Source organism: Luteimonas notoginsengisoli (assembly GCF_042648885.1).
Taxonomy (GTDB): Bacteria; Pseudomonadota; Gammaproteobacteria; order Xanthomonadales; family Xanthomonadaceae; genus Luteimonas; species Luteimonas notoginsengisoli.
In genome coordinates, this window is sequence record NZ_JBHRYF010000008.1 from 682,377 (window position 1) to 738,316 (window position 55,940).

Sequence of the window (55,940 nt, forward strand, 5' to 3'; positions counted from 1 at the left end):
GACGAGCGGACCCGCGGCTACACGCTGTTCGACCTGGGCGTGAACTACGACCTGGCGCGCTACGGCAAGGTGTCGCTGGGCGTGGAGAACCTGCTCGACAAGCAGTACATCCTGAGCTGGTCGCAGCTGGCGGGCTACCAGAACTTCTGGGCCGGCCGCGGCCGCATGACCTCGCTGACCTATACGATCACGTTCTGACCGACGCGACCGCTAGCAGGCCGCGGCACCCCGACTCTCCCCGGGGTGTCGCGGCCCCGGCGAGGAGTTTTCGATGAACCATGCCGGCACGCGCGCGCTCTGGCCGCGTCCCATCGCGGCCGCGCTGCTTTGCCTGGGTGCGCTGTCCACGCCCGCGTCCGCGGTCGACACCGTCGTCGACGCCGCCGCGCCCCTGCCTGCGGCAGCGCCGCTTGCGTGGGGCGTCTCGCCCGAGCGGCTGCAGCGCCTGCACGTTTTCCTCGATGAGGCGACCGGGCCGCGCGGCTACCTCGGCGGCGTCAGCCTCGTGGCGAGGAACGGGCGCATCGTCGACTGGCAGGCCTATGGATACCGCGACCTCGCGCGCAGCGAACCGATGCGCCGGGACGCGATCTTCCGCATCTATTCGATGACCAAGACGGTCACCTCGGTCGCGCTGATGATGCTGATCGAGGAAGGCAAGGTGGCGCTGGACGATCCGGTGTCGCGCTACCTGCCGGCGTTCGCCGACTTGCCGGTGCTCGAAGCCGGCGCCGCGGCGCGGCAGCGGCCGGCCGCCACCCCGCTCACGCTGCACGCGCTGCTCACCCATACCGCCGGCTTCCCGGCGGGCCTGCCCGGCGACGAAGCGGCGCTGGCGCTGCAGGAGCGCGCCGATCCGCACGGCGCGAAAGACCTGCGCGGTTTCGCCGAGCGGCTCGCACGCGCGCCGCTGGCTGCTGATCCCGGAGAGCGGTTCGGCTACGACGGCGCCGCGCTGGAAACCGTGGCGCGGGTGGTCGAGGTGGTATCCGGGCAGCGGTTCGAGGACTTCCTGCGCCAGCGCATCTTCCAGCCGCTGCGGATGCGCGATACCGGCTTCCGAGTGCCTGACGCGCAGCGCGGGCGCGTGGTCGACATCACCACGATGGGCGACGGCGGCCGCCTGCGCATCGCCGACGGCCCCAGCGCGCTGCATCCGGGCGAGGCGCTCAACGCCTACGCCAGCGGCGCTGGCGGCCTCTATTCGACCGCCGCCGACTACGCGCGCTTCGCGCAGATGCTGCTCGACGGCGGCACGCTCGACGGGCAGTCGCTGCTCGGCCACAAGACCGTCGAGCTGATGATGCGCAACCACCTGACGATGCTCGATCCGCCGGTCACCCAGTTCAGCGACGCCGAAGGCTTCGGCATCGGCGGCTACGTGGTGCTCGATCCGGCGGCGCGCGGGCAGCTGGGCTCGGTCGGCCAGTTCGGCTGGAGCGGCGCGGCGTCGACCACCTACACCATCGACCCGCGCGAGCATCTGGTCGCGATCCTGCTGCTGCAGCACCTGCCGCGCGACGGCGTCGACGACCTGCCGCGCATCAGCCGCAACTTCTACGACCTGGTGTACCAGGCGCTGCTGCCATGACCCGCCCAGGCGAACGCGGCGGCGTGCTCGTGGCAGGCTCGGCCAACCTCGATTTCGTGATCCGCGCCGGCCACGTGCCGGCGCCGGGCGAAACCGTGCTCGGCCGCGGCTTCGACACGTTCCCCGGTGGCAAGGGCGCAAACCAGGCGGTGGCCTGCGCGCGTGGCGGCGGCGTCGCGACGCGGATGCTGCTGGCGCTGGGCGAAGACGCCTTCGCCGCGCCCATCGAGGCATCGCTGCGCGCGGCCGGCGTGGCGACGACCGTCGTGCGCACGCGCGAGCAGCCCACCGGCGTGGCCTTCATCTGCCTGTCGGACACCGCCGAGAACGCGATCACCGTCGCCCCCGGCGCCAACAGCCTGCTGCGCCCCGCAGACCTGCCGCCGTTCGACGACACCACCCACCTGCTGCTGCAGCTGGAAACGCCGCTGGACAGCGTCGCCGCGTGGGCCCGCGCCGCGCGCGCGGCGGGGGTCGCGGTGGTGCTCAACGCGGCGCCGGCGCAGTGCTTGCCGGCGGACCTGCTGCGCGAGGTCGACCTGCTGATCGTCAACGAGGGCGAGCTGGCGCGGCTGAGCGGCGTCGAGGGCGACGTCGCCGCGGCCATCGACGCGCTCGCCGTCCCCGACATCGTGGTGACGCTCGGCGCGCGCGGCTGCTGCGCGCGCATCGGCGGACAACGCCTGCTGCAGCCCGCGTTCTCGGTGCAGGCGCTCGACACCACCGGCGCCGGCGACACGTTCTGCGGCACACTGGTCGCCGAGCTGTCGCGGCGGCAACCGTTCGCGGCCGCGCTGCGCTACGCCTGCGCCGCATCGGCGCTCGCCTGCGAGCGCCTTGGCGCGCAGGCCGGCGTGCCGAGCCGCGCCGAAGTGGAGCGCCTGCTGCGCGACGGACACCCCGCGACCACGCGCGACGCGCTCGCCGCCTGGTGCGGCTTCGACCCAACCCCCGGACAACCCCTCACGCCATGACCCGCCGCCCCGACGCCACGCACGACTCCGAAGGCCAGCCCGGACCCGCGCCGGGCGATGCCTGCACCGACGAGGCGACGCCGGTGCGCACCGAGTTCAAGTTCTCGCACGTCACCACCGGCCGCTACCTGCCAACCCCGGGCAAGGCGCCCGGCTGGCCGTTCGCCGAGATCGGCCATTGGAGGATGGACGTCGACGGCAGCGCCGACGACTGGATCCGCGAACTCACCGACTGGCGGCGCGAACACCTCACCCGCATCGGTTACGACGACGCCAACTATGGCCGCCCGGAACTGCAGTGGGCGCAGCGCAACTTCGTGCACGCGCAGATGATGGTGGAGGATCGCTACTTCCACGATCCCGACACCGGGCGCTACACCGTCGACCGCTACCTCGACGACCTCGAAGCGCGGTTCGGCGGCATCGACAGCGTGCTGCTGTGGTTCGTGTACCCGAACATCGGCATCGATGACCGCAACAAGACCGACCTGGCGCACGACCTGCCCGGTGGCCTCGAAGGCCTGCGCGGCGCGGTCGCGGATTTCCATCGCCGCGGCGTGCGCGTGTTCCTGCCGACCATGCCCTGGGACAACGGCACCCGCGAGCCCGAGCACAGCGACTGGCAGGCAATGGCGGAGCTGGTCGCCGCGGTCGGCGCGGACGGCATCAACGGCGACACCTACAACGGCGTGCCGCGCGCGTTCTTGGACGCCTGCGACGCCGTCGGACATCCGGTGGTCCTGCAGCCGGAGTCGACCATCAGCGCCGAAGAACAGCTGATCTGGAACGTGCAGAGCTGGGGCAAGAAGGCGCCCAACGAGCCGGTGCCGCCGGTGGCGAAGTTCAAGTGGCTCGAGCCGCGCCACATGATCAACTACGAGAACCGCTGGGGCCGCGACCGCAACCACGACCTGCAGTACATCTTCTTCAACGGCATCGGCTACAACGCCTGGGAAAACATCTGGGGCATCTGGAACCAGTTCACCCCGCGCGACGCCGAAACCCTGCGGCGCGTCGCGGCGATCGAGCGCCGCTTCGCGCCGGCCATGGTCAGCATGGACTGGCGGCCCTACGCGCGCACGCTGCTGCCGGGCGTGTTCGCCAGCCGCTTCCCGGCCGAGGGCTACACCGTGTGGACCCTGGTCAACCGCGGCGAGTACGGCGTGGACGGCGAACTGATCGCGGTGCCGCACCGCGACGGCACGCGCTATTTCGACGCCTGGAACGGCGTGCCGCTGCAGCCGCGAATCGACGGCGCGCGCGCGGTGCTGGCGTTCGCGATGGAGGGCCGCGGATTCGGCGCGCTGCTGGCGCTCGCGCCTGGAGCCGAGGTCGAAGGTCTCGACGCGTTCCTGGCGCGCATGCATGAGCACGCGCGGACGCCGCTGGCGTCGCTGTCGAACACCTGGCGCTCGCTGCCGCAGCAGCTCGTGGACATCGCGCCGACCGCGCCGGCGGCATCCGCGCCGGACGGCATGGTGGCGATCCCCGCAGGCGAGTTCGACTTCGTGGTCGGAGGCGTCGAGATCGAGGGCCAGAACTGGGAAGGCAACGACGTGCAGTACCCGTGGGAGGACAGCGCACGCCGCGGCCATCGCCGGCGCATGGCGATGCGGCCGTTCTTCATCGATCGCACGCCGGTGACCAACGCGCAGTTCCACGCGTTCCTGCAGGCCAGCGGCTGGCAGCCGCGCGACGCGCACAACTTCCTGCGCCACTGGGTCGACGGCGCGCCGTCGCCGGGCTCGGAGAGCAAGCCGGTGACGTGGGTGGCGATCGAGGACGCGCGCGCCTACGCCCGGTGGGCGGGCAAGCGCCTGCCACGCGAATGGGAGTGGCAATACGCCGCGCAGGGCGGCGATGGCCGCCGCTATCCCTGGGGCGACGACTGGGACGCCGCGCGCGTGCCGGCGCCGAACCGTGGCCGCCGGCTGCGCGCGCCGGACGACGTCGACGCGCATCCCGATGGCGCGAGCCCGTTCGGCGTGCTCGACCTGGTCGGCAACGTCTGGCAGTGGACCGACGAATACGTCGATCCCCACACGCGCGCCGCGGTCCTGCGCGGCGGCAGCGCCTACCAGCCGCAGACCTCGCACTGGTATTTCCCGCAGGCCTATCGGCTCGACCAGCACGGCAAGTACCTGCTGATGGCGCCGTGCAAGGACCGCTCCGGCATGGTGGGGTTCCGCTGCGTGGTGGACGCGGCATGACGCCGACGCGCTCCCCATGATCCAGCCGACCACCCGCCTGGCCGGCCTGCTCGGCGCCGCGCTCGATGCCAACCTGGGCGGCAGGCTGTCGCATTTCATCGTCGACGAGCACAGCCCCGCGATCGCGCTGTTCGCACCCGACAGGCGCGCGCACAACCGCGAAGGCGACTGGTACGGCGAACACGCCGGCAAGTGGCTCTACGCCGCGGCGAAGGCGGCCGCGCGCAGCGGCGACGCGGCGCTGCGCGCGAGCGTGCTGCGGGTGGCGCACTACCTCGTCTCGATCCAGGAGGCGGACGGCTACCTCGGCACCTACGCGCCGGAGCGCCGGTTCATGCAGCCGCAGCCGCCCAAGCCCGCGAGCTGGGACGGTGCGCCGAGCGTGCGCACCTGGGACATCTGGACCCACGCCTACCTGATGCTCGGCCTGCTCGAAGTGCACCGGCATTTCCCCGACGCGCGCGTGCTCGATGCGGTGCGCCGGATCGGCGACCTGTGCCTGGATGCATTGACCGAGGGCGGCATCGACGTCACTGACCTCGGCAACCACCACGGCCTGTCGGCGACGGTGCTGATGGATCCGGCGGTGGAACTGTATTTCGCGACCGGCGAGCGCCGCTATCTGCAGCTCGCCGAGCGCGTGCTGCAGCAGGCCGACGGCCATCGCGACCTTGCCCTGCTCGAACGCGCGCTGGCCGGCGTCGACGTGTCGGCCATCGCCACCGGCAAGGCGTACCAGCTGGCCTGGAACCTGGTCGGCCTGGCCAAGCTGCACCGCGCCACCGGCAAGCGCGACTACCTGCTGGCGGTCGAGCGCGCATGGGAGAGCATCCGCGCGCACCACCTGACCCTGGGTGGCGGACCGTGGGGCGGGGTGGGCCATCGCTCGCGCGAGGTCTTCAATCCCGCCGGCGTGTTCAGCCCCTACGGCTACGTCGAGACGTGCTCGACGCTGGCGTGGATCCAGCTCAACCGCGAGCTGCTGTCGATCACCGGCCAGGCCCGCTTCGCCGAGGAGATCGAGCGCAGCGCGTACAACGACCTGCTCGGCGCGCAGGCGCCCGACGGCGAGGACTGGTGCTACTACGTCTTTCCCAACGGCCGTCGCGTGCACACCACCTACTGGCGCTGCTGCAAGTCCAGCGGCGCGATCGCGCTCGAGGAACTGCCCGCGGTCGCCTGCACCGGCGGCGATGAAGGCGTTGCCGTGCACGTGTACGGCGCCGGCGAGACCCGCTTCGCGCTGCCCGGCGGCGACACCGTCCGCATCGTGCAGGACACCGCCTATCCGTATCCCGGCGACATCCGCCTGCGCGTTCACCTCGCGCAGCCCGCGCGCTTCGCGCTGAGGCTGCGGATCCCGTCGTGGGCCGCGGACGCGACGCTCGCGCTGAACGACGCGGACCCGGGCATGGACGTCGTTCCCGGTGGCTACGCCACGCTCGAGCGGCAGTGGCGCGACGGCGACGAGATCGTCGCGCGCTTCCCGCAGCGTCCGCGGCTGCACAAGGCGGTCAACCGCAACGTGCAGGAGTCGTTTGCGCCCGACGGCAGCGCGGTGCGCCAGGAAGTGCTGCATTTCGAGTACGCCGCGATCACCTGCGGACCGCTGGCCTACGCCACCGGCCTGGTGGACGGGTTCAAGATCGAGGAGACGCTGCGATTGCCCGAGGCACCGGTCGGGGAGTGGCTCCGCCTGCAGCCGCCGCAGCCCGACGGCGTGCCGCGCATCGCGCTCGACCCCGGCTATCGGGCGCCGCTGATGTTCGAGCCGTATTTCGGCGCCGGCGGGCGCGTCGACGGCGCCTGGCGCCTGACCTGGCTGTCGCTCGCGCCGGTATCGGCGCGATGAGGCATCACGCAAGAATTTGTGGCGCGAGAACATAGCCGCCGCGCCTGTTTCGAGACCAAACGCTCACGCACAGTGAACCCGCAAGATCCTGGAGTTTCGTGGACCCGCAGCGCATGGACACTTTCCCGCCCGAGAACAACCCGTCCACGGCAGGCCGCGCTTCGGCGGGCCCGCTGGGCGGCGTGCGCGTCCTGGACCTGAGCGCCTACATCGCCGGCCCCTACGGCTGTTCGCTGCTGGCCGACCAGGGCGCGGACGTGGTCAAGATCGAGCCGCCCGGCGGCGACAACCTGCGCCAGTATCCCTCCACGCTGCCCAGCGAAAGCCGCGCCTTCCTCGGCGTCAACCGCAGCAAGCGCGGCATCGTGCTCGACCTCAAGAGCGCGCGCGACCACGTCGCCCTGTTGAAGCTGGTGCGCGAGGCCGACGTGCTGGTGCACAACTTCCGCCCGGGCGTTCCCGAGCGGCTCGGCATCGACCACGAGCGGCTGAACCTGCTCAACCCGCGGCTGGTCTACTGCGCCGTCACCGGCTACGGCGAGACCGGGCCGATGAAGGACAAGGCCGGCTACGACCAGGTGCTGCAGACCATGACCGGCATGTGCGCGCTGCAGGGCAAGCGCGGCGGTCCGCCTGAGATCATCTACGGCTCGGTGGTCGACTATTACGCCGCCGCGCTGCTCGCGGCGGGCGTGTCGTCGGCGCTGTACGAACGCGAACGCAGCGGACTGGGCCAGTTCGTCGGCGTGTCGCTGCTGCGCAGCGCGCTGACCATGCAGTCGGCGCGGATGATCTGGGCCGACGGCGAATCGCTGGACATCGGCCGCGACATGCGCTCGGGCGGGGTGACCGGCATCCATCCCACCCGCGACGGCTACATCTACATTTCCGCCAACACGCCGCGCTTCTGGCAGGCGCTGTGCGCGCGCACCGGGCTGGAAGCGCTCGGCGCCGACCCGCGCTACGACACGGTGCGCAAGCGCGCGCAGCACGCGGCCGAGATCGTGCCGCTGCTGCACGAGGCGCTTGCCGGCCGCAGCGCGCTGGAGTGGGAACAGGCGTTCGGCGACGAGGTGCCGTGCGCGGCGGCGCGCCGGATCGAGGAAATGTTCACCCATCCCCAGGTGCTCGCCGAGGGCATGGTGTCGACGTTCGAGCACCCGGTGGTCGGGCGCTACCGCGGCGTGACCCAGGCGATCAAGTTCGGACGCACGCCGGGTCCGGCGCCGTTCGCCGCGCCGACGCTCGGCCAGCACGGCGCGACGATCCTCGGCGATGGGGAGCGGCCAGCGCCAGGCGCGAGTGCCGGTCCGTGGCGCCGGACGCCGGACCGCGGCGAGCGCGACGACTAGGTCGCGCCGGCTTCCCCGCCCGGCGCGCGATGCGCCGCGCCGCGCCCGAATTTCCTGCCCACCCATTCGCCAATGTCGTCCAGCACGGTGAACGCCGCCGGGATCACGATCAGGCTCAGCAGGGTGGACGTGATCAGACCGCCGATCACCGCGATCGCCATCGGCGCGCGGAAGCTGGAATCGCCGGAAAAGCCCAGCGCGATGGGCATCATGCCCGCGCCCATCGCCAGCGTGGTCATGATCACCGGCTGCGCGCGCTTGCGGCAGGCGTCGATCAGCGCGTCGTGCTGGCTCAAGCCGTGCTCGTCCTCGGCCATGACCGCGTAGTCGACCAGCAGGATGGAGTTCTTGCTGGCGATGCCGATCAGCATCAGCAACCCGATCAGCGCCGGCAGCGACAGCAGGTTCTGGGTCAGCAGCAGCGCGCCGAACGCGCCGCCGGCGCACAGCGGCACCGCGGTCAGGATGGTCAGCGGCATCAATGCGTGGTTGAACAGCAGCAGCAGCACCATGTAGATGCACACCAGGCCCGCGACCATCGCGATCGCGAATCCGACGAACAGCTCGATGAACACCTCGGCGTCGCCGGTGTTGAGGAAGCTGACGCCATCGGGCAGCTGCTGCACGCTTGGCAGCGCCTGCACCTCGTTCATCACTTCGCCCAGCGGACGGCCGTTGAGTTCGGCGGTGAAGGTGATGTTGCGCTGGCGCTGGTAGCGCGAGATCTGCGAGGGGCCGCTGGCGGCGCGGATGTCGGCGACCGCCGACAGCGGCACCGGACCGTTCTTGCCGCGCACGCGCAGCTGCCCGACCAGCGCCGGGTTGGCCAGCGCCGCCTCGGCGAATCCAACGCGGATCGGCACCTGGCGTTCGGGCAGGTTGAGCTTGGCCAGGCGCTGCTCGTAGTCGCCGGCGGTGGCGATGCGCGCGGCCTCGGCGATGTCGGCGGTGGCGACGCCCAGGTCCGCGGCGCGCGCGGGATCGGGCGTGATCACGATCTCCGGGCGCAGCAGCGAAGCCGACGAGGTGACGCTGCCGAGCCCGTCGATCCGGCGCAGGTCGCGCTCCAGTTCGATCGCCGCGGACTGCAGGCGCTGCGGGTCGTCGCCGGCCAGCACCAGCTGCATCGCTTCGCCCGGCTCGGAGCTGATGTAGCTCACGCGCACGCCCGGCAGGTCGGCGAGCTTCCCGCGCGCGATCCGTTCCAGGGTCTTCTGGTCGCGATCGCGATCGTCGGCCTTGCCCCAGTCGAGGATCAGCGTTGCCTTGCGCGCTTCGCCGATGCCGGACTTGGACGGATCGCCCAGGTCGAGCACGCTGCCGACCGCGGTGTAGACCTGCTCGAGCTCGGGCATGTCGGACAGCTGCGCGCGGGCGCGCTCGGCCACGGCCACGGTGTCCTGCAGGGTCGTGCCCGGCGGCAGTTCCAGGCTCAGGTTGCTGCGGCCCAGGTCGGAGGTCGGGATGAAGGTGGTCGGGATGAACGGCACGATCGCCAGCGAAGCGACGAACAGGCCGGTCGCGATCCACAGCGTGCGCGCACGATGCCGCAGCGCGGCGTCCACCCAGCCCAGGTACCACGTCATCAGCTTCGACTCGCGCTTCTCCTCGCCGTGCGGCTTGAGCAGGTAGGCGGCCATCATCGGCGTCAGCAGGCGCGCGACCAGCAGCGAGAACATCACCGCGGTCGCCGCGGTCCAGCCGAACTCGCGGAAGAACTTGCCGGCGATGCCGGGCATGAACGCCACCGGCACGAACACCGCCGCCAGCGTCAGCGAGGTCGCGATCACCGCCGTGCCGATCTCGGCGGCGGCGTCGCGGGCGGCGTCGATCGGCGTCTTGCCCATGCGCAGGTGGCGCACGATGTTCTCGATCTCGACGATCGCATCGTCGACCAGGATGCCGACCACCACCGACAGCGCCAGCAGGGTGATCAGGTTCAGGCTGAAGCCGAACCAGTGCATCACCGCGAAGGTCGGGATGATCGACAGCGGCAGGGCGATCGCCGAGACCCAGGTCGCGCGCCAGTCGCGCAGAAAGAACCACACCACCAGCAGCGCCAGCAGCGCGCCTTCCCAGAGCATCGTCATCGACGAGTCGTACGAACGCACGGTCTCGTCGATCACCGTGGTGACCAACTGGAAGTCGATGCCCGGGTGGTCGGCCTTGAGCTGCGCGAGCGCCTGCTCGACGCCGTCGGCGACCGCAACCTCGCTCGAACCGCGCGTGCGCGACATCGAGAACGCCACCACCGGCTTGCCGTCGAGCAGCGCGGCCTCGGTGGGATCGGCGGCCGCGTCGCTGATCCTGGCCACCGCCGACAGCCGCACCGCGCGCCCGTCGGGCAGGCTGATCGAGAAGTCGCGCAGCGCCCGGGCGCTGTCGATCGTGCCCACGGTGCGGATCACCTGCTGTTCGCCGTCGATCTCGGCCTTGCCGCCGGCGCGCTCGACCTGGATCCGCGCCAGCTGCTGCGAGACGTCGCCGGCGGTGACGCCGAGCGCCTGCAGCGCGTCGGGATCGAGGTCCACCCGCACCTGGCGGTCGACGCCGCCGACGCGCTTGACCTGGGCGACGCCCGGCACGCCGTACATCGCGCGCGTCACCTCGCGGTCGACGAACCAGCTCAGCTCGTCCGGGCGCAGCTTCGGCGCGACCACGGCGTAGGTCATCAGCGAGCCGCCGATGTCGACCTTGGAGATCACCGGCTCCTGGATGTCCTGGGGCAGGTCGGTGCGGATCCTGGTCACCGCGTCGCGGGTGTCGTCGAGCGCGGTGGCAAGGTCGGTTTCGAGATGGAACTCGATCGACGTGACGCTGACGCCTTCACTCACGCTGGACATCACCCGCTTGATGTTGGGGATCGTCGCCACCGAGTCCTCGACCCGGCGCGTGACTTCGGCCTCCAGCTGCGACGGCGAGGCGCCGGGCTGGGTGATCGTCACCGTGGTCATCGGGAACGCGATGTCGGGGAAGCGCGCCACCGGCAGCTCGTGGAAGCCCCACAGTCCGGCCACGCACAGCACGAAGAACAGCATCAGTGCCGGCAGCGGGCGCTGGATCGCCCAGGCGGAGAAGTTCATGGCGCGGTCGCCGCGCCGGCGGGGGTTGCCGCCGGCTTCGCCGCGACCACGCGCACCGTGTCGCCGTCGCCGAGGAAGCCGGCGCCCTGCTCCACCACCGCATCACCGGCCTTGAGGCCGTCGAGAATTTCGACCCGGCCGCCGACCTTGGCGCCGATGGCCACGCGCACGCGGTGGGCGACGTGATTGCCGTCGAGGGTGAACACGTAGTTGTGGCCGTCGCGCTGGACCACCGAGGCCGCCGGCACGGTGAGCGCGTTGCCGGCGCCGGTGACGATGCGGCCTTCGACATAGCTGCCGGGCTGCAGCGGGCCCGGCTCGGGGAGGTCGGCGTAGATGGTGCCGGTGCGCGTCTGGCTGTCGACGCCGGGGCTGACGGCGCGGATGCGGCCGGTGACGATGCCGGCGCTGGATGGCAGCCGCACCGTGGCGCCAGGCTCCACCAGCGCGAGGTCGCCTTCGGGCAGCTCGGCGCGCCATTCCAGCCGGCCGTCGCGGATCAGCCGCAGCAGTTCGGTGCCGGCGGCGACGACCTGGCCGGGCTGCACCAGCCTCTTGGAGATCACGCCGTCGGCGGGGGCGCGCAGCTCGGCGAAGTCGCGCCGCAGCTGCGCCGCGTCGCGGCTCGCGCGCGCGGTGTTGCGCCGGGCCTCGGCCTGGGTGCGCGCGGCGCGCAGCTCATCGAGCTGGGACGCGCTGATGAACTGGTCCTTCACCAGCAGTTCGGCGCGGGCCAGATTGGCGCGCGCGAGCGCAACGCCGGCTTCGGCTTCGGACAGGGCGGCGTTGGCCTGCCGCAGTTCGCTGTCGAGGCTGCGGTGGTCGAGTTCCAGCAGCACCTCGCCCTTGCGGACCTGTTCGCCGACGTCGACGTTGAGCGCGGTCACCCGCGCGCCGCTGATCTCCACGCCCAGCTGCATCTCCTCGAACGCCGCGACCGGCCCCGAGACCACCACCGTGCGCTGGATCGGACGCATCTGCGCGCGCACCAGGGTGACGGCGAGGGTGGAGGCAGGGGCTGCGGATTCGGCTGGATCCGATCCGCCGCCGCAGGCGGCCAGCAGGACGGTCAGGCAGGTGGCGGCGGCAACGGCTCTGACGGACATACGGATTCCGGAATGAAGGGCGTGCGCGGGGGGCACAGGGGCGCAATTGTACTGATCAGTCCAGTAATGTGGGGGGATGGGTGTCTGCCGGGTTGTGCGAGGTGGGCGGGCTATGACGGAGGTGACCCGTTGGGGCAGGGCCTCGCACATGTGTCGGATGTGGGAGGGCGAAGGACCGCAGAGGGCGAGCGTGGAGAGTTGCTGTTGAGACTGCGGCTTCGCTGCGTGCGGGATTTACGCCACCAAAAGCTTTCGCGCCGTGACGGCGCGAGCCACCTTTCTTTGCTTGTGCAAAGAAAACTGGCGCAAAGAAAACGCCGCACATCCCTGTGCGGCGCTCTGCGGGTTTTGCCCGCCGGCTCCGCCGCTACGGAGGGGCCCCGAAGATCAGGATCAAAGGGCACGGCGAAGCAACAGCAAGAGCAAGAGCAAGAGCAAGAGCAAAGGCAATCACGGCACGCAAGGCGAGACCAAGCAAGGACGGCGGCCTAGGCAACTGCGTCCGCAGGACGCTTGTAGGAGCGGCTTCAGCCGCGAGCTCTTTCGCGCCGGTCGTGTTCCTTCGCCACCGAAGCGCCTCGCTAAGCCGCGCCTGAGGGGAACCTCAGGCCGCCGGAGCCGCCACCGCCGGCAGGCCAAAAAACGCGCGCGTGGTGGCCGTTGCCTGCGCTGCGGTGGCGGCAACCTCCTCGCCGCGGTCGCGCGCGAGTTCCTCGACGATGTGGGCGAGGTACATCGGTTCGTTGCGGCGGTGCGAGGGCGCGGGTTTCACCGTGCGCGGCAGCAGGTAGGGCGCGTCGGTCTCGATCATCAGCCGCTGCGCCGGGATCGATCTCACCAGTTCGCGCAGGTGCTGGCCGCGGCGTTCGTCGCAGAGCCAGCCGGTGATGCCCACGTGCCAGTCGCGGTCGAGGTAGTCGAACAGTTCCTCGCGGCTGCCGGTGAAGCAGTGCACCACGGCCGGGCCCAGCTTGCCCTCGAATTCGCGCAGGACCGCGACAAAGTCCGCGTGCGCGTCGCGCTGGTGCAGGAACACCGGCTTGCCGACGCCGTCGACGGCCAGATCGGCGGCGATCTGCAGCTGGCGCTCGAACGCCTTGCGCTGCGCCGGCCGCGGCGAGAAGTCGCGGTAGTAGTCCAGCCCGCACTCGCCCACCGCGACGACTTCGGGATGCGCGTGCAGTGCGCGCAATTCGGCATCGCATTCGGCGGTGTACTCGCTGGCGTGGTGCGGATGCACGCCGGCGGTGGCGAACAGTTCGCCCGGATGCGCTTGCGCCAGCGCCAGCGCCCTGGGGGAATGCTCGCGGCTGGCGCCGGTCACCACCATTTGCACCACGCCTGCATCGCGCGCGCGCTGCAGCACGGCGTCGCGGTCGTGGTCGAAGCTGTCGTGGGTGAGGTTGGCGCCGATGTCGATCAGTTGCACGGGTCTTGGTCCGCGTTCGTCGTGGACGCGGAAGCATAGCGGCTCGGGCTTGCGCTGGCCGCGCCGGCGGTGTTCGCCATAGTCATGGCCCTGCGCCATCCCATCGCGCACTTTCCGCGACTTCCTGCGCGACTCACGGGGGCGTGTCGTCGGCCTGCTTGGTGAACAAGCTAGGAGCTCGTCGACAGGGTGGTTGCCGCGGATCAGCAGCCCCTCCCGCGTGCGAACGAGGGCGCCCTTGCGCCACCGGCATGCATTCCATCGCGCCAAGGCCATGGCCAGGCGAGGAGCGGAAGGGTGCGGATGCGCGTTGCTCGTATCCTTGCGCCGTGACTCCCACGAATTTCCCCATCGACGCGCTGCTGCCGCAGGTCTGCGACACCTTGGCCGCGCACACCCGGCTGGTGCTCGAGGCGCCGCCCGGCGCCGGCAAGACCACGCAGGTGCCGTTGGCGCTGCTCGATGCGCCTTGGCTAGGTGGGCGCAGGATCGTGATGCTCGAACCGCGCCGCGTTGCCGCGCGCGCCGCGGCGGAATTCATGGCGCGTCAGCTCGGCGAAACGGTCGGCGAGACCGTGGGCTATCGCATCCGCTTCGAAAGCCGGATGTCCGCCCGCACCCGCATCGAAGTGGTCACCGAGGGCATCCTGACGCGGATGCTGCAGGACGATCCCACCCTGGGCGACGGCACGCCCGGTGCCGTCGGCGCGCTGCTGTTCGACGAGTTCCACGAACGCCACCTGGCCGGCGACCTCGGCCTGGCGTTGGCGCTGGACGTCCAGGCGGGCCTGCGCGAAGACCTGCGCATCGTGGTGATGTCGGCCACGCTCGATGGCGAACGCCTGGCGCAATTCCTCCAGGCGCCGCGGTTGTCGAGCGCCGGGCGCAGCTTCCCGGTCGAAGTCGCGCACTTCCCGGCGCGTCGCGATGAATCGATGGAAGCGCAGGCGCGCCGCGCCATCGAACACGCGCTCGCCGCGCACCCGGGCGACGTGCTGGCATTCCTTCCGGGACGGCGCGAGATCGCGCGCTTGCAGGCGGCGCTGGGCGCCTCTCCACCCGGGAGGGAAATCGAGGGGAAAGGTCCAGGCATCGAGGGCGCCCGACCGCAATCCGGCGCCGGGCCCCACCCGCTTCCCGCGAGAGACGCGCTGCATCGTGACTTCGAGGTGCTGCCGCTGCACGGCAACCTCCCGGTCGAACAGCAAGCGCAGGTCCTGCAGCGCGATCCCCACGGCCGCCGTCGCGTGGTGCTCGCCACCAACGTCGCCGAATCCAGCGTCACCCTGCCCGGCGTGCGCGTGGTCATCGACAGCGGGCTGGCACGCGAGCCGCGCTACCACCCCAACAGCGGCTTCTCGCGCCTGGACGTGGCCAACGTCTCGCAGGCCTCGGCCGACCAGCGCGCCGGCCGCGCCGGCCGCGTCGCCGAGGGCTGGGCGTACCGGCTGTGGCCGCAGTCGCAGCGGCTGGAGCCGCAGCGGCGCGCGGAGATCGCGCAGGTCGAACTGGCCGCGCTGGCGCTGGAACTCGCCGGCTGGGGCACTGACGCGCTGCGGTTCGTCGATCCGCCGCCGCCCGGGGCGCTTGCCGCGGCGCGCGACCTGCTACAGCGCCTCGGCGCGCTCGACGCCACGCATGCGATCACGCCGCAGGGTCGGCGCATGCTCGCGCTCGGCACCCATCCGCGAATCGCGGCGATGCTGCTGTCGGCGCGCGACGATGGCGAGCGCGCGCTGGCCTGCGACCTGGCCGCGCTGGTGGAGGCGCGCGATCCGCTGCGCAGCCGCTCCGACGCACTGGCGGAACGCTGGCGCGCGCTCGCCGCCTTCCGCGGCGGCCGGGTGCCGCAGGACGGCAACCGCGCCGCGCTCGCGGCCATCGACTCCGCGGCGAAGCAATGGAGGCGCCGCCTGCGCGTGGCGCACGCCCCACCTCGCGAGCTTGAGGCGCACCGGATCGGCGACCTCCTGGCCCATGCGTTTCCCGATCGCATCGCCCATCGCCACGCCGCGGACCCGCGCCGCTACCAGCTGGCCAACGGCCGGATGGCGAAGCTGTTCGATGACAGCGCCTTGGTCGGCGAGCCGTGGCTGGTCGCCAGCGAGCTGCGCTACGAGGCGCGCGATGCGCTGCTGCTGCGCGCCGCGCCCGTCGACGAACGTCTGCTGCGCAGTGCGTTCGCCGACCGTTTCTCCGATCGCGAAGAAACCCGCTGGGATCCCGCGCGTCGCGCGCTGGTGGCCGAGCGCGTGCAGCGCTTCGACGGCATCGTGCTTGACGCGCGTCCGGCCGGCCGGGTCGATCCCGCGCAGGCGGCGCGGGCCTTGACCGCTGCCGTGCGGGAACTCGGCCTGGACGCGCTGCCCTGGAGCGATGGCCTGCGCCAGTGGCGCGCGCGCGTGCGCTCTCTGCGGGCATGGATGCCGGAACTCGACGTGCCCGATCTCGGCGACGACGCGCTGCTCGCTTCGCTCGACGACTGGCTGCAACCGGCGTTCGCGGGCGCGACACGACTCGATGCGCTGTCGCCCGGCGCCCTCGCCGAGGCCCTGAAGTCGCCGCTCGACTGGTCGCTGCGCCAGCGCATCGATGGCCTCGCGCCGACCCATGTCGATGTGCCGTCGGGAATGCAGCGCCGCATCGATTACGCCGTCGGCAACGATGGCGATCCAGCGCCGCCAGTGCTGGCGGTGAAGCTGCAGGAACTGTTCGGCCTGGCCGATACCCCGCGCATCGCCGACGGCCGCGTGGCCCTGACGGTGCATCTGCTCTCGCCCGCCGGCCGCCCGCTCCAGGTCACGCGCGACCTGCGCAGCTTCTGGCAGAACACCTATCCCGAAGTGCGCCGCGAGATGAAGGGCCGGTATCCGAAGCATCCGTGGCCCGAGGATCCGTGGAACGCCGTCGCCACGCATCGCGCCAAGCCACGCGGAACGTGAGCGCGGTGGCGTTCGGTGCGGCGATCCGCGGCGTCGGTGGTCGGGACGGCAGGTTCGAAGCGGCACACGTCCTGCCCGCACAGACGATTGCCCCGCCTGCCAATTCACGGTGAACCGTGTCCAACCCGCCGGGCGTTTGCTCACGCCGATTCAACGCCGCGCCCGGGACACTGAGCGCCGGCCAATCCCCTCCAGGCATCTCCCATGAGCAAACTCGAATCCCTGCCCGGCCGCGCGCTGGAACTGGCTGGCAGCATCGGCGACACCCTGCGCGATCGCGTGCCCGATCGCGCGATCAAATGGATCGAAACCGGTGCCGCGCTCGGTGCGCTGAAGACCGGCGGCCGTGTGGCGACGAAGTTCGTGCGCCGCAATCCGGCGGTCGCGGTCGCCAGTGCGGTGGGCGCCGGCCTGCTGCTGTACGCGGTGCGTCGCCAGCAACGCAAGTCGCGCGAACAGGCGATCGAAGGCCGGGCAACCCGGGTCGAAGCGAAGAAGGCAGCGCCGCGCGCGACCAGCAAGCGCGCGCGCAAGACCGCCGCCGACTGAGTTCCGCACGCGCTCACCGCGGGAGCGACCTGGGGCGCGAGGTTGCTGGCGTCCGCCAGGACAGGACGCGTCGCCGCCGTCGTGCGCCCGCCGGCCGCCGCGGACGTCAGCCCGCGTGCGCCGCCGCCTCCGGCAGCTCGATCACGAAGCGCGCACCACCGCCCTCGCGGTCTTCGTACCAGAGCTGGCCGCCCGCGTTGCTGATGATCTGCCGGGCCAGCGAGAGTCCGAGTCCGCTCGACAGGCCGTCGGCGGGATCGGCGTCCACCAGGCGCGAGAACGGCTTGAACAGTTCGCGCTGGCGCGCGGCGGGAATGCCGCTTCCGCGGTCTTCCACCAGCAATTGCCAGAATCCCGGCGAACTGACGCGCACCGAGATCTCGATGTCGCTGTCCGGCGCGTACTTCATGGCGTTGCTGACCAGGTTTTCAGCGACCTGGCGCAGCACCAGGTCATCGATCGCCACCGGCCGGCACTGGGCCGGCGCCTGCACGCGCAACTGCAGGCCGCGGCCTTCGAGCTGCAGGCCGTAGCGGCGCGAGAGCCACTCGAGCACTTCGGGCAGCGGCGCCGCGGCCGCCGCGTCGCGCTCCCGCGAATGCGCGTGGTCGGCCTGTGCCTCCAGATAGCGCCGGATGTAGCCGAGTGCGTCGCTGGCGCTTTCGTGGATCATTTCCAGGTAGCGGGGGAAGCGCTCCGGCCGCGTGCCGCCGTGGATCAGGATGTCGCTGGCGAACAGCACGCTGGTCAGCGGGTTCTTGAGGTCGTGCGCGACCAGGTTGACCAGCTCCTGGCGTTCGCGGGCGACGCGTTCCAGACGATCGCGGGTCTGCTTCAGGCCGACGTGCGCGTTGACTCGCGCCAGCAGTTCCTCGGGCATGAACGGCTTGGTGACGTAGTCCACCGCGCCCGCGTCGAACGCGCGCAGCAGCAGTTCGCGATCGTGCGCCGCGGTCAGGAACACGACCGGCAGCCGCAGCAGTTCCGGTCGCTGCTTGATCTGTTCGAGCAGGGCGAAGCCGTCCATGCCGGGCATGATCATGTCGAGCAGCATCAGGTCGGGCGTTTGCTCGGACGCGATCGCCAGCGCTTCCTCGCCGCTGTCGGCGGTGACCACTTCGTAGCCGTGCCTGGAGAGCAGGGCGCTGACCACGCGCAGGTTCGCAGCCTGATCGTCGACGACAAGGATGCTGCCAGACGCGTTGGCCGTCGTGTTCATCATGCCCGGATGTTCCGTTTGCCCCGAAACTGAATGCGATACTTGAACGCGCCACGTTACCAGAAACGCCGGACGCCGCAGCACGCGGCAAACACTGCAGGATTCAGGAATCTGAATCCTGCAGCCTGCGCCATTCGCCGGGATGCAGGTCGCGCAGTTGCCACGCGCCGATGGCCACCCGCACCAGCCGCAGCGTCGGCAGCCCGACTGCCGCGGTCATGCGCCGCAGCTGCCGGTTGCGGCCTTCGGCGATGCCCAGCTCCAGCCACGCGTCGGGGACGGTCTTGCGCGACCGGACCGGCGGATCACGGGGCCACAGCGCCGCCGGCGGGTCGATCCGGCGTGCGTGTGCCGGGCGTGTGCGGCCGTCGTTGAGCTCGACGCCGTCGCGCAGCGCCTGCAGCTGCGCCTCGGTCGGCGTGCCTTCGACCTGCACGAGATAGGTCTTGCGCAGCTTGTGGCGCGGATCGGTGATCCGGTGCGCGAGCGCGCCGTCGTCGGTGAGCAGCAGCAGCCCTTCGCTGTCATGGTCCAGGCGTCCGGCCGGATACACGCCGGCCGGCAGACCAAACTCCGCCAGCGTGCGCCGCGGCGGCGTGCCGCGGTCGGTGAACTGGCACAGGACGCGGAAGGGCTTGTTGAGCGCGAGGAGCATGGCAGCCAGGAAGGTCAGTCGGTGGGCGGTCGGCGGCACCGCAAGTCCTGGCCCGGGGATCTGGAGTCAAGGCCGGCGCAGCCGGGGGCTGCGCCTGTCATCCCGGGTGCAGCGAGGGATCTCCGGCCGCGGAAGACCCGCGTTTCCCCCGAGGCAACGCAGGCGCGTTCTGGCGGGTCAATCGCTGTGGTTCACCGTGCGTCGCCCGCGGGCGCGGCTTGCTCACCCGCGACGGCTCAGGGTGACGCCTGGGCCGGCTTCACGAAGCGCAGCGTCATCCGGTCGCTTTCGCCGATTGCCTGGTACTTCGCATCGTCCGCGGCCTCGTGGTCGTTGCTTGGCGGCAGCGTCCAGACGCCGTTGGGATGGTCCTTGGTGTCCTTGGGGTTGGCGTTGATCTCGCCCTGCGCATCGAGCCTGAAACCGGCGGCTTCGGCCATCGCGATCACCTGCTGCTGGCCGACGTAGCCGGACTTGTCGCCGTCGGCGACGTCGGCGCTGGCGCGGTGCTCGACAACGCCGAGCGTGCCGCCGGGCTTGAGCACCGCGAAGAAGCCGCGGAACATGCCGGCGGCCTGCCCGCTGGAACGCCAGTTGTGCACGTTGCGGAAGGTCAGCACGACGTCGGCAGATTCAGGCGCGCCGAACACCGGAGCCTTGGGATCGTAGGCGACGACGTCGGCCTGGTCGAACTGCGCCGGCGCGGCGGCGAACTTCGCCTCGAGACCCGATTTCGACTTCTGCTGGTAGTCGCGGCTGCCGCCCTCCTTGACCGCCATCGGGTCGACCACCGCCGCGACGTAGCGGCCGTTGTCGCGCAGCAGCGGCGCCAGGATCTCCGCATACCAGCCGCCGCCGGGGGTGATCTCGATGACCGTCTGGCCGGGCTTGACGCCGAAGAACGCCAGCGTTTCGGCCGGATGGCGATAGCGGTCGCGCGCGACGTTGGCCGGGTCGCGCCACGTGCCGTCGATGGCCTGCTGCAGCGCGTCCGTCGAGGCCTGCGACTGCGCAGCGTCGCCGGCGGCCGCGTCCGCGGTGGGCGGCGCGGAGACGGCGGAAGTGCTCGCGGCGAGCGCGACGGTGAGTGCGCAGGCAACCAGGACGGTTCGCATGGGGCGGCTCCGGAGGGGATGGATCGCAAGCGTGCCACAAAGCCAATGGTCGGTGATTGCTGATTCGCCGGGCGCGCGGCGTCCTGTGCCGCGGATGACCGGGGCGGGTCCGCGGCAACGAAGATCGGCGGAGGCCGCAGGACAGGGATCTCGATGTGGGTCTGTCGAATTCCTAATTCCGAGCTCCGAATTTCAAATCCCGATCACCGATCCCGCACGACGCCCCCATGCCAGCGCCGCGCCGCTCTGCGGATTCGGCGTCGCGCAGCGCGCTTCCACTCGTCGAGCACGGCCATGACCTCGTGGGTGTGGGGCACCGGACGCGCATCGACGACGACTTGCACGAACCACACGCTCTCCAGAACGCGCGATCAGGGGGCGGGATCGCCAGTCTCGTCCCCCGTATGCCGCACGTGTTCGGCCGCTTCCTCGTGCAGCCAGGCGCGGAAGGCCTGCAGTCCCCGGTGCGTCGCCGCTTCGGGCGGATACACCAGCCAGTGCGAATAGCGCGCCTTCAGCCGCTGCGCGGTCAGCAGCAGCAGCTGCCCGGCGTCGAGCAGCAGGCGCGCGCGGGTGACGCGTCCCAGCGCCACGCCAACGCTGTCGAGCGCGGCGCGATGGTGCGATTCCGAATCGTCGAACACGGCCGCGTAGCGCGCCGGCGGCTGCCCGCCAAAGGTTTCGAACCAGCGCTCCCACTGTCCGTCGGGATCGCCCAGCAGCGGCCATTCGCCCAGCGGGCGCGCCTGCAGGCCGCCCATCCGCTCGACCAGCGCGGGGCTCGCCATCGGCACCAGCCATTCGTCGAACAGGTGCTCGGATACCACGCCCGGCCACTGGCCCATCCCGATCCGCAGCGCCGCCACGATCTGCGTTTCGCGGCTGAAATCGACGACCGACTCGGTCGACTGCAGGCTGATCTCGACCTGGGGATGCGCCGCAAGGAAGCCGCCCAGCCGCGGCACCAGCCAGGCCGAGGCCATCGACGGCGTCGCGCTGACCGCGAGCCGGTTGTCGTGGCGGGCGGCGAACGGCTGCAGCGCCTGGCCGATCGCATCCAGGTGCGGCGCGATCCGTTCCAGCAGCCGCTGGCCGTCAGGCGTCAGCCCGACGCCGCGCGACTTGCGCACCAGCAGCTGCTGGCCCAGCCGCGCTTCCAGTCCGCGCATCTGGTGGCTGAGCGCGCTGACGGTGAGATTGAGCGACTCGGCGGCGCGCGACAGGTTGCCGATCCGCGCGGCGGCGACGAAGCCCTGCAGGGCGTGCAGCGGGAGGCGGCTGGTGCGGGATTCCGGCGGCATGTGTTGATCTGGGCTCAAGACAGGCTTGCGAAAAGGTCGCTTTTTGGCGGCCAAGAATGCGCCTATCTTTTGTTCCACTCAAGGCGATGCAGGAGTGGAACATGAGCATCTACACCGAATTGCTGTTCCAGCAGGGCTACATCCACAACACCGAGCTGGCGCTCTCCCTGGCCGCTGAACACGCCGACGAAGCGGACGGCGCTATCCCGCCGTCCGAGCCCGCCTGCGGCGAAGCGGCTACCGATGGCGGGCGCCACCCGCGGCCGTTCCGGCGCGGCGCCATCACCTCGATCTGCTCGGTGGCGCTGTCGCCGTTCCGCTGACTTTCCGGGCGGCGGTCGGGCCGAAGCCGCCGCCTGGACTCAGGCCGGCGGATCCTTGCGCCGGGTCTTCGACACGCCGCTGAGGATGCCGATGCCCAGTAGCACCACCACGCCGACCGCGATCCACTGCGGCGCCAGCCCGGCCAGCGAAGCGCCATAGGCGAGCCCGCCGATGACGACCAGCATCCCGATCAGGTAGAGAGCGAATGACGACATGCGATGACTCCAGGCAGTGGAGCCGGGAGCGTAGGCAGGGGCGGGTGTGGGCCGGATGAATGCGCGGCCCGGCTGCTCGCCGTTCTGCTTCCCTCAAGGGTGAAAACCGCGGCGGGAAGGATGTCCGCCCGCCGCCGTCCTCTCCGCTAGCCCAGGGTCTCCAGCGCCGCCTTGAACGTGGCGCTGGGGCGCATCGCCGCCGCGGCCTTGCCTGCGTCGGGGCGGTAATAGCCGCCGATGTCCACCGGCTTGCCCTGCACTGCGATCAACTCGTCGACGATCTTTGTTTCGTTGTCCGCCAGCGCGGCGGCCAGCGGTGCGAACGTCGCCTTCAAGCCGGCGTCCGCGTCCTGCGCAGCCAGCGCCTGCGCCCAGTACAGGGCGAGGTAGAAATGGCTGCCGCGGTTGTCGATCCCGCCGAGCTTGCGCGTCGGCGACTTGTCGTGGTCGAGGAACTGCGCGTTGGCCGCGTCAAGCGCGTCGGCCAGCACCTTGGCGCGCTGGTTGCCGGTGGTCTCGGACAGATGCTCGAGCGAGGCGGCCAGCGCCAGGAATTCGCCCAGCGAGTCCCAGCGCAGGTAATCCTCGGCAACGAACTGCTGCACGTGCTTGGGCGCCGAACCGCCAGCGCCGGTTTCGAACAGGCCGCCGCCGGCCATCAGCGGCACGATCGACAGCATCTTGGCGCTGGTGCCCAGTTCCATGATCGGGAACAGGTCGGTGAGGTAGTCGCGCAGCACGTTGCCGGTGACCGAGATGGTGTCCTCGCCGCGGCGGATGCGTTCGAGCGACAGCGCCATCGCCTCGACCGGTGACAGGATGCGGATGTCCAGGCCCGCGGTGTCGTGGTCGGCCAGGTAACGCTCGACCTTGCGCGCCACGTTGGCGTCGTGCGCGCGCTGCGGGTCGAGCCAGAACACCGCCGGCGTGTTGCTCAGCCGCGCGCGGTTGACCGCGAGCTTCACCCAGTCCTGGATCGGCGCATCCCTGGTCTGGCACATGCGCCAGATGTCGCCGGCGTGCACTTCGTGCGTCATCAGCGCGTTGCCGGCCTCGTCGAGCACGCGCACGGTGCCATCGGCGGGGATGCGGAAGGTCTTGTCGTGGCTGCCGTATTCCTCGGCCTTCTGCGCCATCAGGCCGACGTTGGGCACGCTGCCCATGGTCGCCGGATCGAATGCGCCGTGGGCCTTGCAGTCCTCGATCACCGCCTGGTAGATGCCGGCGTAGCTGCGATCCGGGATCAGCGCCTTGGTGTCCTGCAGCTGGCCGTCGGCGTTCCACATGCGGCCCGAGTCGCGGATCATCGCCGGCATCGAGGCGTCGACGATGATGTCGCTGGGCACGTGCAGGTTGGTGATGCCCTTGTCGGAGTTCACCATGGCCACGCCGGGGCGCTCGCCGTACAGCGCGTCGATGTCGGCGGTGATCTGCGCGGCGACGTCTGCCGGCAGCGACGGCAGGCGCACGTACAGGTCGCCGATGCCGTTGTTCGGATCGAAGCCGGCCTCTTCCAGCACCGCGCGATGCTTCTCGAGCACCGGCTGATAGAACGCCTCGACCGCGATCCCGAACATGATCGGGTCGGAGACCTTCATCATGGTGGCTTTCAGGTGCAGCGAGAACAGCACGCCGCGTGCGCGCGCGTCGTCGATCTGCGCGCGGATGAAGCGCGACAGCGCGGCGGCATCCATCACCGCGGCATCGATCAGTTCGCCGGCCTGCACCGCGACGCCGGTCTTGAGCATGTGGCGACGGCCGTCGCGGCCTTCCAGTTCGATCCGCACGCTGCCCGGCTGCGCGATTTCCACCGACTGTTCGCTGCCGTAGAAGTCGCCGGCGTCCATGTGCGCGACGTGCGACTTCGAGTCCGATTCCCACTTGCCCATGCGGTGCGGATGCTTGCGCGCGTAAGCCTTCACCGAGGCCGGCGCGCGGCGGTCGGAGTTGCCTTCGCGCAGCACCGGGTTGACCGCGCTGCCCTTGACCCGGTCGTAGCGCGCCTTGGTCTCGCGTTCGGACTCGTCGCGCGGCTCGTCGGGGTACGCCGGCAGCGCGAAGCCCTGCGCCTGCAGTTCGGCGATCGCCGCCTTGAGCTGCGGCACCGAGGCGCTGATGTTGGGCAGCTTGATGATGTTGGCTTCCGGCGTGGTCGCGAGCTTGCCCAGTTCGGCGAGGTCGTCGGCGACGCGCTGGCCCTCGCCCAGCGATTCGGGGAACTGCGCCAGCAGGCGCGCGGCCAGCGAGATGTCGCGCGTCTCCACCGCGATCCCGGCGGTGGCCGCGTACGCCTGCACGATCGGCAGCAGCGATTGCGTGGCCAGCCACGGGGCTTCGTCGGTGAGGGTGTAGAGGATCTTCGGGGTGTCGGACATTGGGGGAACTCGCTTGCTGCGAAAGGAGGCGCGGGGGCAGCCACCGCGTGCGCGGGGACTACGGCGGGACCGCGGTTGGCCGTCCATTGTCGCGCGCGCGCACTGCCGGGCCAAGCGCGCGCCATCGGAGTCGCGGAGACGGGCGAAAAACGGGGAGCGGCTTCGGACTGGCCATTCGAGGCGATGGAAGGTTCTTCTCGCGGCCGAGGGAGAGCGCTGCGACCGGGATGCCTGGGCATTCGCACCCGACGTTCCGACTTGCGCGGCGGTCGCCAGCAAAAGCATTGGGACCCGCTTCGGAAAGTTTGCGTCGGATCCGTCAGGCGCGGCGAGACGCGCTCGGACAACAGGCAACCGACTCCGGAATCGGGCGAAGAAAAAAAGGGCGCGGCTCGCGCCACGCCCTTTTCCGTGCAGGCCGTTTCGGCCGACAGTTACTTCACCTCGAAATCCTTGCTCTGCACGACGTTGCCGTCCAGCGAAATCTCGACCTTGTACTTGCCGGCCGGGAGCCCGGCGGCCTGCGAGATGTGGAACTCGGTGTCGCCCGCGCCGCTCAGGTTGAGATCGCGCGTTTCCTCGTTGACCACCTGGCCATCCTGGAACAACCACTTGGCGCCGAGCTTGGCCGGCACGCTGGCAGCGGCGTCGCTGGTGCTGGTGGAGACCGACACATAGATCGTGTCCTTGGGCGCGAAGGTGGCCGACGGCGTGGCGATCTTCATGTCGGCGCCGACGGCGTTGCCCAGGGTGACTGCGGTCACCGAGGCGGCGGCCGGCGCAGGCGCAGGCGCGGGTTCGGGCGTGGGTGCGGGAGCCGGTTCGGCGGGGGCAGGCGGCGGCGTCATCGCCGTCTCGTCCTGGTTCTTCTTGCAGCCGACCAGTGCCAGCGAACCGAACAGGGCGGCGGCGATCGCGATATTGAGCATCTTGCGGGTCATGGGATTCTCCGAGGGGAAAGGAAGGCGCAACGCCGGAACTCAGTCTTCGGCTGCCGGGATCTTCAGCACCTGGCCGGGCTTGATCAGGTCGGGGTCGTCGAGCTGGTCGCGATTGGCTTCGAAGATCCGGTTCCAGCCGCTGGCCTTGCCATAGAACTGCTGGGCGACGTGCGACAGCGTGTCGCCCTTCTGGACGGTGTAGGTCTGCTCTCCGATGGATTCCTCAGTGCTGGCCGAGCCGCCCTGGACGTTGCTGAAGTCGGCCTTGGGCCGGGTAGCCGCGGCTTCGGTGCTGCTGGAGCCGCCCTGCACGTTGGAGAAATCGGCCTTCCTGTCGCCGCTGCTGGGTGCCAGCGACAGCGAATCGGGATCTTCGGGTTGGTTGGGATTGCTCATCGTGGCCTCCTGTGCCGCGTTTGCGCACGGCAGCGTCCCACGGGGCCTGTTAAGAAAACATCGCGCCGCGGCAAAGCCTGAAGCGCGTATTCATTGGCGCAGGTCGCGCTCCGCGGGCGGCGCGTCCATGCCGGGCAGCACGCGCCACGGATTGATGTCCAGGCCGCCGCGGCGCGTGTAGCGCGCTTCCACCGACAGCGCCTGCGGCCGGCAGCGCGCCAGCACGTCGACGAAGATGCGCTCGACGCACTGTTCGTGGAACTCGGCGTGCTCGCGGAACGACACCAGGTAACGCAGCAAGCCTGCGCGGTCGATGCGCGGGCCGCGATAGGCGATGCGTACGCTGGCCCAGTCGGGCTGGCCGGTGACCGGACAGTTGGACTTGAGCAGGTCCGAGCGCAGGATCTCGTCGACGATCTCCGCGCCATCGGCGGCGAGGAACCCAGGCTGCGGCATGTCGTAGGCGTCGCAGTCGATCTCGATCGCGTCGATCGACGCCGCGCGATCGGATTGCGCCATCGGCGGCAGCCCGAAGACGACCTCGACCGCGGCGCCGGCCGCCTGCGACAGGTCGCGCACGATGCATGCACGCGCCGCTTCGGCAGTGTCGAAGTGGGCCGCGTTGAGCGAGTTGAGGTAGAGCTTGAGCGACTTGGATTCGATCAGCTGCGGGGACTGCGCCGGCACCGTCACCGTGGCGGTGGCCACGGCCGGCTTGCCGCGCGCGTCGAGCCACCCCAGTTCGTAGGCGTGCCAGCGGTCCATCCCGGCGAAGGGCAGGGCGATGTCCGCCAGGCCAAGCCCGGCGCGGCCGTGCGCGCGCGGGATCGGGAACAGCAGCGTGGGGTCGTAGCCGCGGGGATAGTCGACCGCGCGGCCGAGCGGAATGTCGGGGGAAGCCATGCGCCGATTTTACGCGGATACGACCGCAGGAACCGGAGTGCGCGCGGCGGCTGCAGCCGCGATCGTGCAGCGCCACGACCGGAGCAAGCATGCTGACCTTCCACGACTACCTCCCCTCACGCAACGCGTGGAAGGTGCGCCAGCTGCTGCACCACCTGCAGCGGCCGCACCACGTCCGCCATGTGGGCATCTTCGCCGGCGAAGGCCGGCACGAGGCCTTCCTGCGCCTGAGCCCGACCGGCACGGTGCCGGCGATCAAGCTCGACGACGGCCGCGCGCTCGCCGAGTCGAACGCCATCCTGTGTGTCCTCGCCGACGGCACGCGCTACCTGCCAGCGGATGCGTTCGCGCGCGCGAAGGTCTGGCAGTGGCTGTCGTTTGAGCAGGAGCGGATCGAAAGCCAGGTCGGCGCGTTGCGCTACTGGAGCCTCACCGGCAAGCTGTCGCGGCGTGCGCCGGCGCTGGTGGAAGCCAAGCGCAAGGCGGCGCAGCGCGCGCTGGAAATCCTCGATGCGCAGTTCGCGGTGCGCGACTTCATCGCCGGCGAGGCCTACACGGTTGCGGACATCGCGCTGTTCGCCTACGCCAGCCGTGCGGAAGAAGCCGAGGGCCTGTCGCTGCGACCGCACGCACGCCTGCGCGCCTGGATCGATCGGATACGCGGGCAGCCGGGGTTCCTCGACGAGGTGTTCGCGTACTCGATCGATCCGCATTCGGCCGGAGAGCTGCCATAGCGCCAGATGCCGGTGGACCTTGTGGGGGCGGCTTCACCCGCCAGCTTTCGACCTTTGCTTGGCGGAACGGAAAAGCTCGCGGCTGAAGCCGCTCCCACATGCAAGCTGGACTGTTGGCGCTATGTGCCAGAAGGCCCCTCGAGGTAATCCAGCGTCACCTGCAACATCGCGCGCAGGCCGACGTCCAGCGAGGATTCGTCCAGCATGAACTTCGGCGAGTGGTTGCTCGGCGCGCTCGCCGGGTCGATGCCCTGCGAGGTCGCGCCGACAAAGAAGAACATCGATGGCACTTCCTTCGCGTAGTAAGCGAAGTCCTCGGCGCCCATCTGCAGCGGCGGCTCGTAGACGTTGTTGGCGCCGACCACCGCCTGCAGGCTCGGCAGCATGCGCGCGGTTAGCCGCGGATCGTTGACCGTCACCGGGTTGCCGGTGCCCACCGGGATGTCGGTGGTGACGGTCGCGCCGTGCGCCGCGGCCACGTGGTTGGCGACGTTGTCCAGGTCGGCGTGGATGCGCGTGCGCATGTCGTCGTCGAAGGTGCGGATGGTGCCGACCAGCTGCACGCTGTCGGGGATGATGTTGTAGCGGATGCCGCCGTGCACCGAGCCGAAGCTGACCACGGCCGGCTGCCTGGAGATGTTGCTGCGGCGGCTGACGACCGTCTGCGCGGTGCCGACCAGATCGGCGGCTGCGACGATCGGGTCCACGCCGCCCCACGGCGCCGAGCCGTGCGTCTGGCGGCCGTGGACGTCGATGGTGAACTTGTCCGACGCTGCCATCAGCGGCCCGCCGCGCACCGCGATCTGCCCGGCCTGCACCGACGAGAACACGTGCAGGCCGAACATTGCCTCGGGCTTGAAGTCACCGAACAGGCCATCGGCCAGCATCAGCGACGCACCGCCTTCCTCGCCCGCGGGCGCGCCTTCTTCCGAGGGCTGGAACACCAGCATCACCTGGCCCGAAAGCTCGTCGCGCATCGCCACCAGCGCATCGGCCACCCCGAGCAGGATCGCGGTGTGCGCGTCATGGCCGCAGGCGTGCATCACCCCGGTCTGCTGGCCGTTGAAGGTGGTGGTGACCTGGGATGCGAACGGCAGCCCGGTCTGCTCGCTCACCGGCAGCGCGTCCATGTCGGCGCGCAGTGCGATCTTCGGCCCGGGTCGCCCGCCCTTGATGATGGCGGTGACGCCGTGGTGGGCAATGCCGGTCCTGGGCGACAGCCCGAGCGCGCGCAGGTGCTGGGCGACTTTCGCCGCGGTGCGCTCCTCGCGGTTGGACAGCTCGGGATGCGCGTGGAAGTCCCGGCGCCAGTCCACGACGTCCTGCTGCAGCGATCTCGCGGCGCTGGCGACTTCGGCGCGCTGCGCCGGCACGGTGTCCTGCGCGGTCGCGCACGGCGCAGCGGCGAGCAGGGCCAGCAACAGCGGACTGAAGCGAAGGGCGAGGGGCATGGCGATCACTTTCGGCGGAGGGAACGTGATCGTACCGTGCCTGCGTCCTCCCGTTCTCCGGTTGCCGCGGCGCATCCGGCGCCGCGCGCGTCGTCGCGGCGCCTGCCGAGGTCACTCGCCGGGCAGGCGCGGCACCGCTGTCGGCCGCCCGCGCGCGTCGAGCGCGATCATCACGAAGCGTCCCCGCGTGCACAGCTCGCGTTCGCCGCTGAGCAGGTCCTCGGCGACCAGCTGCACCTCGACCTGCATCGACGTGCGGCCCACCCCGATCACGCGGGCAATGGTTTCCACCAGCTGTCCCTGGCGGATCGGCAGCTTGAAATCGACCTGTTCCGAGCGCGCGGTCACTACCGTGCGCCGCGCGTAGCGCGATGCCGCGATGAAGGCGGCCTTGTCCATCCACGCCAGCGCCTGGCCGCCGAACAGCGTGCCGAGGTGGTTGGCGTGGTCGGGGAAGACCATTTCCAGCAGACGGGCTTCGGTATGGTCGGACATGCAAGCTCCATGGAGCACCCGCCGCGGGGCGCGGTGCGAGTTTCAGAACGCGTGGTCGAAGCCGACTTCGCCCTGCACGCCGACCTGGTAGGCCGACACGCGCCTCTCGAAGAAGTTGGCCAGCTCCTGCACGTCCTGCAGCTCCATGAAAGGGAACGGGTTGCGGGTGTTGAAGTACTTCGGCATGCCCAGCTGGGCCATGCGCTGGTCGGCGCAGTATTCCAGGTACTCGCGCATGTCGCGGATCGACAGGCCGGCGACGCCGCCGCTCAGGGTGTCCTCGGCGAATGCGACCTCGCATTCCACCGCCTCGATCATCATCTCCACCACCTGCGCCTTGAAGTCGTCGTCGACCAGGTCCGGCTCCTCCTCGCGCGCGGTGCGGATCACCTCGAATGCGAACGCCATGTGGCAGCTCTCGTCGCGGAACACCCAGTTGGTGCCCGAGGCCAGCCCGTGCAGCAGGCCGCGCGAGCGCAGGTAGTACACGTAGGCGAATGCGCCGAAGAAGAACAGGCCTTCGATGCAGCCGGCGAAGCAGACCAGGTTGAGCAGGAACCGGCGGCGCTGCCCGCGCGTCTCGATGCGCCCGAGGTCCTGGACGCTGTCGATCCACTTGAAGCAGAACTCGGCCTTGCGCCGGATCGAGGGGATGTTCTCGGTCGCGGCGAACGCCCTCGCCCGCTCGTTCGGGTCCGGCAGGTAGGTGTCGAGCAGGGTCAGGTAGAACTGCACGTGCAGCGCTTCTTCGTAAAGCTGCCGCGACAGGTACATGCGCGCCTCCGGCGCGTTGATGTGCTGGTAGAGGTTAAGTACCAGGTTGTTGGAGACGATCGAGTCGCCGGTGGCGAAGAACGCGATCAACCGTTCGATGAGATGCCGCTCGGCGGGGCCGAACTTCGTCCTGAGATCGTTGGTGTCGAGGGAGAAATCGACCTCTTCCACCGTCCAGGTATTGCGGATGGCGTTGCGGTACATCTCGTAGAACTGCGGATAGCGCATCGGCCGCAGGGTGAGTTCGAAGCCGGGGTCGAGCAGGCGTTGGCGGTCTTGCGTGGACATGGGAGTTTTCCTTGGGGCGTCTGTTCGCTCGCCGAAAGCGTCGGCACGAGTCGCGAGGAGGCGGGAGTGCCGCGACAGGCCGGATTGCGCCCCGGTCGGGGCGGGAGCGCGAAGCGGAGGATCCGGCGTCAGCGCTCGTAGAGATCCGAGGCATGACGACTGATGAACGTGGCCAGGCCGCGGCCCGCAAGCGCGAGTCGCTTCATCTCGTCCACCCTGGCGCGACCCGCCGTGCGATGGCTGTACCGGTAGACCCGATCGCTGTCGCGGAAGCGCACCAGGATCGCATCGGGGCACAGTTCGAAGGCCTCGACCCCCGACCCGCCGGTCGTGTCGGAATAGCGATGCATCGCAACCTCCAAGCGTTCATTGGCAGGCCTCGCAGCTTTCGGGGTTCTCCAGCGAACAGGCCACCGCTCCGGCCTCGGTATACGCCGGGGCCGGTGCATGCGCCGTGGCGGGAACCGTTGCCTTCGCGATCTTCGTCGCCGGCCGCGATCGCAGGTAATACGTGGTCTTGATGCCGCGCTTCCACGCGTGCATGTACATCGACGACATCGCCCCGATGTTCGGGCTTTCCATGAACAGGTTCAGCGACGCCGACTGGTCGATGAACGCACCCCGATCGGCGGCCATGTCGATCAGCGAGCGCATCGGCACCTCCCACGCCGTGCGGTAGATCGCGCGCAGCACCGCCGGAAGCTCGGCCAGGCCCTGTACCGAGCCTTCGGCGTGCTTGATCGCATCGCGGGTTTCCGGTGTCCACAATCCGAGCTTCTTCAGCTCGTCGACGAGGTAGCGGTTGACCTGCAGGAAGTCGCCGGACAGCGTTTCGCGCTTGAACAGGTTGGAGACCTGCGGCTCGACGCATTCGTAGCAGCCGGCGATCGAGGCGATGGTCGCGGTCGGCGCGATCGCGACCAGCAGCGAGTTGCGCAGGCCGTCCTTGCGGATGCGGTCGCGCAACCCATCCCAGCGCGCCACGTCCTGCGGCACCACGTTCCACGCGTCGAACTGCAGCTCGCCACGGGCCGCACGGGTATCGTCGAACGCCGGGTGCCTGCCGCGCTCTACGGCAAGCTCGCACGAGGTGTCCAGCGCGACGTAGTAGATGGTTTCGGCGATCCTGGCCGACAGGGCGCGCGCCTGTTCGCCGTCGAACGGCAGCCGCAGCTTGAAGAACACGTCCTGCAGGCCCATCACGCCAAGGCCGACCGGGCGCCAGCGCAGGTTGCCGCGATGGGCGGACTCGATCGGGTAGAAGTTCAGGTCGATCACCCGGTCGAGCTGGCGCACCGCGAGGCGCACGGTTTCGCCGAGCCTGTCGTAGTCGAAGCGCCCGTCCGCATCGACATGGTGCGACAGGTTGATCGAACCCAGGTTGCAGACCGCGGATTCCTCGGCGGACGTGACTTCGAGGATTTCGGTGCACAGGTTCGACAGGTGGATCACGTTGCCGGGCCTGGCGGTCTGGTTGCCGGCGCGGTTGCAGGCGTCCTTGAAGGTCATCCAGCCGTTTCCGGTCTGCGCCAGGGTGCGCATCATCCGCGCGTAGAGATCGCGCGCCGGGAGGGTCCTTGCCGCCTTGCCCTGCGCCTCGGCCTGTTCGTACGCGCGCTCGAACGCCTCGCCGAACAGGTCGGGCAGTTCCGGCACCCTGTCCGGGTCGAACAGCGACCACGACGCGCCCGCCTCGACCCGGCGCATGAACAGGTCCGGGATCCAGTTGGCGAGGTTGAGGTTGTGGGTGCGGCGCGCGTCGTCGCCAGTGTTGTCGCGCAACTCGAGGAATTCCTCGACGTCGGCGTGCCACGGCTCCAGGTAGACGCAGGCCGCGCCCTTGCGCTTGCCGCCCTGGTTGACCGCCGCGACCGACGAATCCAGGGTCTTGAGCCACGGCACGATGCCGTTGGAATGGCCATTGGTCGACCGGATCAGCGCGCCGCGCGAACGCACGCGGGTGTAGCTCACGCCAATGCCGCCGCTGAACTTCGACAGCTGCGCGATCTCGCCGTAGTTCTGGTAGATCGACTCCAGCGAGTCGCGCGGCGAGTCGAGCAGGAAGCATGACGACAGCTGCTCGTGCGTGGTACCCGCGTTGAACAGCGTCGGCGACGAGGGCAGGTAGTCGAGGTTGCCCAATCGGTCGTACAGCGCGAGCGCTTCCGGCACGTCCTCGCTCAGCGCACACGCGATGCGCAGGAAGAACTGCTGCGGCGTCTCGATCACCTTGCGCGTGTGCGGATGCCGCAGCAGGTAGCGGTCGTACAGCGTGCGCAGGCCGAAGTAGTCGAACCGGCGGTCGAGCCCGTTGTCGACGGCGTCGTTGAGCTTGCGCGCGTTGGCCTGCACGAAGCCGAGCAGGCGCTCGTTGACCAGGCCGACATCAAAGCCGCGCGCAACCGATTGCGAGAACGCGTGGATTTCCTGGCCGGCGACTTCCTTGCCGATGACGCCGGCCAGCAGGCGCGCGGCCAGCTGGCCGTATTCGGGTTCCTCCGCGGTCAGCAGCGCCGCGGTGCGGATCGACAGTTCGTCGAGCTCGCGTGTGCTTGCGCCGTCGTACAGGCCTGAGATGGTGCGCGTCGCGACGCGCATCGGGTCGACCGCGTGCAGGCCGTCGGCGCAGCGCTGAACCGCGCGCACGATCTTGTTGAGGTCGACCGGCTCACTGCCGCCGTTGCGCTTGTTGACGCGCATCGCGGTGGCGGTCGGCGGTGGTGCAAGCAGGAAGGCTGCCTCTTCCCGGGTCGTGTCGATTGCGACGGCCGCCGCTACGTTGTCGTGCATGTCGTGGCTCCTGGATGACGCACTGCGTCGCCTCTCCCGCGGAGGCGGCGAAGCAACGCATCGCGCGGGGACGCCACAGGCGTCACCGAGCGACCGCGCCCGGCATGCCGCTCGCAACGCCGGGCGCTGCAGCAACGTGCGGCGTCATCAAAGGGTGTGGAAGCGGTGTCGCAGCGGCCGCGACCGTCGCGCAGGCGAGGCCGGGCTTGCGTCACCAGCCATCTCCCCCCGGAGATTCCGCGGCCGGCACCGCGCGGCGTGCATGCGCGCGGCTGTCGGCAGGTCTTCGGACTCGTGGACGCGGGCCCCGGCCGTTGTGGGAGCGGCTTCAGCCGCGAGCTTCGCCGGGTATCCCGGCATCGAAACAAAAGCTCGCGGCGGAAGCCGCTCCTGCAAGACCGACCCTCCTACTGGCCGTCGCTTCCCGGGATCCACGATCCCAGTGCTGGTGACGGCGGTCGTTTCCACATACCGCTGCGGGGCAGTGCCGGATTCCAACCGGCTTCCCTTTTCATCCGATGGCGCGAGCCATCGGAACCGACCGGCACAACATAGTGTGGTTGCGAAGAACGGTCAACACAAAATAATGTGCATGCACTCTGCCGACTAGAATCGGGGCATGCCGACAGCATCGAAAGCCGAGCCCCGATGACCACATCCCGCCGACTGCGCCTGCATGCGCGCCCGGACCCGCTGTTGGAGCGCGGCATGGCCGACATCCAGCGCGAGCTGGGCCTGCCCTCCGCGTTCCCGCCCGAGGTCGAGCAGGCGGCCGCCGCGGCCGCCGCGCATCCGCGTCTGCCCGGCGAGGACCGCAGCGACATCGCCCTGGTCACCATCGATCCGCCCGATGCAATGGATCTGGATCAGGCGATGTTCGTCGAGCGCAACGGGGACGGCTACCGCGTGCATTACGCGATCGCCGACGTGGCCGCGTTCGTCGTCGCCGGCGACCCGATCGATCTGGAAGCCAACCGCCGCGGCGAAACCCTGTACGGCGCCGACGAAAAGATCCCGCTGCATCCCAAAGTCCTGTCCGAGGACGCCGCATCGCTGCTGCCCGGCCAATTGCGCCCGGCGCTGCTGTGGACGATCGATGTCGACGCCACCGGCGAAGGCGTCGCGGTGGACGTGCGCCGCGCGCGCGTGCGCAGTCGCGCCAAGCTCGACTACGCCGGCGTGCAGGCCGACATCGACGCTGGCACCGCGGACCCGATGTGGGCGGTGCTGCGCGAGATCGGCGAGCTGCGCAAGCAGCGCGAGCAGCGCCGCGGCGGCGTCAGCCTGCCGCTGCCGGAGCAGGAAATACGCGTCGAGGACGGGCGCTGGAAGCTGGAGTTCCGCGCCCGCCAACGGGTCGAGGACTGGAACGAACAGATCTCGCTGCTCACCGGCATGGGCGCCGCGCACCTGATGGTGGCGCACGGCGTGGGCCTGCTGCGCACCCTGCCCGAAGCCGATCCGCGCGCGATCGCGCGCCTGCACCGCACCGCACGCGCGCTGGGCATCGACTGGCCCAAATCGCGCGGCTACCCGGATTTCATCCGCTCGCTGGATCCCGCCAACCCGCGCCACGTGGCGATGATGACCGCCTGCACCACGGTGCTGCGCGGCGCCGGCTACGTCGCCTTCGACGGCACCGTGCCCGAGCACTCGCAGCACGCCGCGCTGGCGGCGCAGTACGCGCACGTGACCGCGCCGCTGCGGCGCCTGGTGGACCGCTACGCGGGCGAGGTCTGCGTGGCGCTGTGCGCGGGCAAGCCGGTGCCGCAGTGGGTGCTCGATGCCTTGCCCGGGCTGCCGGCGACGATGCAGGCGTCCGCGCGCCGCGCCGGCCGCTACGAAAATGCGGTGCTCGATCTCGCCGAAGCCGCTGCGCTGGCGCCGCGCGTTGGCGAAACCTTCGAAGGCGCGGTCGTCGAGGTCGACGGCAAGGATCCGCGCCGCGGCGAGGTGATGCTGCGCGAACCGGCGATCCTGGCCCGCGTGGAAGGGGCCACCGAACTGCCGCTCGGCGAACCGGTGCAGGTGCGGCTGGTCGAGGCCGATCCGGGCCGCCGCCGCATCCGTTTCGAGCTCGTGGACGTGGTGGAGCCGCTCCGGCCGACCGGGTTCTAGCGCGACGCGCTCCAAAGCCTGGTCGGCAGCGGCGCCGACCTTGCGATCCGGGTCGGTGACCAGCCCGACTCGCGCCTGACCCGGAGGCGGATCGGACAGGTCGGCGTGCACCTGGTGGCCTCGACCGCCTACCTGGCGCGCCGCGGCGTGCCGCGGCATGCGCGGGAACTGGCCGCGCACGACGCCATCGTCGCCAGCCCGCTGCTGCGCTGGGCGTTGCGCGATCCGGCCGGTGGCGACGAATGCGTGCCGCGGCCGAGGCCGGGCTCGGGATGCTGCTGTGCCCGACATCGCTGACACGCGACGCGAGCGCATGCGGCAGCCTGGTCGACGTGCTGCCGGCCCGGCAGCCGCGGCCGCGTCCGGTCTTCGCGGTGTGGTCGCAGCAGCGCTACCTGCCGGCGCGGGTCCGCGCCCTGGTGGAGTACCTGGCGGCCTTCCTCGCCGCCGACCCGCTGCTGGCGCCGGGCCAGCCGTAGCGGTGCACTAGCGGCCCTGGTGCCGGTGGCGTCCCGAAGCACCCGCCGTCCGCAGCCAAGTCCGAACCGGGCCCGGCGCCGCACGCGGGTGCCACCGTGATCAGTCGCGGTGTTCCCGGGCGAGGTATTCCGCGCTGCGCATCTCGATCAGGCGCGACGCGGTGCGTTCGAAGGCAGCCTGCAGCCGTTCGCCGGCGTACAGCCCCGGCGGGGGTGCGTCGGCGGTGCAGACCAGGTTGACGTGGCGGTCGTAGAGCTCGTCGACCAGGGTGACGAAGCGGCGCGCGGCGTCGTCGTCGTTCGCGCCCAGCACCGGCACGTTGCCCAGCAGCACGGTGTGGAACTCGCGCGCGATCTCGATGTAGTCGCCGGCCGCGCGCGGGCCTTCGCACAGCGCGGCGAAGTCGAACCAGGCCATGCCCTTGCAGCGCGCGCGGGTGGCGATCTTGCGGCCTTCCAGCTCGATGCTGCCGTCGCGGTGCGCGTCGTCGCCGCCCAGTGCGTGCCAGCGCGATTCCAGCCACGCGTCCGATTCCCCGTCCAGCGGCGCGCGATAGACCGGCGAACGGGTCAGTTCGCGCAGGCGGTAGTCGGTATCGCTCTGCATGTGCAGGACATGGCAGTGCCGTTCGATCAGTGCGATCGCGGGCTCGAAGCGCGCGCGCTGCAGGCCGTCCTTGTACAGGTTGGCCGGGGCGGTGTTGGAACTGGTCACCAGCACCACCCCCTCGGCGAACAGGCGTTCGAGCAGGCGCCCGAGCAGCATCGCGTCGCCGATGTCGCTGACGAAGAACTCGTCCAGCACCAGCACCCGCAACTGCGCGCGCCATTCGCGCGCGATCGCCGCCAGCGGGTCGCGTTCGCCGGCATGCGCGCGCAGGCGTTCGTGCACGCTGCGCATGAAGCGGTGGAAGTGGGTGCGGCGCTTCTGCGCGACGGGCAGCCCGTCGAAGAACAGGTCGATCAGGAAGGTCTTGCCGCGGCCGACCCCACCCCACAAGTACAGGCCGCGGACAGGTTCGGCGTCGCCGCGACCGAACAGCCTGCCGAGCAGGCCGCCGCGCGCCGACGCCTGTGACAGGGCCAGGTGGATGCGGTCGAGCTCGCGCAGCACGTCGCGCTGGGCCGGGTCGTCGCTCCAGTCGCCGCGGGCGACGCCGGCGGCGTAGCGCGACGAAGGCAGCCCGCTCGCGGCCGCCGCTTCGTCGCTCGTTGCGCCGCTGCTCATCGACGCGCGGCCCACGGCGGCGTGCCGGACGCGCGGCGGCGCCCGCTGGTCAGGTGGTGCGCTGCCTTCATGTGGCGGCGGGCAGGTAGGCCTTGACGCCGTTCTTGATCGCGCCGCGCAGGTCGATCAGCTTGCGATGGAAGAAGTGCGTGGTGTCGGGCATGCGCACCAGTTCGGCCTGCGCCTTCTCCTGCTCCAGCCAGTCGTAGACCGCCTGCGGGTCGACCACTTCGTCGTTCTCGCCCTGGATCACCAGCCACGGCATGGTCGGCAGCGCGATGCTGTCGAAGTCCCAGCGCCCGGCGGGCGGGGCGATCGTGACCAGCACGCCGGGCTGCAGCGAGGCCGCCGCGCGCAGCGCCACGTAGGCGCCGAAACTGAAGCCGGCCAGCCACAGCGCGTCCCCGGGCCGCTGCTCGCGCACCCAGGCGGCGACCGCGTGCAGGTCGTCGACTTCGCCGCGGCCCTCGTCGAAACTGCCGGCCGATTCGCCGGTGCCGCGGAAGTTGAAGCGCACGGTGGTCGCGCCCAGTTCGCGCAGGGCGCGCGCGGCCATCGTCACCACCTTGTTGTGCATCGTGCCGCCTTCGGTGGGCAGCGGGTGGCAGACGATGGCGACCAGCGGCAGCGGGGTGGCGTCGTCGCCGGGCAGGTCGACGTGCAGTTCCAGCGCGCCCGCGGGACCGGCGAGGGTGACGGGGCCCGAAACGTCGGGAAACGGGGGATTGGCCATGGGACGCATGATAGGCGCTGCGCCGCAGCGGCGCGTCACGGGGCGCCTGCGCGCGGCGGAGCGCTACCGTCGGCGCGAGCCGCGCGGCACGCTTTCACCGACGATCGCGCTCCGTTCGCCGAATTTGGCCCGGCCTCGGATACGAAGACGCCGCCCGGAGGCGGCGTCTTCGAGCGGCTCGCTGGCAGCGCCCTTACTTGAGGTTGCCCATCATCCAGTCGACGGTGGCCTTGACCTGCTCGTCGCTCAGCGCCGGGTTGCCGCCCTTGGGCGGCATGATGCCGCCGTCCGGGCCGTTGTAGCCCTCGATCGCATGCTTGTAGAGCGTTTCGGTGCCCTGGGCGATGCGCGCGGCCCAGTGCGCCTTGTCCATGGTCGGCGCGTTGCCGGCGCCTGACGTGTGGCAGCCGGTGCACAGGTTGCTGAAGATCACCGAGCCGTCCATCGTGCCGCCATAGGCGACCTGGGCGGCGGCGGCTGCGCTGGCCGCGGCCGATGCGGCGGCCTGCGAGGCGGCGCCGGTCGCGCCGGCGTACACGTCGCCGGCCGTTGCGATCCGCGCCTGGGTGGCGCGCTGCGCGGTGGGCGAAACCTCAGGCGGGATGACCCCGTTCAAATGGTTGGCGAACAACAGCAGGGCCAGCGTGACCACCACCAGGAAGCCGATCACCATCGAGAAATGCTTGAGAAAATCGAGGTCGTAGTTGCGCACGTTTCACCCTTGGCGGCCGCTCGGAGGCCGTGCTTGTCGCACAGAAGTATAAGGACTGGCGCGCCTGGAGGGATTCGAACCCCCGACCAATGGCTTCGGAAGCCACTACTCTATCCGGCTGAGCTACAGGCGCCCGGTCGACTATTGTCCATGATCGCGCCCAGCGGCGCGAGTCGCGTACGCTTGCCGGGCTTCGCTGCCGAAGGCTGCCATGTCCTATGAACGTTTCCAGCCAGCCCCGGTCTCCCGGTGGCGCGAGCGGCTGGGCCAGTACTGGAAGCTGACCCGCGGCGACCGCCCGATCGGGTGGCTGCTGCTGCTCTGGCCGACCTGGTGGGGGCTATGGGTGGCCGCGGAGGGCGTGCCGCCGTGGTGGACGCTGGCGGTGTTCTCGCTCGGGGTCTGGCTGACCCGCTCGGCGGGCTGCGTGATCAACGACTACGCCGACCGCTGGCTCGACCCGCAGGTCGAGCGCACCAAGGACCGGCCGCTGGCGACGGGCGCGGTGCGCGGCCGCGAGGCGCTGGCGCTGTTCGCGGTGCTGATGCTGGCCGCGTTCGCGCTGGTGCTGACGATGAACCGGCTCACCATCCTGATGAGCTTCGTCGGCGTGCTGCTCGCGGCGAGCTATCCATACCTCAAGCGCTACACGTACCTGCCGCAGGTGTATTTGGGCATGGCGTTCGGCTGGGGCATCCCGATGGCCTTCGCCGCGGTGCAGGGCACGGTGCCGCCGGTGGCGTGGCTGCTGTACGGCGCCAACATCCTGTGGTCGACCGCCTACGACACCTGGTACGCGATGGTCGACCGCGACGACGACATCCGCATGGGCGCCAAATCCACCGCGATCCTGTTCGGCGACGCCGACCTCGCGATCCAGGGCGTGCTGTACGCGCTGGTGTTCGCCGCGCTGGCGCTGGCGGGCCAGCAGGCGGGGCTCGGCGCCTGGTACTTCGGCGGACTGGGCGTGGCCGCGCTGCTGGTGGCGTACGAATTCGTGATCGCCCGCCACCGCGGCCGCGAGGCATGCTTCCGCGCCTTCCTGCACAACCACTGGGTGGGGATGGCGGTGTTCGCCGGCATCGCGGCGGACTACGCAGTGGCCGGCGCCCGGCTGTCGCCGTTGTAGGAGCGGCGGAAGCCGCGACCGCAGCCCGGCCCCGTTGCAGTTCCGCCGCTACCGCAGGCGGGAGCACGTCGCGAGCCCGGCGCACGGGCACCCCGATACATGCCTTCGCCATCGAAGATGCCGATGTGCCGGAGGCCGATGCCCGGACTTGCGCTTCAATAGCCGAGCCTGACCGCCTTGACCTCGGTGAAGTGCTCCAGCCCGATCCGGCCGTTTTCCCGGCCGTAACCCGACTGCTTTACGCCGCCGAACGGCAAGGTCGCGCCGCCGCCGCCGCCGTTGACGATGACCTGCCCGCTTTCCAGCAGGCCGACCAGCGCATGCACCGTGCCGATGTCGCGAGCCCAGAGCTTTGCCGAAAGGCCGTAGCGTGAATCGTTTGCCAGCGCGGCGACGGCTGCCGGCGAGGCGTCGTCGTCGAACGGCGTCACCGTCAGCACGGGCGCGAAGATCTCCTCCCGCGACACCTGCATGTCCGCGGCCGCGTCGACCAGGATCGCCGGCTCGAAGAAGTAGCCGTTGCCCGGGCGGGCGTGCCCGCCGCGCAACAGGCGCGCCCCGGCGGCCACGCTGTGGCCGATGATGTTCTCGGCGCGTCTGCGTTGCGCGGCCGAGATCATGGGCCCCATCTGGGTTGCTTCCTCGTAGCCGGGGCCGATGCGCAGGCCGTCCATCGCTGCCAGCATGCGCTGGAGCAGGGGCTCGTACACGGATCGCTGCACGAAGACCCGCGAGCCGGCCGCGCAGTATTGCCCGCACTTGAACGCAATCTCGCCGACGATCGCGCTGGCCGCCCGGTCCAGGTCGGCGTCGGCAAACACCAGTACCGGCGACTTGCCCCCCAGCTCGAGCACGAGGCGCTTGAGGTTGCTGTTAGCCGAGGCCGCCATGATCGACCTGCCCACCGCGGTGGAGCCGGTGAAGCTGATGATGTCGACGCCTGGATGGTCGGCCAATGCTTGGCCGGCGCTCGGCCCGGTGCCGGTCACGATGTTCACGACCCCGTCCGGGATGCCGACCTCGCGGCACAGGTCGCCGATCAGCAGCGCCGACAGCGGCGCCAGTTCGGCCGGCTTGAGCACGGCGGTGCACCCGGTCGCCAACGCCGCGGCGAGTTTCTGCAGCACCATCAGGAAAGGCGCATTCCACGGCGTGATCAGGCCGGCGACCCCGATCGGCTGGCGGAGGAAGTAGTCCATGGCTGGTTGCGTGGCCGGATGCATGGGCACCTCGCCGGTGAGCTTGTTGGCCCAGCCCGCGCTATCGCGCAGCGCGCGCAGGCCCAGGGGCAGGTCGCCGTTGCGCACTGACGCGATGCCGTGGCCGGCGTCGAGCGATTCCAGCAAGGCGAAGGTTTCGCTTCGCGCCTCGATGACGTCGGCCAGCGCGTGCAGCCGGGCGGCGCGCTGCCAGGCCGGCAGGCGTGGCCACGGGCCCTCGCGGAAGGCGCGGCGGGCGGCGGCCACCGCGAGGTCGATATCCGCCTCGCCCCCGGCTGCGATGGCGGCGATCGGTGCGCCGGTGGCGGGGTTGTCGACCTGCAGCGACTTGCCGGAAGCGCACGCTTGCCACAGGCCGTCGATGAAGATCGCCGGCGTGCGGTCCAGGAGTTGTCGGCGCAGGCTCGGGAGCATCGATGTGGCGTCGAGGCGGGTGGGATGTGCCAACGGGATCGGGGTCGACATGGGAGGTGAGGTCATGACGGTTCGGCGCACTGTAGATGACAATATCAACAATTATGGCACGAGTTGATATTGTCAACGGCGGGTGTCGTTCTTCACTCGTGGTCCGCCGGGTCCAGCGGTGCGAGCCCTCCAAGCAGCGTCTCCAGCTGCGCGCGTTCGCTGGAGTCGAGCCCGGCGACCAGCTCGCGCGCCGTATCGGCGCGCAGCGACTCCGCGCGCAGATGGACGGCGGTTCCGGCGGCTGTCAGCGCCAGCGGCTGCGCGCGGCGCCCGCCGCCGGCCGGGTGGCCCACGAATTCGCGCGCGCGCAGGATCTTGATGATGCGGGCGATCTGCGCCTTGTCGCGGCCGCTGGCGCGGACGATGTCGCTTTGCGTGCATCCCGGGTGGCGGGCGATGAAGCGCAAGGTGCGCGCTTCCATCGCCGCCAGGCCTAGGCCGGCCTCGCGCAGCAGACGCTGCATGCGGGCCGTGGTCCGCCGTTCGATGGCGTTGACCAGGCTGAGGATCTCGATTCCGGGTGGGACGGCCATGCGCACCTGTATTCCATTTCAGCCCGGCGGATGGGAAGCACGTGGCCGGTGGACCTATCGTACGTCTGCCGGCGATGGCATTCGGCTACGGTGCCCGCGCGCAGACCCAGGCGTCGACGCGCGCGACGCCGGCGCGATGCAACGCATCGGCTGCTGCGTGCAGCGTGGCGCCGGTGGTCATCACATCGTCGACCACGGCGACGTGCCCCGGCAGCTGTACGCCCGTCGCGATCGCGAATGCGCCGCGGAGGTTGCGCCGGCGGCGCGTGGCATCGAGTTCGGACTGTGGCGCCGTGGCGCGCGTGCGCACCAGCGCGCCGTCCAGCAAAGGCAGGCGCAGCGCGCGGGCCAGCGGTCGGGCCAGTTCGAGCGCCTGGTCGTAGCCGCGCTGGCGCAACCGTGTGCGATGCAGCGGGATCGGCAGCAGCGCCTGCGGCCGTTCGGCCCCGGCCAGGGATTGCGCCATCAGCTGCGCAAGCAGGCGTCCGGCGGCCAGGTCCTGGTGGAACTTGAAGCGCGGCAGCAGGCGATCGAGCGGCGCGGCGTAGACGAAGGCGGCGCGGGTGGCGCGCAGCGGAGGCGGCTTTCGCAGGCATGGCCCGCAATGCGGGCCGGCGACGTCCGTGTGATCGTCAGCGCCCGGCAGCGGGATCGCGCAGCGGGCGCAGGCGTGGCGATTCCACGGCAGCGATGCGAGGCAGGCCGCGCACAGGTCGTGGCCCGGTTGCCCCGCTTCGGCGCAGGCCAGGCAGCGTCCCGGCCAGACGTGGCCCAGCCAGCGCCGCCAGCGGCCGTCAACATCCGGCAGGGCGATTCGGTTGACAGGCATGGACATGCTTTCCAGACTGCCCAGCTTGCCTCGCGCCGTCAGTCAGGAAACCGCCATGCCCACCGTCAGTGAACCCCGCGACCGCTCCGGCGCGCCGCCGCGCCACGACTGGAGCCGCCGCGAGGTCGAGGCGCTGTTGGACCTTCCGTTCACTGAGCTGCTGTTCCGCGCCGCCAGCGTGCACCGCGAGCACTTCGATCCCGCCGAAGTCCAGGTCAGCACCCTGCTGTCGGTGAAGACCGGCGGTTGCCCCGAGGACTGCGCCTACTGCCCGCAGGCCCAGCGCTACCACACCGGCGTCGAAGCCCAGAAGCTGATGAGCACGCAGGACGTGCTGGCGAAGGCCAGGCAGGCGAAGGAGGCCGGCGCCTCGCGCTTCTGCATGGGTGCGGCCTGGCGCTCGCCGAAGGACCGCGACATCCCCAAGGTCGCCGAGATGATCCGCGAAGTGAAGGCGCTGGGGCTGGAAACCTGCGCCACTCTGGGCATGCTCAGCGGCGGCCAGGCCAGCGCGCTCCGGGCCGCGGGCCTGGACTACTACAACCACAACATCGACACCGACCCCGAGCTCTACGGCGACATCATCCATACCCGCGAGATGCAGGACCGCTTCGACACCCTCGCCCACGTGCGCGACGCGGGCATGAAGACCTGCTGCGGCGGCATCGTCGGCATGGGCGAGTCGCGGCGCCAGCGCGCCGGGCTGCTGCAGACGCTGGCGACGCTGCCCGCGCACCCGGATTCGGTGCCGATCAACCGCCTGGTGCAGGTCGAAGGCACGCCGCTGCACGGCACGGCCGAGTTGGACCCCTTCGAGTTCGTGCGCACGATCGCGGTCGCGCGCATCCTGATGCCCAAATCGATGGTGCGACTGTCCGCCGGGCGCGAGCAGATGAGCGATGAACTGCAGGCGCTGTGCTTCGCTGCCGGCGCAAACTCGATCTTCCATGGAGAGAAGCTGCTGACCACTGGCAATCCCGACACCGAGCGCGACCGCGCCCTGTTCGAACGCCTGGGCCTGCGGCCGATGCAGGTGACCGTGGACGCGGACGGGCACGACCACGGCGGCACGGTGCACGCGGACATCGTCGAGTCCACCTGTTCGTGCGCGGCCTAGCCGGCGCGGCAGCGGCGCGCGTGCTGGCAAATGGATTCCGGCGGACGGAGGGCGTTGTCATGGTGAACATCTCGCCGATCGGCGTGCATTCCGGGATGGCCTGACATGCCCTGGTACGGGTGGGCCTACCTGACGCTGCTGTGCCTGATCGGCGCCGGCGGATTCGTCGCGGGGCTGCGCGGCGGGCACGCGCGGCTGGCGGTGCTGCAGCTGGCCGCGATCACCGTGCTGGCCTGGGGCGTGGCGCTGTATTTCCGCGGCGAAGGTGCCGGCGTCGCCTACGGCCTGGCCCTGCTCTGCGCGATCGCGGTGCTGGCCTACAAGAGTTTCGCCGACACGCGCATCGCCGACCGCGAACGCATCGCGCCGGCCGGCCGTCTCGGCGTGGCGCTCGGGCAGCTGCTGCTGGTGCCCGGCGCCCTGCTCGGCGCGCTCGCGTTCTGGGCGCAGCGCGGTGTCTGAACGCCCCGACCTGCACCTGCGCATCGCCGCGCAGCGCGAACAGCGCGCCGCGCTCGGCCGCACGCGCGTGCGCCGCACCGTCATCCGTCGCGACGGCATGCGCTGCGAGGTCCTCGACCCCGACGGTGGCGCCTCGCGCTGGCTGCTCAACTTCTGCAGCAACGATTACCTCGGGCTGTCGCGGCAGTTCGCGGTGGTCAACGCGCTGCAGGACGCTGCCGCGCGCGAGGGCGCCGGCAGTACCGCCTCGCACCTGGTGTGCGGCCACCACGCCGTGCACGACGCGCTGGAACATGAGCTCGCCGACTGGATCGGCGCGCCGCGCGCGCTACTGTTCGGTAGCGGTTTCCTCGCCAACCTCGCGGTGGTGCAGGCGTTGCTCGGCGACGACGACCTGTGCGTGCAGGACCGGCTCAACCACGCCAGCCTGGTCGACGCCGCGCGCCTGGCCGGCTGTCGCCTGCGGCGCTATCCGCATGCCGACGCCGATGGCGCGCTGCGCCAGCTGCGCGGCAACCCCGACGGCGCCGCGCTGCTGGCCACCGATGGCGTCTTCAGCATGGACGGGGACATCGCGCCGCTGCGCGAGCTGGCGCTGGCCGCGCACGCACAGCGCGCGCTGCTGTACGTCGACGACGCACACGGCGTGGGCGTCGTCGGGCCCGATGGCCGCGGCAGCGTCGCCGCCGCGCGCCTGCCTGGCGCCGCGCCGCTGCAGCTGGTGACGCTGGGCAAGGCGCTGGGCGGCTATGGCGCGGCGGTGCTCGGCGATGCGGACGTGATCGATCACCTGGCGCAGACCGCGCGCCCCTACGTCTACACCACCGCGCTGCCGCCGGCGCAGGCCGCCGCTTCGCTGGCGGCGGTGAAGCTGGCGCGGCGCGAAGGCTGGCGCCGCGACAGGCTGCTGGCGCAGGTCGCGCAGTTCCGGCGCCTGGCCGCGCGCGCCGGCCTCGAACTGCTGCCCTCCGACACCCCGATCCAGCCGCTGCTGTGCGGCGGCGACGCCGAGGCGATGGCGATGGCGGCCGCCCTCGAGGCGCAGGGATTCTGGGTCGCCGCGATCCGCCCGCCCACGGTATCGGAGGGCCGCGCGCGCCTGCGCGTGACGCTCTCGGCGCTGCATGCGCCCGAGGACATCGAAGCGCTGGTCGATGCGCTGGCGCGCGCCGCCGCGCGCGTGGGCATCGCCTCGGGCAAGACGCCCGCCTTCACGTCGCAGGGCGCGGCCAACCCCGGCCACGAAACGCGGCCGCAGCCTTGAACGTGATCGCCACCGATGGCCGCCGCGCGCTGGCGGCGGTCGCCATCGCGCTGGCTTCGGCGCTGTTCTTCACCCTGACCTACGTGCTCAACCGCGCCAGCGCGAACGACGGCGGGCACTGGGCGTGGACCGCCGCGCTGCGCTACCTGATCACGCTGCCGCTGCTGCTGCCGCTGATGCCCTGGCAGGGCGGCACGGCGCCGGTGTGGCGCGCGATCCGCGCCCACCCGTGGGCGTGGCTGCGCTGCGGCGCGATCGGCTTCGTCGCGTTCTACCTGCTGCTGGCCTACGCGGCCGGCAGCGGACCGTCGTGGCTGGTGGCGGGCAGCTTCCAGTTCACGGTGATCGCCGGGATGCTGTGCGCGCCGCTGATCTACCGCGACGCGCGGCGCCGCGTCCCGCGCGCGGCACTCGGCATCGGCGCGATGATCTTCGCCGGCGTGCTGCTGCTGCAGTTCGGCCATGCAGACGGTGCGCTCGATCGCTCCGGCTGGATCGCGCTGGCCTGCGTGCTCGGCGCCGCGGTGATGTATCCGCTCGGCAACCGCCTGCTGCTGCTGCACCTGGAGCGCAGCGGCGAACACCTCAACGCCACCCAGCGCGTGTTCGGCATGACCTTGGCCAGCCAGCCGCTGTGGATCTTGGTCGCGGCTTTCGCCTGGCATGAAGCCGGCATTCCCTCGGCAGCCCAGGCGTGGCTGGCCGCCGGCGTCGCGCTCAGTGCGGGGGTGATCGCGACCATCCTGTTCTTCCAGGCCACCGGCATGGTTCGCGACAACCCCGCCGCGCTCGGCGCTGCCGAGGCGATGCAGGCGGCGGAACTGCTGTTCGCGACGGTCCTGGGCGTGGCATTCCTGCACGAAGCCTGGCCGCGCGGCGTGGCGGTCTGGGGCGCGGTGCTGGTGGTGCTGGGGATCGTGGCGTTCGCGTTGCTGGTGGCGCGCCGAAGCGCCGGCAGCCTGCCGCGGACGCGCGCGCTGCGAACGGATCGAGGTGCATGAACGACGCGCTGTACATCGAGGAGACGGGCCAGGGTTCGCCGCTGGTGCTGCTGCACGGTTGGGCGATGCACGGCGGGGTGTTCACCCTGCTGGCCGAGCGCCTGCGCGAACGCCATCGGCTGTTCATCGTCGACCTGCCCGGCCATGGCCGCAGCCGTGACAGCGCCGTGCCGCTGGCGCCGGAGGCCTGCGTCGAAGCGATCGCCGCGCGGGTACCGCGCGCGCCGTGGTGCGGCTGGTCGCTCGGCGGACTGGTCGCGCTGCACGCGGCGGCCACGCGGCCCGGCGACGTACCGGGCCTGGCGATGGTCTGCGCCAGCCCGCGCTTCGTGCGCGGGGATGGCTGGAAGTACGGCATGTCGCCGGAGATCTTCCGCGACTTCGCCAGCGGCCTGCGCAACGACTATCGCGCCACGCTCGACCGCTTCATCGCGCTGGAGGCCTTCGGCTCGGACGACGCACGCGGTGAGCTGCGCACGCTGCGCGCCGAGGTCTTCGCGCGCGGAGAGCCGGCCGCGCATGTGCTCGCCGACGGCCTCGAGTTGCTGGAAACCGCCGACCTGCGCGACGCGCTGCCGACACTCGCCGTGCCGAGCCTGTGGATCGCCGGCCGCCGCGACCGGCTGGTCGATCCGCGCGCGATGCGCGGGGCCGCCGATACGGTGGCCGGCGCGAAGTTCGCGGTCGTCGAACACGGCGGGCATGCGCCGTTCCTCACCCACGCCGACGAGGTCGCCGCGCTGCTTGAGGGCTTCCTGCAGGAGCTGCCGGCATGAGCAGGCTGTTCGATCCGAGACAGGTGCGACGCGCGTTCTCGCGCGCATCGGCCAGCTACGACGCGGCGGCCGGACTGCAGCATGAAGTCGAGGCGCGGCTGCTCGAATCCCTCGATTACCTCGAGGACCGCGTGCCGGACACCATAGTCGACCTCGGCTGCGGCCCCGGCCACGCCGCGGCGGCGATGCGCAAGCGCTGGCCGAGGGCGCGCGTGATCGCGATGGACCTGGCGCTGCCGATGCTGCGCCAGGCGCGGCCCCACGGCGGCTGGGGAGCGTTGTCCTGGAGCGGCCTGCACAAGCCGATCGACCGCATCAACGCCGACGCGCGCGCGCTGCCGCTGGCCGAGAACAGCGTCGACGTGCTGTTCTGCAACCTGTGCCTGCAGTGGGTCGAGGACCTGGGCGCCGTGTTCGCCGGCTTCCGTCGCGTGCTCAAGCCCGATGGCCTGCTGCTGGTGTCCAGCTTCGGCCCCGACACGCTGCAGGAGCTGCGCGCGGCATTTGCCGACGCCGACAGCGCGCCGCACGTCAGTCCGTTCGCCGCCATCGCCCAGGTCGGCGATGCGCTGATGCACGCGGGCTTCCGCAATCCGGTGCTCGATCGAGACGTCTTCCTGCAGGGCTATGACGACCTGCCGGCCCTGATGCGCGAACTGCGCGCGATCGGCGCCACCAACGCGCTCGCCTCGCGCCGGCAGACGCTGACCGGCAGGGCGCGCTTCGCCGCCGCCGCCGCCGCCTACGAACGCGAGCGCCGCGACGGTCGCCTGCCCGCAACCTGGGAAGTGATCTACGCCCAGGCCTGGGGGCCGCAGCCGGGGGCGCCGATCCGCGAAGGCGGCCATGACGTCGTGTCGGTGCCGGTGTCGAAGATCCCGATCCGGCGCCGTTGAAGTTGGTTGCCGCGGGTCGTGTCCCGTGGACGACTTCAGCCACGGGATCCGGAAAGCGAATGGAGATTGGGCTTTAGCCGGGTCTCGTTCGCGGCAGCGCGCGTGGAAACGCGCTGGCAATGCCGAAGCAGGTTGCGTGTTCAAGGTGCGCTGGTCAACGGATCGTGATCTGTCACCCGATACCGAGAGGCGCAGAGACCACGAGCCAGCTCTCCGGCGATCCATTCTTGCTGGGGTGCCAGCGCGTTCCGCATCTCTGGCGCCGGATGCTTCGATTCAGACACCTCCGCCTACACTCGGCGCGACCGTTCCGTCCAAAAGCCCGCCATGACCGTCCATCTCCATTTCGCTCCGTTCGTGCTGGCCGGTGCGCTGTTGGCCGCGCCCGCGATCGCCCAGGACGAATACGTCGTCGACCTGTCGCAGATCGATCCGACCGCGATGCTCGCCAGCGCGGGCGACGTGCTGATGCGCGCGCCTGACGCCGCCATCGACGATCTGTTCCAGGCCACGCACGCGGCTTCGCAGTCGCCGCGCGACGCGAAGATCCTGTGCAGGCTGTTCGATCCGCATGCCGACCGCAGCTTCGAGGCGCTGGCCGCCACTGCCAACCGGCTCGGCGCGGCCAGCCGCGAGCGTTTTGCGATCGCGCTGGCCAACATTGCCGCCGGCGGCCTGCAGAATCCGCGCCAGCCCTACGATGCCGCCGCCGCGAAGCAGACGCTGAAGTCCGCCGGCGTGACCGCGATGCTGCTGCACGACGATTTCCTGGTCGGCATGACCGCCGAAGGCAGCGACGCTGCAGCCCGCGACGCGCGCTGCCGCTCGTTCGGCTGGATGCTCGATGCGCTCGATGCGGTTCCGGCCGAGCAGCGGGTCGCCGCGACCCGGCTGATGCTCAACGAAGGGCTGTCGCAGCTCGGTCCACGCTGATCCATCGCGCTTGCAGTGGTTTCAGCCGCGAGTTGGCAACGCAGCGGTCGCCGGATCGCGATGCACGATCGTGCACTGATGCTTTGTGTTCCGTCGGTGCGATCACCGGTGCGCAACGCTCGCAACTGCCGCTGGTGCGCGGCGAAACCCGGCCATCGCGACAGCGATCCCGCGACGTGCAAGGTGTCGGGCCACCGAGTCGGAACACGTTGCCATTCCCCTTGAAGCTCGCGGCTGAAGCCGCTCCCACAGAGACGGGCATTCACCACGGCAGCGCATCGAGGTCGACGTTGCCGCCCGACAGGATCACGCCGACGCGCTGACCGTCGAAGCGCTCGTGATGGCCCAGCACCAGCGCCAGCGCGATCGCCGACGACGGCTCGACCAGCAGTTTCAGGCGCTGCCACAGCAGCCGCATCGCCGCGACGGTGTCATCGTCCGCGACCGTGAGCACTTCGACGCGATGCGTGCGCAGCAGTTCGAAATCCGGTGCGCCCAGGGAGCCGCGCAGCCCGTCGCAGATTGTGTCGGGAACGAAATCGATGACCCGTTCGCCGCGGCGCAGCGATTCGAAAGTATCGGCCGCGCCCGCGGGCTCGGCGCCGAACACGCGGCAGCCCGGCGCCAACGCGCGCGCCGCGATCGCGGTGCCCGAAGCCAGCCCGCCGCCGCCGACTGGCACCACGATCACGTCCAGCGCGCCGGCCGTGGCGAGCAGTTCCATCGCCGCGGTGCCCTGGCCCGCAATCACGCGCGGGTCGGTGTACGGGTGCACCAGCTCCGCGCCCGTCTGGGCCTGCACCTGCGCGCACATGGCTTCGCGCGCGGCGATGGTCGGTGCGCAGCGGTGCAGGACGGCGCCATAGGCTTCGATCGCGGCGAGCTTGGCCAGCACGGCGTTGTCCGGAACCACCACGTGGCAGGGGATGCCACGCGTCTTCGCGGCCAGCGCCAGTGCGCCGCCGTGGTTGCCGGAGGAATGGGTGACCACGCCGCGCGCCGCGGTCGCATCGTCCAGCGACCACACCGCGTTGCAGGCGCCGCGGAACTTGAACGCGCCCGCGCGCTGCAGCGGCTCTGCCTTGAAGTGCAGAGCGCAACCGGCCATCGCATCGAGAGCGCGCGAGCGCAGCACCGGGGTGGCGTGCGCGTGCGGCGCGATGCGCGCGGCGGCGGCGAGGATGTCGTTGAATTCGGGCAGCGGGGCGGGATCCATGGGCAGAGCGTACGATGGCGGAGCTGTTCAGCTAACACAACGCCGCCTGGCGAAAATTAAGCACGGATTCAACGCACAAGGCCGATGCTGGCCTTCGATCAACAGGGGAAGCCGCCATGTTCCGCCAGCTTGCCATCCTTGCCGCCTCTCTCGCCCTGGCCGGCTGTGCTACCGACTACAGCTATCGTGGCGGCGGCGCCGGCGGCGATTACTACTACGGCCGCCCCTCCGTCGACTACTACGGCTACGGGGCACCCTACGGCAGCGCCTACGGCTATCCGGGCAGCTGGTACGGTGGGGTGGGTATCGGCTATGGCTACGGTTACGGCGGCTATGGCTATCCGTACAACTATTACGGCGGCGGCTATTACCCGCCGTACTGGTGGCACCGGCCGCATCGCCCCCACAGGCCGCCGCAGGACGACGCACCGCCGCGGGTCACCGGCGGGCGCCTGCCGGCGAACCGGGTGACCGGCAACCAGCCGCCACGCAGCCCTGCGCAGGTGATGCCGCGCAATGGCGAGCGCCCGATGCTTCCGCCGCGTCGTGAGGCGCCCTGGCGCGGTCGCGCGGATGCCGGCGCGCCGACGATGTCGCGGCCGGCCCCGCAGGCGGTGCGCCCGCCTTCGAGCAGCCCGCGTCCGGCGCCGAGCCAGCGACCTGTCTCCGCACCCCGTCCCGCGCCGCCGGTTTCGCGTCCATCGCGGCCGGCACCGACGCCGAGTTTCCGGGAACGTGAACCCGATCGTAAACGTGAGCGTTGAGGCGCTTGCGTCCGCGGCAAACTGGACGCAAGCTAACCCGACTGACCGGTTGCGTCCTTTTTGGACGTAACAGGGACTGACCAATGTCGACACCCGGCGGGGTAATCCGGATCCCCCCTGTTCCGCTCCCCGCCGGGCGTCGGCGCCTAGTCCAGGCGCCCCGAGGCGCATCCCCAAAAGAAAAGGGGCCGAATGTCCCCCGACATCCGGCCCCCGGTGCTACCCCGTCGTGCGCGTGGCTGGCCCTGTTCCGATTTCCAGCCTGCGCCCCCTCGCGCTTGCCACGTCGGGTGCAACGGACAAGTTGCACGAAGCGTGCCAACTTTGGCCGCCTTGCGGTCCCGCCCAGGGCCTAGAATGTTGCCCCCTTGTTCCCGCGGTCGCGCGCATGGCGTCGTTTCGCCGGCGCCATCGCTCGGCCTCCGCGCGCCTTGCGGCATGACATGACCGATTCCTTCCATCGCTACGACGTCATCGTCATCGGCGGCGGCCACGCCGGCACCGAGGCCGCGCTGGCATCCGCGCGCGCCGGGGCACGCACTCTGCTGCTCACCCACAACATCGAGACCGTGGGTGCGATGAGCTGCAACCCGGCGATCGGCGGCATCGGCAAAGGCCACCTGGTGCGCGAGATCGATGCGCTCGGTGGCGTCATGGCGAAGGCCGCCGACGCCGCCGGCATCCAGTGGCGCCGGCTCAACGCGTCGAAGGGTCCCGCGGTGCGCGCGACGCGCTGCCAGGCCGATCGCGGCCTGTATCGCGCCTTCATCCGTCGCGCGGTGGAGGCGCAGCCGAACCTTACCCTGTTCCAATCCGCGGTCGATGACCTGGTCATCGAATCCGACGGCAGAGGCCGCGATCGCGTGCGCGGCGCGCTCACCAACACCGGCCTGCGCTTCGAGGCGCCTTCGGTGGTGCTGACCGCGGGCACCTTCCTCGCCGGCAAGATCCACGTCGGCCAGACCCAGTACGCCGCCGGCCGCATGGGCGACCCGCCCGCCACGACGCTCGCCGCGAAGCTGCGCGAGCGCCCGTTCGTGGTCGATCGCCTCAAGACCGGCACCCCGCCGCGCATCGACGGCCGCACGCTCGATTATTCGGTGATGGAGGAGCAACCCGGCGACGACCCGCGCCCGGTGTTTTCGTTCATGGGCACGCGCGCGGACCATCCGCGGCAGGCGTCGTGCTGGATCACCCACACCAGCGAACGCACCCACGACATCATCCGCGGCGCGCTGGATCGGTCGCCGCTGTATTCCGGCCAGATCGAAGGCGTCGGCCCGCGCTACTGTCCATCGATCGAGGACAAGGTGGTGCGCTTCGCCGAGAAGGCCTCGCACCAGATCTTCGTCGAGCCCGAGGGGCTCGACGTGACCGAGATCTATCCCAACGGCATCTCCACCTCGCTGCCGTTCGACGTGCAGCTGGCGCTGGTGCGCTCGATCCGCGGCTTCGAGAACGCGCACATCACCCGTGCCGGCTACGCGATCGAGTACGACTACTTCGATCCGCGCGGGCTGCAGGCGTCACTGGAAACCAAGTCGGTGGCCGGACTGTTCTTCGCCGGCCAGGTCAACGGCACCACCGGCTACGAGGAGGCCGCGGCGCAGGGACTGGTCGCGGGGCTCAACGCCGCGCGACTCGCGCAGGAGCGCGCTGCGTGGTCGCCGCGCCGCGACCAGGCCTACATCGGGGTGCTGATCGACGACCTGATCACCCAGGGCACGATCGAGCCCTATCGCATGTTCACCTCGCGCGCCGAGTACCGCCTGCAGCTGCGCGAGGACAACGCCGACCTGCGCCTGACGGGCATCGGCCGCGAGCTCGGGCTGGTCGACGACGCGCGCTGGGCGGCGTTCGCGCGCAAGCGCGACGCGGTGGCCGCGGAAACGCAGCGACTCGGGGCGCTGTGGGCCTCGCCCAACAACGCGATCGGCCGCGACGCGGTGGCCACGCTGGGCATCGAACTGAGCCGCGAGAGCAGCGGACTGGACCTGCTGCGCCGTCCCGAACTCGACTACGCGAAGCTGACCTCGGTGCCGGCGTTTGCACCGGCGGCGGAAGATCCGGCGGTGGCCGAGCAGGTCGAGATCGAGGCCAAATACTCGGGTTACCTCGAGCGCCAGCGAGAAGAGATCGCGCGCGCCCAGCGCAACGAGGGCAAGGCGATCCCCGCCGGTTTCGACTACGCGCAGGTGCGCGGGCTGTCGGCCGAGGTGCGGCAGAAGTTCGAGCGCGTGCGGCCGCAGACCGTCGGCCAGGCCGGGCGCATTCCCGGCGTCACCCCGGCCGCGATCTCGCTGCTGCTGGTGCACCTGGAGCGCGCGCGGCGCGGCGCCCGGGTGGCCTGACGCAGGCGCCGCCTCAGCCGGGCGCGCGCAGGGCGTGGTTCCACGGCATCCGCGCCAGCAGCCGCGCCATGCCGCAGAAGCCGGACACGCCGGCGAACAGCAGGCCGGCTCCCAGCGCGGCGTCGACCAGCACGAACCAGGGCGACACCGTCGCCGCCAGTGCGCTGGCGATCAGCAGCAGCGCGCCCACCGTGACCTGGACCTGGCGCCCGAGCTCCAGCGGCGCGCCGGCATCGCCCGTGACCGGCAGGCCCGCGCGCTTCCAGGCATCCAGGCCGCCTTCGACCAGGTAGGCCTCGCACCCGGTTGCCGCCTGCAGCGCCGTGGCGTTGGCCTGCGTGCGCATCCCGGAGCGGCAGTGGAACAGCACCACGCGACCGGCCGCCTCGCGCAGCAGCGGGGCGTCGGCCAGCTGCGACACCGGCACGCAGCAGGCGCCGGGGATGCGCTCGCGCGCGTGTTCGTCGCGCTCCCGGATATCGACCAGCAGCGCGCCCTGTTCGAGCAGGGTACGTGCGGCGTGCGGGGGGATCGTCTTCATGGCGGCCTCGTGGATCAGGGACAAAAAACGGACTTGAGCGCCGCGACCAGGGTTTCCACCCGCGGGTCGGCGATCCGGTAGTGCACGGTCTGCGCCTCGCGCCGGCAGGCGACCAGCCCGTCCTCGCGCATGCGCGCCAGATGCTGGGAGAGCGCCGACTGGCTCAGTTCGACCTGCGCCAGCAGCTGGCCCACGCTGAGCTCGCCGCGCTCAATGAGCAGGCACAGCACCAGCAGGCGCTGCTCGTGGCCCAGGGTGCGCAACATCGCGGCCGCGTCGGCGGCGCCCTGCCTGAAATCGCGATCGCGTGGCCTGGGGTTCGGCATGCGGCTAGTATATTACAAAATTCTAAATTAGAATGAACGAATATTAGGCGGTAGGCCCGCCATCCACGGAGATCACCGAATGACCACCTCCTACCAGGCATTGACCCGCGAGATCTCGCGCAACCTGACCCCGCTGCGCAGCCACAACGCCGCCCTGATGCAGAGCTTCGGTGCGCTCAGCAAGGCGGCAATGGCCCCGGGCGCGCTGGACGAGAAGACCAAGGAGTTGATCGCGATGGCGATCGGCGTGGCCAGCCGCTGCGACGGCTGCCTGGGATTCCACGCCAAGGCGCTGGTGCGCCTCGGGGCGACCCCGGAGGAATTCCGCGACATGCTCGGCGTGGCCGTCTACATGGGCGGCGGGCCGTCGCTGATGTACGCGGCCAACGCGATCGCCGCGTACGAGGAGTTCAGCGCGGCGGCGTGACGGCACGGACCGAGGCCGCGCCGCCATGCGGAACGCGACCAGGGAAGGCTCCGGAAACGCCCCCGGCAAGCGCGGCGCCGCGAGCGCTCAGGAGCGGCGCAGGCCCTTGAGGGCGTCGGCGATGGCGCTGTCGAACGGCGCCGCCTGCTGCCGCGGGGCGGGGCGACCGCGGTCGTTGCTTCCGCGCTCGTTGCCGCCGCGACTGCCGGCGTCGCGGGCCGCGTTCGTGTGGGCGCCGCCGCCGCGCGGCTCGCGCTCGCCCTGTCGCGGCGCGGGCTGCCCCGGGGCGTCCTCCAGCCGCCGCGTCAGCGCGATGCGCTTGCGGGCCACGTCCACCTCCAGCACCTTGACCTTGACGATGTCGCCGGCCTTGACCACGTCGCGCGGATCCTTGACGTAGCGGTCGGCGAGCGCGGAGATGTGCACCAGGCCGTCCTGGTGCACGCCGATGTCGACGAACGCGCCGAAGGCGGCGACGTTGCTCACCACCCCCTCGAGCACCATGCCGGGCTTGAGGTCCTTGATGTCCTCCACGCCCTCGGCGAAGCGCGCGGCCTTGAACTCGGGTCGGGGATCGCGGCCGGGCTTCTCCAGCTCCCTGAGGATGTCGCGCACGGTCGGCACGCCGAAACGTTCGTCGGTATAGCGTTCGGGCTTGAGTGCGCGCACGAACGCGCCGTCGCCGATGATCTGCGCCACGCCGCGACCGCTCTCGCGCACGATGCGCTCCACCACCGGGTAGGCCTCCGGATGCACCGCCGAGGCATCCAGCGGCTGGTCGCCGCCGGCGATGCGCAGGAAGCCCGCACACTGCTCGAAAGTCTTCTCGCCCAGGCGCGGCACCTTGAGCAGGTCGCTGCGGCGCTTGAACGGGCCGTTGGCATCGCGGTGCACGACGATGTTGCCGGCCACCGTTGACGACAGCCCCGAGACGCGCGCCAGCAGCGCCGCCGACGCGGTGTTGACGTACACGCCGACCGCGTTGACGCAGTCCTCGACGCGCGCGTCGAGCGACCGCGCCAGCCGGTACTGGTCGACGTCGTGCTGGTACTGGCCGACGCCGATCGACTTGGGCTCGATCTTGACCAGTTCGGCCAGCGGATCCTGCAGCCGGCGCGCGATCGACACCGCGCCGCGCAGCGAGACGTCGAGGTCCGGGAATTCGTTCGCCGCCAGCTCGGAGGCCGAGTACACCGAAGCGCCGGCTTCGCTGACCACGACCTTCTGCAGCGACAGCTCCGGGTGGCGCTGGATCAGCTCACCGGCCAGGCGATCGGTTTCGCGACTGGCGGTGCCGTTGCCGATCGCGATCAGCGACACGCCGTGGGCCTTGCACAGCTTCGCCAGCGATTGCAG

General features: G+C 70.7%; 49 protein-coding genes, 1 tRNA gene, 1 pseudogene and 1 riboswitch (2 of these 52 cut by a window edge). Of the genes and pseudogenes, 23 read left to right on the forward strand and 28 right to left on the reverse strand.

Annotated elements, in window-relative coordinates:
- The 6 genes from ACFOM9_RS10920 to ACFOM9_RS10945 form a co-directional block, all read left to right on the forward strand.
- A protein-coding gene (locus tag ACFOM9_RS10920; protein ID WP_386710274.1) for a TonB-dependent receptor crosses the window boundary here: on the forward strand, positions 1-198 show its 3' portion. 2,055 nt of this gene lie to the left of the window's left edge; the window shows 198 of its 2,253 coding nt (coding positions 2,056-2,253); the start codon falls outside the window, past its left edge; it ends in the stop codon at positions 196-198.
- A 73-nt stretch (positions 199-271) separates the two neighbouring features.
- Positions 272-1,591: a serine hydrolase domain-containing protein gene (locus ACFOM9_RS10925; RefSeq protein WP_386710277.1), complete on the forward strand. Its 1,320-nt coding sequence runs from the start codon at positions 272-274 to the stop codon at positions 1,589-1,591.
- A complete protein-coding gene (locus tag ACFOM9_RS10930; protein WP_386710280.1) occupies positions 1,588-2,565 on the forward strand; it encodes a ribokinase in 978 nt (325 codons plus the stop codon). Before ACFOM9_RS10925 ends, ACFOM9_RS10930 begins: the two co-directional genes overlap by 4 nt.
- Positions 2,562-4,775: a formylglycine-generating enzyme family protein gene (locus ACFOM9_RS10935; protein ID WP_386710283.1), complete on the forward strand. Its 2,214-nt coding sequence runs from the start codon at positions 2,562-2,564 to the stop codon at positions 4,773-4,775. Before ACFOM9_RS10930 ends, ACFOM9_RS10935 begins: the two co-directional genes overlap by 4 nt.
- Before the next feature lie 16 nt (positions 4,776-4,791).
- Positions 4,792-6,627, forward strand: coding sequence for a glycoside hydrolase family 127 protein (locus tag ACFOM9_RS10940; protein ID WP_386710286.1), 1,836 nt, complete (start codon positions 4,792-4,794; stop codon positions 6,625-6,627).
- A 113-nt stretch (positions 6,628-6,740) separates the two neighbouring features.
- Positions 6,741-7,979: a CaiB/BaiF CoA transferase family protein gene (locus ACFOM9_RS10945; protein ID WP_386710289.1), complete on the forward strand. Its 1,239-nt coding sequence runs from the start codon at positions 6,741-6,743 to the stop codon at positions 7,977-7,979.
- On the opposite strand, the gene ACFOM9_RS10950 is transcribed toward ACFOM9_RS10945, so the two are convergent.
- The 3 genes from ACFOM9_RS10950 to ACFOM9_RS10960 form a co-directional block, all read right to left on the reverse strand.
- Entirely contained in the window at positions 7,976-11,062 is a 3,087-nt protein-coding gene (locus ACFOM9_RS10950; protein WP_386710292.1) for an efflux RND transporter permease subunit, read from the reverse strand. The genes ACFOM9_RS10945 and ACFOM9_RS10950 overlap by 4 nt on opposite strands.
- A complete protein-coding gene (locus tag ACFOM9_RS10955) occupies positions 11,059-12,168 on the reverse strand; it encodes an efflux RND transporter periplasmic adaptor subunit (RefSeq protein ID WP_386710295.1) in 1,110 nt (369 codons plus the stop codon). The genes ACFOM9_RS10950 and ACFOM9_RS10955 overlap by 4 nt, the downstream gene beginning before the upstream one ends.
- 604 nt (positions 12,169-12,772) lie before the next feature.
- Positions 12,773-13,597: a TatD family hydrolase gene (locus ACFOM9_RS10960; RefSeq protein WP_386710298.1), complete on the reverse strand. Its 825-nt coding sequence runs from the start codon at positions 13,595-13,597 to the stop codon at positions 12,773-12,775.
- A gap of 329 nt (positions 13,598-13,926) precedes the next feature.
- Between ACFOM9_RS10960 and hrpB the strand changes: the two genes are divergently transcribed.
- Both hrpB and ACFOM9_RS10970 read left to right on the forward strand, forming a co-directional pair.
- A complete protein-coding gene (hrpB, locus tag ACFOM9_RS10965; RefSeq protein WP_386710301.1) occupies positions 13,927-16,539 on the forward strand; it encodes an ATP-dependent helicase HrpB in 2,613 nt (870 codons plus the stop codon).
- Between the two features lie 204 nt (positions 16,540-16,743).
- Positions 16,744-17,088 carry a hypothetical protein gene (locus tag ACFOM9_RS10970; RefSeq protein WP_386710304.1) on the forward strand — a complete coding sequence of 115 codons (345 nt, stop codon included), beginning with the start codon at positions 16,744-16,746 and terminating at the stop codon, positions 17,086-17,088.
- A 106-nt stretch (positions 17,089-17,194) separates the two neighbouring features.
- On the opposite strand, the gene ACFOM9_RS10975 is transcribed toward ACFOM9_RS10970, so the two are convergent.
- From ACFOM9_RS10975 to ACFOM9_RS10990, 4 genes are all read right to left on the reverse strand, one after another.
- Complete coding sequence (locus ACFOM9_RS10975) at positions 17,195-18,310, reverse strand: hybrid sensor histidine kinase/response regulator (RefSeq protein ID WP_386710307.1); 1,116 nt, start codon at positions 18,308-18,310, stop codon at positions 17,195-17,197.
- Between the two features lie 100 nt (positions 18,311-18,410).
- Complete coding sequence (locus tag ACFOM9_RS10980; RefSeq protein WP_386711028.1) at positions 18,411-18,962, reverse strand: pseudouridine synthase; 552 nt, start codon at positions 18,960-18,962, stop codon at positions 18,411-18,413.
- A 236-nt stretch (positions 18,963-19,198) separates the two neighbouring features.
- Positions 19,199-20,077 (reverse strand): class I SAM-dependent methyltransferase, encoded by an 879-nt coding sequence (locus tag ACFOM9_RS10985; protein WP_386710310.1) that lies wholly within the window; start codon positions 20,075-20,077, stop codon positions 19,199-19,201.
- 371 nt (positions 20,078-20,448) lie between these two features.
- Positions 20,449-21,378, reverse strand: coding sequence for a LysR substrate-binding domain-containing protein (locus tag ACFOM9_RS10990; RefSeq protein WP_386710313.1), 930 nt, complete (start codon positions 21,376-21,378; stop codon positions 20,449-20,451).
- A 101-nt stretch (positions 21,379-21,479) separates the two neighbouring features.
- Here ACFOM9_RS10990 and ACFOM9_RS10995 point away from each other — a divergent pair, with 101 nt between their 5' ends.
- Positions 21,480-21,701: a hypothetical protein gene (locus tag ACFOM9_RS10995; RefSeq protein ID WP_386710316.1), complete on the forward strand. Its 222-nt coding sequence runs from the start codon at positions 21,480-21,482 to the stop codon at positions 21,699-21,701.
- A gap of 39 nt (positions 21,702-21,740) precedes the next feature.
- Here the strand turns inward: ACFOM9_RS10995 and ACFOM9_RS11000 are convergent, their stop codons facing one another.
- The 5 genes from ACFOM9_RS11000 to queF all read right to left on the reverse strand — a co-directional run bounded on the left by ACFOM9_RS11000 (position 21,741) and on the right by queF (position 26,532).
- Positions 21,741-21,917, reverse strand: a complete 177-nt coding sequence (locus tag ACFOM9_RS11000; RefSeq protein WP_386710319.1) for a hypothetical protein — start codon at positions 21,915-21,917, stop codon at positions 21,741-21,743.
- A gap of 146 nt (positions 21,918-22,063) precedes the next feature.
- Positions 22,064-24,292 (reverse strand): NADP-dependent isocitrate dehydrogenase, encoded by a 2,229-nt coding sequence (locus tag ACFOM9_RS11005; RefSeq protein WP_386710322.1) that lies wholly within the window; start codon positions 24,290-24,292, stop codon positions 22,064-22,066.
- 434 nt (positions 24,293-24,726) lie between these two features.
- On the reverse strand, positions 24,727-25,233 hold the full coding sequence (locus tag ACFOM9_RS11010) for a hypothetical protein (protein ID WP_386710324.1): 507 nt from the start codon (positions 25,231-25,233) through the stop codon (positions 24,727-24,729).
- 39 nt (positions 25,234-25,272) lie between these two features.
- Entirely contained in the window at positions 25,273-25,629 is a 357-nt protein-coding gene (locus ACFOM9_RS11015) for a LysM peptidoglycan-binding domain-containing protein (protein ID WP_386710327.1), read from the reverse strand.
- A gap of 90 nt (positions 25,630-25,719) precedes the next feature.
- Positions 25,720-26,532 (reverse strand): NADPH-dependent 7-cyano-7-deazaguanine reductase QueF, encoded by an 813-nt coding sequence (queF, locus tag ACFOM9_RS11020; protein WP_386710330.1) that lies wholly within the window; start codon positions 26,530-26,532, stop codon positions 25,720-25,722.
- Between the two features lie 89 nt (positions 26,533-26,621).
- On the opposite strand from queF, the gene ACFOM9_RS11025 reads away from it, so the two are divergent.
- Positions 26,622-27,266 carry a glutathione S-transferase family protein gene (locus ACFOM9_RS11025; RefSeq protein ID WP_386710333.1) on the forward strand — a complete coding sequence of 215 codons (645 nt, stop codon included), beginning with the start codon at positions 26,622-26,624 and terminating at the stop codon, positions 27,264-27,266.
- Positions 27,267-27,385: 119 nt separating this feature from the next.
- Here the strand turns inward: ACFOM9_RS11025 and ACFOM9_RS11030 are convergent, their stop codons facing one another.
- The 5 genes from ACFOM9_RS11030 to ACFOM9_RS11050 form a co-directional block, all read right to left on the reverse strand.
- On the reverse strand, positions 27,386-28,717 hold the full coding sequence (locus ACFOM9_RS11030) for an amidohydrolase (protein ID WP_386710336.1): 1,332 nt from the start codon (positions 28,715-28,717) through the stop codon (positions 27,386-27,388).
- Between the two features lie 111 nt (positions 28,718-28,828).
- A complete protein-coding gene (locus ACFOM9_RS11035; protein ID WP_386710339.1) occupies positions 28,829-29,212 on the reverse strand; it encodes an acyl-CoA thioesterase in 384 nt (127 codons plus the stop codon).
- A 42-nt stretch (positions 29,213-29,254) separates the two neighbouring features.
- Positions 29,255-30,274 carry a ribonucleotide-diphosphate reductase subunit beta gene (locus tag ACFOM9_RS11040; protein WP_386710342.1) on the reverse strand — a complete coding sequence of 340 codons (1,020 nt, stop codon included), beginning with the start codon at positions 30,272-30,274 and terminating at the stop codon, positions 29,255-29,257.
- Between the two features lie 128 nt (positions 30,275-30,402).
- Positions 30,403-30,624, reverse strand: a complete 222-nt coding sequence (locus ACFOM9_RS11045) for a hypothetical protein (RefSeq protein ID WP_386710345.1) — start codon at positions 30,622-30,624, stop codon at positions 30,403-30,405.
- A gap of 16 nt (positions 30,625-30,640) precedes the next feature.
- Positions 30,641-33,064, reverse strand: a complete 2,424-nt coding sequence (locus ACFOM9_RS11050; RefSeq protein WP_386710348.1) for a ribonucleoside-diphosphate reductase subunit alpha — start codon at positions 33,062-33,064, stop codon at positions 30,641-30,643.
- Positions 33,065-33,324: 260 nt separating this feature from the next.
- A riboswitch (cobalamin riboswitch) is annotated at positions 33,325-33,621 on the reverse strand.
- A gap of 91 nt (positions 33,622-33,712) precedes the next feature.
- Between ACFOM9_RS11050 and ACFOM9_RS11055 the strand changes: the two genes are divergently transcribed.
- Together ACFOM9_RS11055 and ACFOM9_RS11060 are read left to right on the forward strand one after the other, a co-directional pair.
- The gene (locus tag ACFOM9_RS11055) at positions 33,713-35,182 is read left to right on the forward strand and encodes an RNB domain-containing ribonuclease (protein ID WP_386710351.1); all 1,470 of its coding nucleotides are present in this window, start codon (positions 33,713-33,715) and stop codon (positions 35,180-35,182) included.
- A gap of 45 nt (positions 35,183-35,227) precedes the next feature.
- A pseudogene (locus tag ACFOM9_RS11060) lies at positions 35,228-35,661 on the forward strand (LysR substrate-binding domain-containing protein).
- Positions 35,662-35,761: 100 nt separating this feature from the next.
- Here ACFOM9_RS11060 and zapE read toward each other — a convergent pair.
- The 4 genes from zapE to ACFOM9_RS11080 all read right to left on the reverse strand — a co-directional run bounded on the left by zapE (position 35,762) and on the right by ACFOM9_RS11080 (position 38,467).
- Positions 35,762-36,889, reverse strand: coding sequence for a cell division protein ZapE (gene zapE, locus ACFOM9_RS11065; protein ID WP_386710354.1), 1,128 nt, complete (start codon positions 36,887-36,889; stop codon positions 35,762-35,764).
- A 67-nt stretch (positions 36,890-36,956) separates the two neighbouring features.
- Positions 36,957-37,622, reverse strand: coding sequence for an alpha/beta hydrolase (locus ACFOM9_RS11070; protein WP_386710357.1), 666 nt, complete (start codon positions 37,620-37,622; stop codon positions 36,957-36,959).
- Positions 37,623-37,815: 193 nt separating this feature from the next.
- Complete coding sequence (locus ACFOM9_RS11075; protein ID WP_386710358.1) at positions 37,816-38,334, reverse strand: c-type cytochrome; 519 nt, start codon at positions 38,332-38,334, stop codon at positions 37,816-37,818.
- Between the two features lie 56 nt (positions 38,335-38,390).
- Positions 38,391-38,467 (reverse strand) — tRNA-Arg (locus ACFOM9_RS11080).
- Positions 38,468-38,545: 78 nt separating this feature from the next.
- Between ACFOM9_RS11080 and ubiA the strand changes: the two genes are divergently transcribed.
- Positions 38,546-39,463 carry a 4-hydroxybenzoate octaprenyltransferase gene (ubiA, locus tag ACFOM9_RS11085; RefSeq protein ID WP_386710361.1) on the forward strand — a complete coding sequence of 306 codons (918 nt, stop codon included), beginning with the start codon at positions 38,546-38,548 and terminating at the stop codon, positions 39,461-39,463.
- A 155-nt stretch (positions 39,464-39,618) separates the two neighbouring features.
- Here the strand turns inward: ubiA and ACFOM9_RS11090 are convergent, their stop codons facing one another.
- From ACFOM9_RS11090 to ACFOM9_RS11100, 3 genes are all read right to left on the reverse strand, one after another.
- Positions 39,619-41,163 (reverse strand): aldehyde dehydrogenase family protein, encoded by a 1,545-nt coding sequence (locus ACFOM9_RS11090; RefSeq protein WP_386710364.1) that lies wholly within the window; start codon positions 41,161-41,163, stop codon positions 39,619-39,621.
- Between the two features lie 77 nt (positions 41,164-41,240).
- Positions 41,241-41,681, reverse strand: a complete 441-nt coding sequence (locus tag ACFOM9_RS11095) for a MarR family winged helix-turn-helix transcriptional regulator (RefSeq protein WP_386710367.1) — start codon at positions 41,679-41,681, stop codon at positions 41,241-41,243.
- Positions 41,682-41,766: 85 nt separating this feature from the next.
- Entirely contained in the window at positions 41,767-42,510 is a 744-nt protein-coding gene (locus ACFOM9_RS11100) for a double zinc ribbon domain-containing protein (protein ID WP_386710370.1), read from the reverse strand.
- 55 nt (positions 42,511-42,565) lie between these two features.
- On the opposite strand from ACFOM9_RS11100, the gene bioB reads away from it, so the two are divergent.
- From bioB to ACFOM9_RS11135, 7 genes are all read left to right on the forward strand, one after another.
- The gene (gene bioB / locus ACFOM9_RS11105) at positions 42,566-43,627 is read left to right on the forward strand and encodes a biotin synthase BioB (RefSeq protein ID WP_386710373.1); all 1,062 of its coding nucleotides are present in this window, start codon (positions 42,566-42,568) and stop codon (positions 43,625-43,627) included.
- A 105-nt stretch (positions 43,628-43,732) separates the two neighbouring features.
- The gene (locus tag ACFOM9_RS11110; protein ID WP_386710376.1) at positions 43,733-44,089 is read left to right on the forward strand and encodes a hypothetical protein; all 357 of its coding nucleotides are present in this window, start codon (positions 43,733-43,735) and stop codon (positions 44,087-44,089) included.
- Positions 44,082-45,353: an 8-amino-7-oxononanoate synthase gene (bioF, locus tag ACFOM9_RS11115; protein WP_386710379.1), complete on the forward strand. Its 1,272-nt coding sequence runs from the start codon at positions 44,082-44,084 to the stop codon at positions 45,351-45,353. Before ACFOM9_RS11110 ends, bioF begins: the two co-directional genes overlap by 8 nt.
- Before the next feature lie 2 nt (positions 45,354-45,355).
- On the forward strand, positions 45,356-46,354 hold the full coding sequence (locus tag ACFOM9_RS11120; RefSeq protein WP_386711031.1) for a multidrug resistance efflux transporter family protein: 999 nt from the start codon (positions 45,356-45,358) through the stop codon (positions 46,352-46,354).
- 8 nt (positions 46,355-46,362) lie between these two features.
- Entirely contained in the window at positions 46,363-47,130 is a 768-nt protein-coding gene (bioH, locus tag ACFOM9_RS11125) for a pimeloyl-ACP methyl ester esterase BioH (RefSeq protein WP_386711033.1), read from the forward strand.
- On the forward strand, positions 47,127-48,026 hold the full coding sequence (bioC, locus tag ACFOM9_RS11130; protein WP_386710382.1) for a malonyl-ACP O-methyltransferase BioC: 900 nt from the start codon (positions 47,127-47,129) through the stop codon (positions 48,024-48,026). Before bioH ends, bioC begins: the two co-directional genes overlap by 4 nt.
- A 327-nt stretch (positions 48,027-48,353) precedes the next feature.
- On the forward strand, positions 48,354-48,959 hold the full coding sequence (locus tag ACFOM9_RS11135; protein ID WP_386710385.1) for a hypothetical protein: 606 nt from the start codon (positions 48,354-48,356) through the stop codon (positions 48,957-48,959).
- Between the two features lie 262 nt (positions 48,960-49,221).
- Here ACFOM9_RS11135 and ACFOM9_RS11140 read toward each other — a convergent pair whose 3' ends face one another.
- Positions 49,222-50,175, reverse strand: coding sequence for a pyridoxal-phosphate dependent enzyme (locus tag ACFOM9_RS11140; protein ID WP_386710388.1), 954 nt, complete (start codon positions 50,173-50,175; stop codon positions 49,222-49,224).
- Positions 50,176-50,291: 116 nt separating this feature from the next.
- Between ACFOM9_RS11140 and ACFOM9_RS11145 the strand changes: the two genes are divergently transcribed.
- Together ACFOM9_RS11145 and mnmG are read left to right on the forward strand one after the other, a co-directional pair.
- Positions 50,292-50,939 (forward strand): hypothetical protein, encoded by a 648-nt coding sequence (locus ACFOM9_RS11145; protein ID WP_386710391.1) that lies wholly within the window; start codon positions 50,292-50,294, stop codon positions 50,937-50,939.
- A gap of 443 nt (positions 50,940-51,382) precedes the next feature.
- Positions 51,383-53,290 carry a tRNA uridine-5-carboxymethylaminomethyl(34) synthesis enzyme MnmG gene (gene mnmG, locus ACFOM9_RS11150; protein WP_386710394.1) on the forward strand — a complete coding sequence of 636 codons (1,908 nt, stop codon included), beginning with the start codon at positions 51,383-51,385 and terminating at the stop codon, positions 53,288-53,290.
- Between the two features lie 13 nt (positions 53,291-53,303).
- On the opposite strand, the gene ACFOM9_RS11155 is transcribed toward mnmG, so the two are convergent.
- Entirely contained in the window at positions 53,304-53,831 is a 528-nt protein-coding gene (locus ACFOM9_RS11155; protein ID WP_386710396.1) for a rhodanese-like domain-containing protein, read from the reverse strand.
- A 14-nt stretch (positions 53,832-53,845) separates the two neighbouring features.
- Complete coding sequence (locus tag ACFOM9_RS11160) at positions 53,846-54,157, reverse strand: ArsR/SmtB family transcription factor (RefSeq protein ID WP_386710399.1); 312 nt, start codon at positions 54,155-54,157, stop codon at positions 53,846-53,848.
- A gap of 79 nt (positions 54,158-54,236) precedes the next feature.
- Between ACFOM9_RS11160 and ACFOM9_RS11165 the strand changes: the two genes are divergently transcribed.
- On the forward strand, positions 54,237-54,584 hold the full coding sequence (locus tag ACFOM9_RS11165) for a carboxymuconolactone decarboxylase family protein (RefSeq protein ID WP_386710402.1): 348 nt from the start codon (positions 54,237-54,239) through the stop codon (positions 54,582-54,584).
- An 87-nt stretch (positions 54,585-54,671) separates the two neighbouring features.
- Here the strand turns inward: ACFOM9_RS11165 and ACFOM9_RS11170 are convergent, their stop codons facing one another.
- Positions 54,672-55,940, reverse strand: the 3' portion of a protein-coding gene (locus ACFOM9_RS11170; RefSeq protein ID WP_386710405.1) for a Tex family protein. It continues 1,119 nt past the right edge of the window; the window shows 1,269 of its 2,388 coding nt (coding positions 1,120-2,388); its start codon lies off the right edge, out of view; the stop codon is at positions 54,672-54,674.

Excerpts from the sequence above, each read along its gene's own strand:
- ACFOM9_RS10985 (WP_386710310.1), bottom strand. The coding sequence starts at position 20,077 with ATGCGAACCGTCCTGGTTGCCTGCGCACTCACCGTCGCGCTCGCCGCG.
- ACFOM9_RS11000 (WP_386710319.1), bottom strand. The coding sequence starts at position 21,917 with ATGTCGTCATTCGCTCTCTACCTGATCGGGATGCTGGTCGTCATCGGC.
- ACFOM9_RS11040 (WP_386710342.1), bottom strand. The coding sequence starts at position 30,274 with ATGTCCACGCAAGACCGCCAACGCCTGCTCGACCCCGGCTTCGAACTC.
- queF (WP_386710330.1), bottom strand. The coding sequence starts at position 26,532 with ATGGCTTCCCCCGACATTCCGCTCGGCCGCGCGGTCGACTATCCCCGC.
- ACFOM9_RS10930 (WP_386710280.1), top strand. The coding sequence starts at position 1,588 with ATGACCCGCCCAGGCGAACGCGGCGGCGTGCTCGTGGCAGGCTCGGCC.
- ACFOM9_RS11160 (WP_386710399.1), bottom strand. The coding sequence starts at position 54,157 with ATGCCGAACCCCAGGCCACGCGATCGCGATTTCAGGCAGGGCGCCGCC.
- ACFOM9_RS10925 (WP_386710277.1), top strand. The coding sequence starts at position 272 with ATGAACCATGCCGGCACGCGCGCGCTCTGGCCGCGTCCCATCGCGGCC.
- ACFOM9_RS11110 (WP_386710376.1), top strand. The coding sequence starts at position 43,733 with ATGCCCTGGTACGGGTGGGCCTACCTGACGCTGCTGTGCCTGATCGGC.
- bioC (WP_386710382.1), top strand. The coding sequence starts at position 47,127 with ATGAGCAGGCTGTTCGATCCGAGACAGGTGCGACGCGCGTTCTCGCGC.
- ACFOM9_RS10940 (WP_386710286.1), top strand. The coding sequence starts at position 4,792 with ATGATCCAGCCGACCACCCGCCTGGCCGGCCTGCTCGGCGCCGCGCTC.
- bioB (WP_386710373.1), top strand. The coding sequence starts at position 42,566 with ATGCCCACCGTCAGTGAACCCCGCGACCGCTCCGGCGCGCCGCCGCGC.
- ACFOM9_RS11050 (WP_386710348.1), bottom strand. The coding sequence starts at position 33,064 with ATGCACGACAACGTAGCGGCGGCCGTCGCAATCGACACGACCCGGGAA.
- ACFOM9_RS11090 (WP_386710364.1), bottom strand. The coding sequence starts at position 41,163 with ATGACCTCACCTCCCATGTCGACCCCGATCCCGTTGGCACATCCCACC.
- ACFOM9_RS11055 (WP_386710351.1), top strand. The coding sequence starts at position 33,713 with ATGACCACATCCCGCCGACTGCGCCTGCATGCGCGCCCGGACCCGCTG.
- ACFOM9_RS10980 (WP_386711028.1), bottom strand. The coding sequence starts at position 18,962 with ATGCTCCTCGCGCTCAACAAGCCCTTCCGCGTCCTGTGCCAGTTCACC.
- ACFOM9_RS11070 (WP_386710357.1), bottom strand. The coding sequence starts at position 37,622 with ATGGCCAATCCCCCGTTTCCCGACGTTTCGGGCCCCGTCACCCTCGCC.
- ACFOM9_RS11145 (WP_386710391.1), top strand. The coding sequence starts at position 50,292 with ATGTTCCGCCAGCTTGCCATCCTTGCCGCCTCTCTCGCCCTGGCCGGC.
- ACFOM9_RS10975 (WP_386710307.1), bottom strand. The coding sequence starts at position 18,310 with ATGATGAACACGACGGCCAACGCGTCTGGCAGCATCCTTGTCGTCGAC.
- ACFOM9_RS11035 (WP_386710339.1), bottom strand. The coding sequence starts at position 29,212 with ATGTCCGACCATACCGAAGCCCGTCTGCTGGAAATGGTCTTCCCCGAC.
- ACFOM9_RS10950 (WP_386710292.1), bottom strand. The coding sequence starts at position 11,062 with ATGAACTTCTCCGCCTGGGCGATCCAGCGCCCGCTGCCGGCACTGATG.
- ACFOM9_RS10955 (WP_386710295.1), bottom strand. The coding sequence starts at position 12,168 with ATGTCCGTCAGAGCCGTTGCCGCCGCCACCTGCCTGACCGTCCTGCTG.
- ACFOM9_RS11010 (WP_386710324.1), bottom strand. The coding sequence starts at position 25,233 with ATGACCCGCAAGATGCTCAATATCGCGATCGCCGCCGCCCTGTTCGGT.
- mnmG (WP_386710394.1), top strand. The coding sequence starts at position 51,383 with ATGACCGATTCCTTCCATCGCTACGACGTCATCGTCATCGGCGGCGGC.
- zapE (WP_386710354.1), bottom strand. The coding sequence starts at position 36,889 with ATGAGCAGCGGCGCAACGAGCGACGAAGCGGCGGCCGCGAGCGGGCTG.
- ACFOM9_RS11140 (WP_386710388.1), bottom strand. The coding sequence starts at position 50,175 with ATGGATCCCGCCCCGCTGCCCGAATTCAACGACATCCTCGCCGCCGCC.
- ACFOM9_RS10945 (WP_386710289.1), top strand. The coding sequence starts at position 6,741 with ATGGACACTTTCCCGCCCGAGAACAACCCGTCCACGGCAGGCCGCGCT.
- ACFOM9_RS11025 (WP_386710333.1), top strand. The coding sequence starts at position 26,622 with ATGCTGACCTTCCACGACTACCTCCCCTCACGCAACGCGTGGAAGGTG.
- ACFOM9_RS11095 (WP_386710367.1), bottom strand. The coding sequence starts at position 41,681 with ATGGCCGTCCCACCCGGAATCGAGATCCTCAGCCTGGTCAACGCCATC.
- ACFOM9_RS11155 (WP_386710396.1), bottom strand. The coding sequence starts at position 53,831 with ATGAAGACGATCCCCCCGCACGCCGCACGTACCCTGCTCGAACAGGGC.
- ACFOM9_RS10995 (WP_386710316.1), top strand. The coding sequence starts at position 21,480 with ATGAGCATCTACACCGAATTGCTGTTCCAGCAGGGCTACATCCACAAC.
- ACFOM9_RS11165 (WP_386710402.1), top strand. The coding sequence starts at position 54,237 with ATGACCACCTCCTACCAGGCATTGACCCGCGAGATCTCGCGCAACCTG.
- ACFOM9_RS11135 (WP_386710385.1), top strand. The coding sequence starts at position 48,354 with ATGACCGTCCATCTCCATTTCGCTCCGTTCGTGCTGGCCGGTGCGCTG.
- ubiA (WP_386710361.1), top strand. The coding sequence starts at position 38,546 with ATGTCCTATGAACGTTTCCAGCCAGCCCCGGTCTCCCGGTGGCGCGAG.
- ACFOM9_RS10935 (WP_386710283.1), top strand. The coding sequence starts at position 2,562 with ATGACCCGCCGCCCCGACGCCACGCACGACTCCGAAGGCCAGCCCGGA.
- ACFOM9_RS11100 (WP_386710370.1), bottom strand. The coding sequence starts at position 42,510 with ATGCCTGTCAACCGAATCGCCCTGCCGGATGTTGACGGCCGCTGGCGG.
- ACFOM9_RS10970 (WP_386710304.1), top strand. The coding sequence starts at position 16,744 with ATGAGCAAACTCGAATCCCTGCCCGGCCGCGCGCTGGAACTGGCTGGC.
- ACFOM9_RS11005 (WP_386710322.1), bottom strand. The coding sequence starts at position 24,292 with ATGTCCGACACCCCGAAGATCCTCTACACCCTCACCGACGAAGCCCCG.
- ACFOM9_RS11015 (WP_386710327.1), bottom strand. The coding sequence starts at position 25,629 with ATGAGCAATCCCAACCAACCCGAAGATCCCGATTCGCTGTCGCTGGCA.
- ACFOM9_RS10990 (WP_386710313.1), bottom strand. The coding sequence starts at position 21,378 with ATGCCGCCGGAATCCCGCACCAGCCGCCTCCCGCTGCACGCCCTGCAG.
- ACFOM9_RS11030 (WP_386710336.1), bottom strand. The coding sequence starts at position 28,717 with ATGCCCCTCGCCCTTCGCTTCAGTCCGCTGTTGCTGGCCCTGCTCGCC.
- ACFOM9_RS11045 (WP_386710345.1), bottom strand. The coding sequence starts at position 30,624 with ATGCATCGCTATTCCGACACGACCGGCGGGTCGGGGGTCGAGGCCTTC.